The 44,854-nt window shown below is 72.9% G+C and carries 38 protein-coding genes and 1 tRNA gene; 30 read left to right on the plus strand and 9 right to left on the minus strand.

All coding sequences use genetic code 11. The features are described 5' to 3' along the window. Positions 1–241 precede the first annotated feature (241 nt). From GGD88_RS14510 to GGD88_RS14525, 4 genes are all read left to right on the plus strand, one after another. Positions 242–1,120, plus strand: a complete 879-nt coding sequence (locus GGD88_RS14510; protein WP_184436693.1) for an HTD2 family dehydratase — start codon at positions 242–244, stop codon at positions 1,118–1,120. A 61-nt stretch (positions 1,121–1,181) separates the two neighbouring features. Continuing rightward, positions 1,182–2,405, plus strand: a complete 1,224-nt coding sequence (locus GGD88_RS14515) for a CoA transferase (RefSeq protein WP_184436695.1) — start codon at positions 1,182–1,184, stop codon at positions 2,403–2,405. Between the two features lie 292 nt (positions 2,406–2,697). Further along, positions 2,698–4,011 carry a sulfite oxidase gene (locus tag GGD88_RS14520; RefSeq protein ID WP_184436697.1) on the plus strand — a complete coding sequence of 438 codons (1,314 nt, stop codon included), beginning with the start codon at positions 2,698–2,700 and terminating at the stop codon, positions 4,009–4,011. Between the two features lie 4 nt (positions 4,012–4,015). Beyond that, the gene (locus GGD88_RS14525; protein WP_184436699.1) at positions 4,016–4,480 is read left to right on the plus strand and encodes a hypothetical protein; all 465 of its coding nucleotides are present in this window, start codon (positions 4,016–4,018) and stop codon (positions 4,478–4,480) included. Between the two features lie 602 nt (positions 4,481–5,082). Here GGD88_RS14525 and GGD88_RS14530 read toward each other — a convergent pair. From GGD88_RS14530 to GGD88_RS14540, 3 genes are all read right to left on the minus strand, one after another. Continuing rightward, entirely contained in the window at positions 5,083–9,996 is a 4,914-nt protein-coding gene (locus tag GGD88_RS14530; protein ID WP_184436701.1) for an NAD-glutamate dehydrogenase, read from the minus strand. 181 nt (positions 9,997–10,177) lie between these two features. Next, positions 10,178–12,475, minus strand: a complete 2,298-nt coding sequence (locus tag GGD88_RS14535; protein ID WP_184436702.1) for a caspase family protein — start codon at positions 12,473–12,475, stop codon at positions 10,178–10,180. 7 nt (positions 12,476–12,482) lie between these two features. Continuing rightward, the gene (locus GGD88_RS14540; protein ID WP_184436704.1) at positions 12,483–13,259 is read right to left on the minus strand and encodes a hypothetical protein; all 777 of its coding nucleotides are present in this window, start codon (positions 13,257–13,259) and stop codon (positions 12,483–12,485) included. A 376-nt stretch (positions 13,260–13,635) separates the two neighbouring features. On the opposite strand from GGD88_RS14540, the gene GGD88_RS14545 reads away from it, so the two are divergent. From GGD88_RS14545 to GGD88_RS14615, 15 genes are all read left to right on the plus strand, one after another. Next, positions 13,636–13,908, plus strand: coding sequence for a PAAR domain-containing protein (locus GGD88_RS14545; RefSeq protein WP_343056381.1), 273 nt, complete (start codon positions 13,636–13,638; stop codon positions 13,906–13,908). 243 nt (positions 13,909–14,151) lie between these two features. Next, positions 14,152–15,000, plus strand: a complete 849-nt coding sequence (locus GGD88_RS14550) for a PP2C family protein-serine/threonine phosphatase (protein WP_184436706.1) — start codon at positions 14,152–14,154, stop codon at positions 14,998–15,000. Continuing rightward, the gene (locus GGD88_RS14555; protein WP_184436708.1) at positions 14,993–17,281 is read left to right on the plus strand and encodes a serine/threonine-protein kinase; all 2,289 of its coding nucleotides are present in this window, start codon (positions 14,993–14,995) and stop codon (positions 17,279–17,281) included. The genes GGD88_RS14550 and GGD88_RS14555 overlap by 8 nt, the downstream gene beginning before the upstream one ends. Positions 17,282–17,560: 279 nt before the next feature. Beyond that, positions 17,561–18,724 (plus strand): type VI secretion system protein TssA, encoded by a 1,164-nt coding sequence (gene tssA / locus GGD88_RS14560; RefSeq protein ID WP_184436717.1) that lies wholly within the window; start codon positions 17,561–17,563, stop codon positions 18,722–18,724. Positions 18,725–18,986: 262 nt separating this feature from the next. Continuing rightward, positions 18,987–19,526, plus strand: coding sequence for a type VI secretion system contractile sheath small subunit (gene tssB / locus GGD88_RS14565; RefSeq protein WP_184436722.1), 540 nt, complete (start codon positions 18,987–18,989; stop codon positions 19,524–19,526). Further along, the gene (gene tssC, locus GGD88_RS14570; RefSeq protein WP_184436723.1) at positions 19,523–21,022 is read left to right on the plus strand and encodes a type VI secretion system contractile sheath large subunit; all 1,500 of its coding nucleotides are present in this window, start codon (positions 19,523–19,525) and stop codon (positions 21,020–21,022) included. Before tssB ends, tssC (GGD88_RS14570) begins: the two co-directional genes overlap by 4 nt. Positions 21,023–21,044: 22 nt before the next feature. Then, complete coding sequence (gene tssC, locus GGD88_RS14575; RefSeq protein WP_184436729.1) at positions 21,045–22,697, plus strand: type VI secretion system contractile sheath large subunit; 1,653 nt, start codon at positions 21,045–21,047, stop codon at positions 22,695–22,697. 52 nt (positions 22,698–22,749) lie between these two features. Beyond that, positions 22,750–23,598: a type VI secretion system accessory protein TagJ gene (locus GGD88_RS14580; RefSeq protein WP_184436730.1), complete on the plus strand. Its 849-nt coding sequence runs from the start codon at positions 22,750–22,752 to the stop codon at positions 23,596–23,598. A gap of 4 nt (positions 23,599–23,602) precedes the next feature. After that, the gene (gene tssE / locus GGD88_RS14585) at positions 23,603–24,112 is read left to right on the plus strand and encodes a type VI secretion system baseplate subunit TssE (protein ID WP_184436731.1); all 510 of its coding nucleotides are present in this window, start codon (positions 23,603–23,605) and stop codon (positions 24,110–24,112) included. Continuing rightward, the gene (gene tssF, locus GGD88_RS14590; protein WP_184436737.1) at positions 24,105–25,931 is read left to right on the plus strand and encodes a type VI secretion system baseplate subunit TssF; all 1,827 of its coding nucleotides are present in this window, start codon (positions 24,105–24,107) and stop codon (positions 25,929–25,931) included. The genes tssE and tssF overlap by 8 nt, the downstream gene beginning before the upstream one ends. Further along, positions 25,928–27,025, plus strand: a complete 1,098-nt coding sequence (tssG, locus tag GGD88_RS14595; RefSeq protein WP_184436739.1) for a type VI secretion system baseplate subunit TssG — start codon at positions 25,928–25,930, stop codon at positions 27,023–27,025. The genes tssF and tssG overlap by 4 nt, the downstream gene beginning before the upstream one ends. Positions 27,026–27,890: 865 nt before the next feature. Then, positions 27,891–28,910 (plus strand): bifunctional Delta(1)-pyrroline-2-carboxylate/Delta(1)-piperideine-2-carboxylate reductase, encoded by a 1,020-nt coding sequence (gene lhpI / locus GGD88_RS14600; RefSeq protein ID WP_184436741.1) that lies wholly within the window; start codon positions 27,891–27,893, stop codon positions 28,908–28,910. Next, complete coding sequence (locus GGD88_RS14605; RefSeq protein WP_184436742.1) at positions 28,907–29,893, plus strand: sodium-dependent bicarbonate transport family permease; 987 nt, start codon at positions 28,907–28,909, stop codon at positions 29,891–29,893. Before lhpI ends, GGD88_RS14605 begins: the two co-directional genes overlap by 4 nt. 12 nt (positions 29,894–29,905) lie before the next feature. Continuing rightward, positions 29,906–30,214, plus strand: a complete 309-nt coding sequence (locus GGD88_RS14610) for a DUF190 domain-containing protein (protein WP_184436743.1) — start codon at positions 29,906–29,908, stop codon at positions 30,212–30,214. A 102-nt stretch (positions 30,215–30,316) separates the two neighbouring features. Then, positions 30,317–30,565 (plus strand): hypothetical protein, encoded by a 249-nt coding sequence (locus GGD88_RS14615; RefSeq protein WP_184436744.1) that lies wholly within the window; start codon positions 30,317–30,319, stop codon positions 30,563–30,565. A 521-nt stretch (positions 30,566–31,086) separates the two neighbouring features. Here the strand turns inward: GGD88_RS14615 and GGD88_RS14620 are convergent. The 3 genes from GGD88_RS14620 to GGD88_RS14630 form a co-directional block, all read right to left on the minus strand. Then, positions 31,087–31,617: an REP-associated tyrosine transposase gene (locus GGD88_RS14620; protein ID WP_184436745.1), complete on the minus strand. Its 531-nt coding sequence runs from the start codon at positions 31,615–31,617 to the stop codon at positions 31,087–31,089. Positions 31,618–32,086: 469 nt separating this feature from the next. Further along, entirely contained in the window at positions 32,087–32,560 is a 474-nt protein-coding gene (locus tag GGD88_RS14625; RefSeq protein WP_184436746.1) for a NifB/NifX family molybdenum-iron cluster-binding protein, read from the minus strand. Between the two features lie 142 nt (positions 32,561–32,702). Beyond that, complete coding sequence (locus GGD88_RS14630; RefSeq protein ID WP_343056382.1) at positions 32,703–33,197, minus strand: TspO/MBR family protein; 495 nt, start codon at positions 33,195–33,197, stop codon at positions 32,703–32,705. A 254-nt stretch (positions 33,198–33,451) separates the two neighbouring features. On the opposite strand from GGD88_RS14630, the gene GGD88_RS14635 reads away from it, so the two are divergent. The 5 genes from GGD88_RS14635 (at position 33,452) to GGD88_RS14655 (ending at position 37,678) form a co-directional block, all read left to right on the plus strand. Further along, positions 33,452–34,102 carry an SCP2 sterol-binding domain-containing protein gene (locus tag GGD88_RS14635; RefSeq protein WP_184436749.1) on the plus strand — a complete coding sequence of 217 codons (651 nt, stop codon included), beginning with the start codon at positions 33,452–33,454 and terminating at the stop codon, positions 34,100–34,102. Between the two features lie 72 nt (positions 34,103–34,174). After that, complete coding sequence (gene ubiU / locus GGD88_RS14640; RefSeq protein ID WP_246423791.1) at positions 34,175–35,155, plus strand: ubiquinone anaerobic biosynthesis protein UbiU; 981 nt, start codon at positions 34,175–34,177, stop codon at positions 35,153–35,155. 119 nt (positions 35,156–35,274) lie between these two features. Continuing rightward, positions 35,275–36,207, plus strand: coding sequence for a ubiquinone anaerobic biosynthesis protein UbiV (gene ubiV, locus GGD88_RS14645; RefSeq protein WP_184436751.1), 933 nt, complete (start codon positions 35,275–35,277; stop codon positions 36,205–36,207). Positions 36,208–36,561: 354 nt separating this feature from the next. Continuing rightward, on the plus strand, positions 36,562–37,317 hold the full coding sequence (locus GGD88_RS14650; RefSeq protein ID WP_184436753.1) for a hypothetical protein: 756 nt from the start codon (positions 36,562–36,564) through the stop codon (positions 37,315–37,317). After that, positions 37,310–37,678, plus strand: coding sequence for a hypothetical protein (locus tag GGD88_RS14655; protein WP_184436755.1), 369 nt, complete (start codon positions 37,310–37,312; stop codon positions 37,676–37,678). The genes GGD88_RS14650 and GGD88_RS14655 overlap by 8 nt, the downstream gene beginning before the upstream one ends. Before the next feature lie 9 nt (positions 37,679–37,687). On the opposite strand, the gene GGD88_RS14660 is transcribed toward GGD88_RS14655, so the two are convergent. Next, positions 37,688–38,188, minus strand: coding sequence for a DUF427 domain-containing protein (locus GGD88_RS14660; RefSeq protein ID WP_184436757.1), 501 nt, complete (start codon positions 38,186–38,188; stop codon positions 37,688–37,690). 107 nt (positions 38,189–38,295) lie between these two features. Further along, positions 38,296–39,288, minus strand: a complete 993-nt coding sequence (locus tag GGD88_RS14665; RefSeq protein ID WP_184436759.1) for a glycosyltransferase family 2 protein — start codon at positions 39,286–39,288, stop codon at positions 38,296–38,298. Between the two features lie 381 nt (positions 39,289–39,669). Here GGD88_RS14665 and GGD88_RS14670 point away from each other — a divergent pair, with 381 nt between their 5' ends. From GGD88_RS14670 to GGD88_RS14690, 5 genes are all read left to right on the plus strand, one after another. Continuing rightward, the gene (locus GGD88_RS14670) at positions 39,670–40,008 is read left to right on the plus strand and encodes a hypothetical protein (protein ID WP_184436761.1); all 339 of its coding nucleotides are present in this window, start codon (positions 39,670–39,672) and stop codon (positions 40,006–40,008) included. 317 nt (positions 40,009–40,325) lie between these two features. Then, positions 40,326–41,096 carry an AzlC family ABC transporter permease gene (locus GGD88_RS14675; RefSeq protein ID WP_184436763.1) on the plus strand — a complete coding sequence of 257 codons (771 nt, stop codon included), beginning with the start codon at positions 40,326–40,328 and terminating at the stop codon, positions 41,094–41,096. Further along, positions 41,093–41,443, plus strand: a complete 351-nt coding sequence (locus tag GGD88_RS14680; protein WP_184436765.1) for an AzlD domain-containing protein — start codon at positions 41,093–41,095, stop codon at positions 41,441–41,443. Before GGD88_RS14675 ends, GGD88_RS14680 begins: the two co-directional genes overlap by 4 nt. 119 nt (positions 41,444–41,562) lie before the next feature. Continuing rightward, entirely contained in the window at positions 41,563–42,351 is a 789-nt protein-coding gene (locus GGD88_RS14685; protein ID WP_343056383.1) for an alpha/beta fold hydrolase, read from the plus strand. 90 nt (positions 42,352–42,441) lie between these two features. Beyond that, a tRNA-Arg gene (locus tag GGD88_RS14690) sits at positions 42,442–42,518 on the plus strand. Positions 42,519–42,656: 138 nt separating this feature from the next. On the opposite strand, the gene GGD88_RS14695 is transcribed toward GGD88_RS14690, so the two are convergent. Continuing rightward, positions 42,657–43,580: a 23S rRNA (adenine(2030)-N(6))-methyltransferase RlmJ gene (locus tag GGD88_RS14695; RefSeq protein WP_343056384.1), complete on the minus strand. Its 924-nt coding sequence runs from the start codon at positions 43,578–43,580 to the stop codon at positions 42,657–42,659. A 346-nt stretch (positions 43,581–43,926) separates the two neighbouring features. Here GGD88_RS14695 and lexA point away from each other — a divergent pair, with 346 nt between their 5' ends. Then, entirely contained in the window at positions 43,927–44,670 is a 744-nt protein-coding gene (lexA, locus tag GGD88_RS14700; RefSeq protein WP_184436769.1) for a transcriptional repressor LexA, read from the plus strand. Positions 44,671–44,854 lie beyond the last annotated feature (184 nt).

The raw sequence follows: 44,854 nt of genomic DNA on the forward strand, positions 1-44,854 counted from the left end.
GGTTATAAACCGAATTCGCACCGGGCTGGGGGCATGCCCCCAGCCCGGTGCAAGCGCGGCTCACCCAGTCTCACATCTGCCTGGACCTACACAGCGGTGCGTCCGATCCCGACGCGTCCCGACGCGGCCTGTGCCCCGTTGCCCCGCCTGCGGGCCGCCCCTACTCTCTGACGGCATCGGCGCACCCGCCGCCGCCGCACCCGCCCCCGTTGGACGCCCCCTCAGCCGAAAGGGACCCCGTATGAGCGCCACCCCGCCGCCCGGCTCGCCCGACACCGAGGCCCCGCGCGCCGCCATCGGCCGCACCCAGACCACCACCGACCAGGTCACGGCGGTGCCCGTCAAGCTGCTCCAGGCCACGCTCAACGACGCCGCGGTCACCCCGGCCGCGGGCGATCCGCTGCCGCCGCTGTGGCACTGGCTCTACTTCCTGCCCGATGCGACCATGTCCAACGTCGGCCCCGACGGCCACCCCAAGCGCGGCGGCTTCCTGCCGGCGATCGCGCTGGAGCGGCGCATGTGGGCCGGCGGCCGCCTGACCTTCCACGACGACCCGCCGCGCCTCGGCGACACCATCACCAGGGACTCCGAGATCCTCGACGTGCAGGAGAAGTCCGGCAAGGCCGGCGACATGGTGTTCGTGACGGTACGCCACCTCATCTCCACGCCGCGCGGCCTGGCGGTCGAGGAGGAGCAGGACATCGTCTACATCGCCATGCCCACGGCGTTCCGGCCGCCGCCCCCGGTCGAGGCCCCGGCCGACCCGGCGTGGCGCGACCCGATGACGGTCGACCCGGTGCTGCTGTTCCGGTATTCGGCGCTGACCTTCAACGGCCACCGCATCCACTACGACCGCCCCTACGCCATGGACGTGGAGAAGTACCCCGGCCTGGTGGTCCACGGCCCGTTGCAGGCCATGGCGCTGATGGAGGCGGCGCGCCGCCACATGCCTTCGGGCAGGCCGGCGTCCTACTCCTTCAGGGGAGTGCGCCCGCTGTTCGATTTCGATACCGTCGCTATCCACGCCTACGCGCGCGCGGACGGCGGGCACGACGTGATGACCGTCAACGGAGACGGTCACGTCTGCATGAAGGCGACCGTGCGCTGGGCCGACAGTTAGGCGGGTGACGGGCGGCGCGCGGGGCCGCACCCGCGCACATCAGGACAGATGAGGATACGACGTGGCGAAGCTCCTGCAAGGGTTGAGGGTGGTCGAGGGGACCTCCTTCGTGGCCGCCCCGCTGGCCGGCATGACGCTGGCCCAGATGGGGGCCGAGGTGATCCGGTTCGACCGCCTCCAGGGCGGCCTGGACCATTACCGCTGGCCGGTGACGAAGGACAACCGGTCCCTGTTCTGGGCCGGGCTCAACAAGGGCAAGCGGTCCATCGCCGTGGACATGACCACCCCCGAGGGGCGCGAGATCGTCACCAACCTGATCTGCGCCCCCGGTCCGGAGGCCGGCATCTTCCTGACCAACCTGCGCGTGCGTGGCTGGATGGACTACGACGCCCTCAAGAAGCAGCGCGAGGACCTCATCATGGTGTCCATCCTGGGGGCGCGCGGCGGCGCCCCGCAGGTGGACTACACCGTCAACCCGGCGGTCGGCTTCCCGCACGCCACCGGCCCGGAGGGGTCGACCGATCCGATCGCCCACGTGCTGCCGGCCTGGGACTGCATCACCGGCCAGAAGGCGGCGCTGGGGATCCTGGCCGCCGAGCGCCACCGCCGCCTGACCGGCGAGGGCCAGCTCGTCGAACTGGCGCTGAAGGACGTGGCCCTGGCGATGCTCGGCAACCTGGGCATCATCGGCGAAGTGATGGTCAACGGCGTCGACCGGCCCAAGTACGGCAACGCGCTCTACGGCGCCTACGGCCAGGACTTCCTCACCGCCGACGGCAAGCGGATCATGCTGGTGGCGCTGACCGACCGGCAGTGGCGCGGCCTGGGCAAGGTCACCGGTCTGGCGGACGAGTTCAAGGCGCTGGGCGAGCGCCTGGGCGCCGACCTCAACAAGGAGGGCGAACGCTTCGTCCACCGCCACGAGATCACCGCCATCCTCAAACCCTGGTTCGCCGCGCGCCGGATCGAGGACTTCGCGTCCCTGTTCAACGAGAACAGCGTCACCTGGTCGGAGTTCCGCAGCTTCCAGCAGGCGATCGAGACCGATCCGGACTTCAGCACCGACCATCCCATGTTCGAGATGCTGGAGCAGCCGGGCATCGGCGAATACCTGGTGCCGGGCAGCCCGTTCGAGTTCAGCGCGGCGGAGCGCGAGGCGCCCGTGCGGGCGGCAACCCTGGGCGAGCACACCGAGGAGATCCTCTCCGGGATCCTGGGACTGGACGGCCATCAGATCTCCAAGCTGTACGACGACAAGATCGTCGGCGGTCCGCGCCCGGGCTAAGCGCCGCACCCGGCCGACACCGCCTGTCGTATGCACCCGGACGCCCCCGGTGACTCCGGGTGTATGCGACGGGCGCCGCGCCGCCCCCGCCCGGATACTGCCTGAGAAGTTGCGGGTATCGGGTTGAACCCTCATTCTTTGCCGTTGACCGGCGCGCGAGTCGGCGGCTACCGTTTCCTTCCCGGAATCACGAACAAAAACGGTCCGGCTGAGCCCAAGACCCCGGGCCTGTCGCTTTTTTGTTGCGCTGCCAAAACAACGTCGCCAAGACGAAAGCCAGGGAGGACCCGCCATGACCCGCCTGCCCCAGGAGCGCGGCCTGCACGAACTGTACGCCGCCGACCCCGAACGCGCCGACGCCCTGGTGTTCGGCCGCCGCACCTACGCCGACCGCCGCGGCTTCCTGCGCGGCGCCGGCCTAGCGACCATGAGCGCCGTGCTGGGCTATACGATCCCGTTCCACCGCGGCATGCCGGGCGGCCTGATCCCGGCCGCGCTGGCGCAGGAAACGGGGGAGTTCACCATCGAGGGCAAGGACGGCCTGCGGGTGCTCAACGACCGGCCGCTCAACGCCGAAACCCCGGCCCACCTGCTCGACGACGACATCACGCCCACCGCCCGCCACTTCATCCGCAACAACGGCCTGCCGCCCGACAGCGTCGACCCCGAGGGCTGGACGGTGACCATCGACGGCTTCGTGGACACCCCGCTGGAGCTGTCGCTGGACGACCTGCGCAGCCGCTTCGAGGTGGTGGAGTATGCGCTCCAGCTCGAATGCGGCGGCAACGGCCGGGCCGCCTTCAATCCCGGCGCCAGCGGCAACCAGTGGACCACCGGGGCGGTCGGCAATGCGCGGTGGACCGGGGTGCGCCTGGCCGACGTGCTGGGCGCCGCCGGGGTGCAGCCGCAGGCGATCTACACCGCCCACTACGGCGCCGATTCCCACCTGTCCGGCGACCCGGACAAGCGGCCCATCTCGCGCGGCATGCCGCTGTGGAAGGCGATGAACCCCTACACCCTGATCGCCTTCGAGCAGAACGGCGCCCCCCTGCACCCGATGAACGGCGCGCCGGTGCGCATCCTGGCGCCGGGCTGGCCGGGCTCGGTGTCGCAGAAGTGGCTCACCCGCATCGAGCTGCGCGACCAGGTGCACGACGGCACCAAGATGGGCGCGCCCAGCTACCGGGTGCCGCGCTACCCGGTGGCGCCGGGCGAGGAGGTGCCGGGCGCGGACTTCCGCATCATCGAGTCCATGCCGGTCAAGTCGCTCATCACCGCACCGGCCAGCGGCACCACGCTGCCGACCGACCACCGCACGCTGGAGGTGCGCGGCCACGCCTGGGCCGGCGACGAGCACGTCACCGCCATGCACGTGACCACGGACTTCGGCCAGACCTGGCGCGAGGCCGCCCTGGAACCGCCGCCGAACCCCTATGCCTGGCAGCGCTGGCGCGCCCAGATCGAGTTCCCGACCCGGGGCTACTACGAGATCTGGGCCCGCGCCATCGACAGCAAGGGCCGCATGCAGCCCTTCACGGTCGGCTGGAACCCCAAGGGCTACCTCAACAACGCCATGCACCGCATCGCCGTGCGGGTCGAGGTCTAGCCGCATGCGTCTGAGGGGTGCGGCCGGCCTGGCCGCCTGGGGCGTCGTCGCGGCCACCCTCGCCGCGACGGGCGCCGCGACGCTCGCCCCCGCCGCCGCGCAGGACTCCACCGCCCATGGGGGCGCCGATGGGGGCGCCGATGGGGGCGCTTATGGGGGCCTGCCAGAGGGCGAGGGCCGAGTCCTGGTCTACAACATGTGCAACGCCTGCCATTCGCTCGACATGGTGACCCAGCAGCACATGACGCGGACGCGCTGGGACCGCACGCTGGAGTGGATGCAGGTCGAGCAGGGCATGCCGGACCTGACGCCGGAGGACGAGACCATCGTGCTCGACTACCTGAGCGAACACTTCGGCCCCGGCAAGGCGGTCGAGGGCGTGCCCGGCGGCGGCGGGTTCGGCGGCTTCGGTGGGTTCGGCGGCACCCGCCCGTTCAGCCCGCAGGCGCCGCCGGCCCCGGGCGGCTGACGCCCGAGCACCCGCGCGCGCAGGCGGTCCCACGCCGGAGCGTGGGACCGGGCCAGCGAAAGGGTCTCTCGCGCCCACGCTCCCGCGTGGGCGCCGGACGGGCACCTGCGGTCCCACGCGGGAGCGTGGGACCGAGATAGAAACGGAGTCTCACGCCCCCGCTCCCGCGTGGGCGCCGGACTGGCACCTGCGGTCCCTCACCGGAGCGTGGGGCCGGGTCAGCGAAAGGGTCTGGCGCCCCCGCTCCCGCGCGGGCGCGGGGCAGGCACCTGCGGTCCCACGCGGGAGCGTGGGACCGAGATAGAAACGGAGTCTCGCGCCCACGCTCCCGCGTGGGCGCCGGACGGGCACCTGCGGTCCCACGCGGGAGCGTGGGACCGAGATAGAAACGGAGTCTCGCGCCCACGCTCCCGCGGGGGTGCCGGACGGGTAGCTGCGGTCCCACGCCGGAGCGTGGGACCGAGATAGAAACGGAGTCTCACGCCCCCGCTCCCGCGGGGGCGCGGGGCAGGTACCTGCGGTCCCACGCCGGAGCGTGGGACCGAGAAAGGCCAGGCAAGGCTCTCTCGCGCCCCCGCTCCCGCGGGGGCGCGGAAGCATGTCTACACCCCCGCCATGGCGCGGAACTGGCGGCTGGCGACGGTGAGCATGGCGAGGTCGACGCCGCCCGATGTGCCGCGCAGCTCGCCCAGAAGTTGCGAGGCCCGCTCGACCGTCACCGGGTTGGTCTCGATCCAGGCCGCGATGGCGGCGTCCGGGTCGTCCAGGGCCGCGCCGTGCTCGATCACCCGGTGGGTGATCTGGCGCTGGTGGCTGTAGAACTCCTCGGCCAGCGCCGACACCGCCAGCTTGGTCCAGTGCCCGCCGTCCACGTGCTGCTCGGCCATGCGGCGCAGCCAGCCGATCCCCAGCCGGGTGCCGACCGCGAAATACAGCCGCGCCACCCACTCCATCGGCAGGTCGTGCGCGGCGGTCACCCGCACGATGTCGCCGGCCGCCGCCATCACCATCAGGCAGGCCACCCCGCAGGCCAGCGGCTCCGGCACCCCGGCCTCCATCCACGCCGCCATGTGCTCACGCGCACCGGCCAGGGTCTCCTCGGTGGCCAGGTCGTCCAGGTTGGCGGACAGCAGTTGCACCGCCGGCGCCAGCTCGGTGACGGTGGCCGAGACGTCCAGCGGCCAGGTGCCGTGGCGCAGCATCCACTGGGTCTGGCGCCCCACCAGCCGGTTGACATGGTGGAACAGCTCCAGTTGCACGTCGGCCGCGACGTCGCCGTCCAGGGCCTCGATGTCCGACCACAACGCCCGCAGGCCGTAGACCTCGCGCACCGCCACGTAGGCCCGGGCGATGTCGGCCGGGCGCATGCCGGTCTTCTCCATCATCTCGGTGATGAAGGCCGCGCCGACACGGTTGATCATCGAGTTGGCGACATAGGTGGCGATGATCTCCCGGCGCAGCCGGTGGCGCCCGATCTGGTCGCGGAACCGGGTCTGCACCGCGGTCGGGAAGTACTGCGCCATGGACTCGGTCAGCATCGGGTCCTCGGGCAGGTCCGAGTCCATGACCTCGTCGAAGATCCACAGCTTGCCGTAGGGGATCAGCACCGCCAGTTCGGGCCGGGTCAGGCCGCGCCCGGCGGCCAGGCGCTCGGCGATCTCCTCGTCGTCGGGCAGCGATTCCACCGCACGGTCGAGCCGACCGAGCCGCTCCAGGGTGCGCATCAGCCGGTGCTGAAGGTCCAGCAGCCCGGCCGAATCCCGGGCCATCAGGGAAATCGCCTGGGTCTGGAGGTAGTTGTCCCGCAGCACCAGCGCCGCCACGTCGTCGGTCATCTCGCGCAGCAGTTGGTTGCGCTGCTTCTCGGTCAGGTCGCCGGCCTCGACGATGCCGTCGAGCAGGATCTTGATGTTCACCTCGTGGTCGGAGCAGTCGACGCCGGCCGAATTGTCGATGGCGTCGGTGTTGAGGCGCCCGCCGTGCCGGGCGAACTCGATGCGGCCGACCTGGGTCACCCCCAGGTTGGCGCCCTCGCCCACCACCTTGACCCGCAGGTCGTCGGCGTCGACGCGGATGGCGTCGTTGGCGCGGTCGCCCACCTGGGCGTGGGTCTCGTGGCTGGCCTTCACGTAGGTGCCGATGCCGCCGAACCACAGCAGGTCGGCCTCGGCACGCAGCAGGGCGCGGATCAGTTCGGTCGGCGTCACCACCGACTGGCGCAGGCCGAGACGGTCCATGATCTGGGGGGTGAGGGTCACCTCCTTGGCGCGGCGGTCGTACACCTGCCCGCCCTCGGACAGCACCGCCGGGTCGTAGTCTGCCCAGGACGAGCGCGGCAGGTCGAACAGCCGCCGGCGCTCGGCCCAGGACGCGGCCGCATCCGGGTCCGGATCGACGACGATGTGCAGGTGGTTGAAGGCCCCGATCAGGCGGATGTGGCGCGACAGCAGCATGCCGTTGCCGAACACGTCGCCGGACATGTCGCCGACGCCGATCACCGAGACGTCCTGGCGCTGGACGTCGTGGCCCATCTCACGGAAGTGGCGTTTGACCGCCTCCCAGGCGCCGCGCGCGGTGATGCCCATGGCCTTGTGGTCGTAGCCGTTCGAGCCGCCGGAGGCGAAGGCGTCGCGCAGCCAGAAGCCGTACTCCCGGGCGATCGCATTGGCGATGTCGGAGAAGCTGGCCGTGCCCTTGTCGGCCGCCACCACCAGATAGGGGTCGTCGCCGTCGCGCCGGCGCACCCGGGGCGGGGGCACCACCGCGTCGCCTTCCAGGTTGTCGGTCAGGTCGAGCAGGCCGCGCATGAAGGTCTGATAGCAGGCGATGCCCTCGGCCTGGAGCGCTTCGCGCCCGGCTTCGACCGGCGGCGGGCGCTTGACCACGAAGCCGCCCTTGGATCCCACCGGCACGATCACCGCGTTCTTGACCATCTGCGCCTTCATCAGGCCCAGCACCTCGGTGCGGAAATCCTCGCGCCGGTCCGACCAGCGGATGCCGCCGCGCGCCACCTTGCCGCCGCGCAGGTGCACGGCCTCGACGCGCGGGCTGTAGACGAACACCTCGACCCAGGGCCGCGGCAGCGGCAGGTCGGCGATGGCGCGACTGTCGAGCTTCAGCGCCAGGTAGGGCTTGGGCTGACCGTCCGCGCCGGCCTGGAAGTGGTTGGTGCGCAGCGTCGCCTTGATGAGGTTGCGGTAGCGGCGCAGGATGCGGTCCTCGTCGGGGTTGGTGACGTGGTCGAGCCCGGCCAGGATCACCGCCTCGGGGTCGGCGGGCGCCTCCGCCCCGTCCGGGTCGGGCGCGGCGCCCCCCTCGACCCGGTCCGGGTCGAAGCGGGCTTCGAACAGCGCCACCAGCGCCGCCGTGATGCGCGGATGCGCCGCCAGGGCCTGCTCGATGTAGCTCTGACTGAAGGTGTAGCCGGTCTGGCGCAGGTAGCGGGCGTAGGCGCGCAGAACCACCACCTGGCGCCAGGTCAGGCCGGCCTCGATGACCAGACGGTTGAAGCCGTCGTTCTCCAACTCGCCGGTCCAGACCCGGCTGAAGGCGTCCTGGAACGGGCCGCGCACCCGGTCGATGTCGACGATGGCGCCGGAGGCGGCGGTCATCACGAAGTCGTGGATCCAGACCGTGGCGGCGCGCGCGCCGCCGTCGCCGGCGGGGCCGGACAGCCGCGGGTGAAGCTCGAACGGCACTTCGCCGATGACCCGGAAGCCCATGTTCTCCAGCACCGGCAGCATGTCGGACAGCGGCACGGCGCCGTCGGGCTGGTAGATCTTGAAGCGGACCTCCGATTCCGACACCTCCAGCGGGCGGTACAGGTTGAGCGTGAAGGCACCGGCGGCCAGCGCGTCCTCGATGCGGGCGATGTCGGCCACCGCCGCCTGGGCGGCCGAACGTTCGCGGTAGCTGGCGGGGAACGCCCCGCCGTAGCGGCGGAACAGCCGCAGGCCCTGTTCCTCGCCCTTGGCGGCGAACAGCACGTCGGCGAGATGGTCGGCCCAGGTGCGGGCGGCGTCGGCGATGCGGCGTTCGATGTCGTCGCCGTCGTGCGCCGGCATGTCGCCGGGCGTGGTGCGGATGATGAAGTGCAGCCGGGCCAGCCGGCTGTCGTCCACCTGGGTGGTGTAGGTCTCCATGCGGCCCTGCAACTCGGCCTCCAGGATGCGCTGGACGGCAAGGCGCAGGGCGGTGTCGTAGCGGTCGCGCGGGATGAACACCAGGCAGGAGACGAAGCGCTGAAACTCGTCCTGGCGCAGGAACAGGGCGGTGCGCTGGCGCTCCTGCAAGTCGAGGATGCCGAGCGCGGTTTCCAGGAGGCGGTCCTCGCCGGTCTGGATCACCTCGTCGCGCGGCAGCGTCTCCATGATGTGCAGCAGGCGTTTGCCGTCGTGGCCGCGCGGGTCGAAGCCGCTGCGCTGCATCACGTGCGCCACCTTGCGCCGCAACACCGGCATGGTGGCGGCGCTGTTGGTGTAGACGTCGGCGGTGAACAGCCCCACCAGCAGGGTCAGGCCGACCAGCCGGCCCGCCGCATCGAAGCGCTTGACGCCGATGGCGTCCATCGGCACGGCGCGGTGCACGCGGGCGCGCATGGCGGTCTTGGTCAGCAGCAGCGGCGACGGCCCGCGCACGTAGCCCTGGACGTCGTCCGGCAGCGTCTCCAGGTCCCGCAACTGGCCGAACACCCGCAGGCCGGGATCGCGCAGGATGCCGAGGCCGGGCTCGGGCTCGGCGCGCAGGCCGTCGTCGGTCTCGGCGAAGCTGTAGTCGCGGCTGCCCAGGAACGTGAAGTGGTTTTCGCACAGCCATTCCAGGAAACGGGCCATCTCGGCCACGGTCTCCGGGTCGGCGCCGGGCGCGCCGCCCTCCTCGCGCAGGCCCTCGGCGGCGGCGCAGGCCAGCTCGCTCATCGCCGGCCAGTCGTCCACGGCCGCCCGCACCTCGCCCAGCACCGTGCGCACCGCCCGCTCGATGGTGTGCAGGACCGCGGCATCGGTCTGCTCGGCGATCTCCACGTGCATCAGGGACTCCCGCACGGCCCCATTGAGCGCGGGTTCGGATGCGGGTTCGGTCCCGTCGTGGCACAGTTCGAGCAGCGTCCCCTGGTCATCGCGGCGCACCCGCACCACCGGATGGATGACCAGGTGCACCAGCATGTCGAGGCTGTTGAGCGCGGCGGTCACCGAATCCACCAGGAACGACATGTCGTCTGTGACGACCTCAAGAACCGTGTGCTCGCTCTGGTAGCCGTGCTGCTCGTAGACCGGATTGTAGACCCGCACCCGGGCCTCGCCGGGCTTGCGGTGGCGCAGGAAGCCCCAGGCCGACAGGGCGGCGCCGTACAGGGTCTCGTCGTCGTGGGGGGCCATGTCGGCGGGCGGGACATGGGCGTAGTAGGCGTCGACGAAGCGGCTGGCCGGTCCGGCGTCGGCCGGGTCCAGGCGTTCGGCGACCAGCGCGCGCACGCGGTCGAGTTGTTCCGCTTTGCGGGCGGCCTGTTTCTTGGGCATCGGGCGTCCTCCCCGCACTGTCCGACACGGCCCCTTCGGGTGCCGCGACCGCGCGCCGGGCGGAGCCCTTGGCGCGGGCCGGCGCAGTATCGCACGCCCGCGCTCGGGTTTCGAGGGCTGTGCGGATGCCGGGGTCGGCGCTGGCGTGGGGGTGGGGGTGGGGGTGGGGCGGACGCGCCCCTCAGTTGCGGCGCACGAACAGGAAGTCGCCACCCTCGTGGCCGGCCATGCGGATGTCGGCGTATTCCGGCGTCTGGGTGCTGTTGAGGATCACCGGCCGCCGGATCTGGGCGAACAGGTTGGTGCCGTCGAGAACGCCGGTGTTGGCGCGCAGACTGTCGATGAAGGCCGACGCGAACGGCGAGTGCCCGTTGCCCGAGTTGTCCGCCACCGGCTCCAGCCCGCCGGAGGACAGGGCCAGGCGGGCGCGCTTGCCCGCCATGCGCTTCAGGTACGCCGGGGTCGGACCCTCCGGCACCGTCAGGCCGCGTGTGAGCGTGCCCGCAAAGCAACTATCGGCGACCACCAGGACATGCTTGGCCTCCAGCGCCCGCGCCGCGTCGCGGATGGTGGCGTTGGAGACCCAGTTGGAGCGCCGGTCGAGGTGGGCGTTGACCGGCATCCAATAGCCCTGGTCCGCGCTCTCGTCGAGCCAGCCGTGCCCGGCGTAGTAGATCAGCAGGTTGTCGTTCGGCCCGAGAATGTCCCGGTAGGCGTCGAGCGCCTCGATGATCTCGACCCGTCCGACGTCGAGCAACAGGCGCACCTCGAAACCATAGAGGTCGCGCAGCACGGCGGCGACGGCCTCGGCGTCCCGGTTCGCCGTCTCCAGGTCCGGCAGCTCCCGGTAGTTCTGGATGCCGATCACCAGGGCATGATAGGCGCCGAAGTCGACGTCCGAGAACGCCGCCAGCGGGTCGGGCGTCAGCGCCGCGGTCCCCGCCCCGCCGCGGACTCCGCCGCCGCTCTCCGGCGGCCTGATCGCCGGCGGACCGGTGACGCCGCCGAAGGTGCGATTGAGCAGCGCGGTGCGGCGGGCGTTGAACTCCGCCTCGGTGACCAGGCCCTGTTCGCGCAAGGTCTGCAACGCGGCCAATTGAGAGACGATGGAGGCGGTCTCGGCCGCGGCCGCGGCGCGGTCGCCACCGGCGCCCGGCGCGGGGTCGCCCACCGCCGGCGGGGTCTGGGCGCGCGCCGGTCGTGACAGGTCGTCAGCGGGCGGGCCGGCGGGCGGCACCGCCGCGATCTGCACCCCGCCGGCGGACGCGGCGGGCGCGGCGTCGCGGGACGGATCCCCGGACGTCGGCCGGCCGGTGCCCACGCCGCCCAGGACGATGAGCGGTTGCGGCGGCGTCGCGGCGGCGGCGTCGTCGGCGGCGGCCTCGTCGGGGGCGGCCTCGTCGGAGGCGGCCTCGTCGGGGGCGGCGGCGTCGGCGGCGGCCGTCTCCGAAGCCGGGGCCGGCTCCGGCGCGGGGTCAGGAGCCGCCACGGTCGGCGCCGGGTCCGAGGACGGGTCCGAGGCCGGAGCTGGATCCGGCACGGGGTCAGGGGCCGCGTCCGCGACCTCTGCCACCTGGGACGCCCGCTGAGGAGTTCCCTGGGGAGTCCCCTGAGGAGTCCCCTGGGCCGCCAGGTCGGCGGTTCCGGGCGCCGCCTCTGGAGTCACGGCCGGAGTCACGGCCTCCGGGCGCGCCGGCGGTTCGGCCGCCGCGACGAGGGCGGCCGGGTCCGGTTTGGGTCCCAGGGTGGGGTGGCCCGGGCCGGCCGGCGGCGGCAGCGCCGCCACCTGGGCGGCCGGCGCCGTGGACGGCTGCGGGGCGGCCGGCGCCGTGGACGGCTGCGGGGCCGCCGGCGCCGCGGATGGCTGCGGGGCCGACGGCGCCGTCGTCTGGGGCGGTGTTCGCGGCATCGCCGGGGCCGCCGAGGCGGTGGCCGCCGGGCGCGACGCCGCGCCGCCGCCCAGCCGGTTGCGGGCCGCGATCAACTCGGCATCGCCGGGGGCCAGCCGCAGGGCCTCGTTGCAGGCCCTCAGCGCGGCACTGCCGCTCAGGGTGGTGCACTTGATGCGGGCCAGACGAAGCTGGACGGCGGAGGCATTGTTCGCCCGGGCCGCCGCCTGCTGCTCCTGGAACCGCTGCTCCTCCAGGTAGCTGCGCGCCAGCCGCAGGGCATGGGCCAGGCCGGACCCGCCGGCGCCCGCCGCCCGGGCCTGCTCCAGCACGGACACGGCCCGCGCGGCATTGCCGGCGCGGCGCAGCGCCTCGGACAGGGCCACCGCGACGGCGGCATCGCCCCGGTCGGCGGTCCAGGCCCGCTCGCAGATCCCCGCCGCGCTCGACGGCGGCGTGCCCAGGCACTGCTGGGCCAGCGACTGGGCCGCGACCGGGGCCACCGGCCCAAGCAGGACCAGCACGAAGGCGAGGGCGAAGGCGAGGGCCGGACCAAGGGCCGACGCCCGCGCCGCGTTGCGATGGGGCATGATGCGCCTAGTAGCCACCACCTCCGTCCCTGCCCTCGAAGGAGGACGACGGTCCCGTACCGCCGCCCGGATCACGCCAGGCCCAGCCCCCGGACGGCAACTGGATCAGGTTGAACAGCCAGCGCCGCTCGACCGTGGTATAAGGGGGGCTTTCCTGTGCCAGGGTCTGCTGCATGCTCTCGCGCATCTGGCGCAGGCCGGCCTCCTCGGCCGAGTACTGGCCGTCGTTGTTCTCGTCGGCGCCGTCCTGCACGGCCTCTGCCAGGCGCGCCAGTTCCTGACTCAGCGCCCGCGCCTCGTCGGTCGAGCGCGCCGCGAGAACCGCATCGGACAGCCCGATCATGATCTCGATGTCGCCGAGCACCCCCTCGCCCTTGGCCGCGAACTCGGGGGCGTAGGCCCGCACGTTGGCGGTGGCGTCGCCCGATTCGGCGGCGTAGCGGACGTGGCTGATGGCGCCCTCGACCGCGCGGCGCAGGCCGTAGCCGGCGCCCGGCCCGCCGCCCGGCTCCAGGGTCGGATCGAGGGCATGGCGCATGTCGCGGGTGTTCTGCTTGATCCCCGACAGGGTCCCGGCCGCCGCCGCGGCGCGCGCTTCCTGGCGCACGACGGTCGCCTCGCGCTCGGCGGTCTCCAGCAGGCCGGCGCGGCCGGGCGTGTCGGTCCACGCCGTCATGGTGTGCCCGATATGGGTGTGGGCGATGGTGGGGCGCTGCACGGTGACGCAGCCCGCCACCAGGGCGGCCGCCGACACCGCCGCGAGTCCGACGTAAAGCCTGTGCATTCCACTCGTCCTCCCTGGACACCGGCGGCCTGCGATCCACCGCCTCGGCCCGTCGCCACTCCCACGCGACCGCCAGCCGGCGCGGTGCCGGCAGACGGCGCGGCACCGGCGGGACGCACCCTTGGACGCGGTGCCCGTCACCGCGCCGAGGTCGAGTATCGCAAGACTGGGGAGCAGCGGCAATACGGGATTGGAATAATTCCAGCTCGACCAGACGTCACCCCGCCGAGGCCGGATGCCCGGCAAGACAAACCAAAATGGCTATAGATCGTTTCCTGTTAGGATCGGTTGGCGATCAGGCGGCCCTGGCCGCTTGACAGGACCCGCGGGGTGGCGTGCGATGAGCCCTCCACACAGGCGGCACGGAGGTGGCCTGGTGTTTCCCGCGGCCCGGATGACCGACCCGCACGTCTGCCCGCTGCACGGGGGCGGACCCATCGTCATGCCCTGCATGCCGACGGTGCTGATCGGCGGGCTGCCGGCGGCGCGCATCACCGACGTCGCCTTCTGTGGCCCGATCCCGGATCCGATCGTGCGCGGCTCCGCGACCGTTCTGACGGGCAACCTGATGCAGGCGCGCATGCTCGATTCGCATTCTCACGGCGGGTTCATCGCCATGGGATGCCCGACCGTCCTGGTCGGGGGATGAGGGCGTCATGAGAGGGGCCGTGAGCGGGGCCGAGAGCGGGGCATAGGATGGCCCGGGCCGGGGCAGGCAGGGGTCGCGCCGCGACCGCGTTCCCGGGCCCGGCGGGGTATGGTAGCGTCGTTCGGGCGACGCAAGCACTGGTCCCGGCCGCCGACGGCGGCCGACGGCTACCGACGGCCGGCGGCGGGCACGACCCGGCGGCACGACTCGCGGGCGGGACGACATGGCCATGGGCGGCACACCATGAGCACCACGGGCTTGAACACCAGCACCCCGCCCTTCTCGTTCGCCAGCGCCTCGCACGTGGGCCGCGTGCGGTCGGTGAACGAGGACTGTTACATCGAACGCCCGGACATCGGCCTGTGGGCCGTCGCCGACGGCATGGGCGGCCACAGCCGCGGCGACGTGGCCAGCCGGCTGGTGTGCGAGGCGCTGTCGCGGCTGTCCTGGGCAGGATCGGCGCTAGACCTGCTGAACGGCGTGCGCGGCACCCTGTACGACGCCGACCGCGAGTTGCGGCGCCAGGCCGAGACCCTGGGCGACGGCCAGACCGTCGGCACCACGGTGGTGGTGCTGCTCATCCATCAGGATCATTACGCCTGCGTCTGGGCCGGCGACTCGCGCTGCTACCTGCTGCGCGAGGGCCAGCTCACGCGCATCACCCATGACCACAGCGTGGTGCAGAGCATGATCGACCAGGGCGTCCTGGAGGAAAGCGGGGCCGAGCAGCACCCCCTGGCCAACGTCGTGACCCAGGCCCTGGGCGCCCCCGGCGAGCTGGAGCTGGCCACCGTGCACGGGCCGCTCGCCCCCGGCGACGTGCTGCTGCTGTGCACCGACGGGCTGACCCGGATGGTGGCGGAGGACGACATCGCGGCGGTGATGAACCGCGACGGCCCGGCCGGCGTGCGCGCCCTGATCGACGCGGCGCTGGCCGCGGGCGGGCGCGACAACGTCACCGCCGTGGTGGTGGCACCGGACGGCGGCAGCCACGGCGCCGGCGCCCGGCCGCCCCCCGACGACCCGCTCGACGGGCTCGACGTCGACGGCGACGACACCGCGTTGCACCGCAGGGGGTCGGGGCATGCCTAACGGGGCGGATCAGGGCGGCGCCCAGGCCGAAACCCTGGGGCATCTGGGCAAGTACACGCTGCGGCGCGTCCTCGGCAAGGGCGCCATGGGCATCGTCTACGAGGGCTATGACGACATCCTCGACCGCACCGTGGCGATCAAGACCATCCGCTCCGAGCTGTGGGATTCGGACGACGCCGCCGAGATGCGCGAACGCTTCATCCGCGAGGCGCGCGCGGTGGCGCGCATGTCGCACCCCAACATCGTCACCCTGTACGAGTTCGACGAGAAGGACGGCACCGGCTTCATCGCGCTGGAGTACGTCGCCGGCCAGACCCTGAAGGCGCATGCCGCGGCGGCGCCCGAGCGGCGGCTACCGCCCGAGGAGGCGGCAGAGATCGCCGGCCGCATCCTGGACGGGCTGGCCTACTCGCACACCCGCGAGGTCACCCACCGCGACATCAAGCCCGGCAACATCATGCTGACCCCCGACGGGCAGGTGAAGATCCTCGACTTCGGAGTGGCGCGCCTGGCCACGGCGGGGATCACGGTGGCCGGCTCGATGCTGGGCACACCGGCCTACATGGCGCCCGAACAGCTCATGGGCAAGCAGGTGGACCACCGCGCCGACCTCTACAGCGTGGGCGTGGTGCTGTACGAAATGCTCACCGGGCGCAAGCCGCATGAGGGCGACTTCAACCAGATCCACATGCAGGTGCTGCACGCCGAACCGGACCCGCCGTCGGCGCTGGTGCCGGGCCTGCCGCCGGCGCTGGACACCGTGGTGATGACCGCCCTGGCCAAGACCCCGGACGCCCGCTACCCGGACGCCGCCAGCTTCGCCGCCGCGCTGCGCGACGCGGTCGGAACGGCGACCGCCGGGCCGATGCCGTGGACCGGCATGGACCCGGACGCCACCGTCGTGGCGCCGTCGGGCGCCGGCACCTGGCCCGGCACCGCCGGCGGACGGGTGACGGCCACGGGAACCGGAACGGGGACGGGTCGCGGCGCGGGCACCGGGTGGAGCACCCGCACCGGCGCGGGACCCGGACCGGGGATGGGGATGGGGACGGCGACCGGCACCGGACGGCCGGGACCCGGCGGCGTCGGCCCGGCGGCCGGCCCCGAACCGGCCCCGGTCAAGCGCACGGGCGGCCTCGCGGTCTGGCTGCTCCTGTTGCTGCTGATCGCGGCCGCCGGCGGCGCCGGCTGGTGGTGGCTCCAGCAGCAGCCGGCACCGCCGGCCCGGCAGGCGTCGACGCCGGACGCGCCCGCCGACTCCACGGCCCCCTCCACGCCCCCCTCCACGGCCTCGCCGGGCACGGCGACCGAGACGACGGCGGGGACGTCCCCCGACACGGCGCCCCGGGCTGCCTCCGCGCCCGCCGACCCCGCGGCCCCGGCGATCGCCAGCGCGACGCCCGATCCCGAGACGTCCGACAGCGCGGCGGCCGCCAAGCCGGCGCCCCGGCCGACGCCGGGCGACACCACCGCCCCCGCCGGCGCAGAGGCCGACGGGCGTCCGGCCGGCCAGCCCGCCGCCGACCGCGGAGACACGACCTGGGCCGGCACGACCTGGGACGACATCCTGGCCGACCCCGGCCTCCGGGAGGTGCTCGACGACACCTCACCGGAGACGCTGCTGGGCGACGCCTCCCTGGAGGACATCCTGGGCGACAAATCCATCGAGGAGGCCCTGACCGACGGCTCGCTGGATCACCTGCTGCGCGAGCAGGGGCTGGACCCGGCGCTGATCGCGGGTGTGGGCGCGGACGGGGGCGCGGGCGCGGCATCGGACCCCGGACCGGCGCCCGCGCCGGCGTCGGACCAGGTGGCCGCCCGGCCCGAGACCCCGGCCGCCCCGGCCGCCCCGGCCACGCCCCGGCTGGAGGTGAGCACGCCGCGCGGCGCGCAACCGGTCTATGCGGCCGGCGAGGCCCTCGACCTGACGCTGCGCACCGAGGCACCGCTCTACACCTATTGCTTCTACGAGATGGGCCACGGTGACATCGTGCGGCTGTTCCCGAACCAGTTCGCCAGCGATGCCCTGATCCGCCCGGACCAGGCCCTGCGGCTGCCGGGGGACCAGCCGTTCCTGATCCGCCTGGATACCCCGGGCGAGGTGGAGCGGGTCGCCTGCATCGGCGCCGAACGCGACCTGACACCGCACCTGGCGGGGCTGCTCGGCGGTGCCGGATTCGAGGTGCTGGCGATCGAGTCGCTCGACGAGATCCTGGACGCCATCGCGGCTGCGGCCCCCGGGCCCACCGCCCGCAGCACGGTGACCGTCCGCGTGCAGTGAGGACGCGGGCCGCGCGCCGGTCTCGGGACGCAATCGCCGGGGCACGATCATCACGCTCAGGCAGGAAAACTCGCGTCGGGCGCGAAACGGGCGAGCGTTCGGATCGCCGAGCGCGGATGTCGGGCGGCCCGTGTCTGCCGCCCGCCTTGTCGGAGACCAGTCGCGGGGCCGCACACACCTTCGCGGACCGCTCGGCGACTTGGCACCCCCCGTCATAAAGGCTATGCTGCCGCTCAAGTTTTCACCGACGACGACCACAAACAACGAACGAGCGGTGAGATGGTGGACAGGGTTCTCGACATCGACACCATGCTGGCGCCGATCGACGGCGAGGGTCCGACCGGCGTCAACCTGCGCGAGGTGTCGTCGGGAACCTCGGCCCTGTATGCGCTGGGCGACCTGCGGCGCAGCGCCTCGACGGCCGAGCGCAACATGGTGCTGGACGATGACGGCGGCGGCGCCAGCATCCCGGAGGCATGGGGCGACATCCTGGAGCGGGCGCCCAAGGTCATCGCCACCGAATCGAAAGACCTGCGCATCGTCTGCTTCCTGATCGAGGCGGCGGTGCGCATCCACGGCTTCGCCGGCCTGCGCGACGGCTTCGACCTGGTCACCGGCCTGGTGGAGCAGTACTGGGACGACCTCTATCCGCCCGTCGAAGACTCGATCGAGGACAAGATCAACGACCTGATCGGCCTCAACGGCGCCGGCGGCGACGGCGTGCTGATCGCGCCGCTGCGCCGCATCCCGCTGACCGACGGCATGACCGGCGCCTTCGGCCACTGGCAGTACGAACAGGCCAGCGACCTGCGCAAGCTGGGCGACGAGGACAAGGTGCGCGCCCGCATCGAGGCCGGGGCGCTGCCCTACGAGACCTTCGAGCAGGCGGTGATGGAGACGCCGGCGGCGTTCTACACCGACCTGGCCGCCACGGTGCAGGAGGCGCGCGACAGCCTGAAGCGCATGGACGCCGCCCTGACCGAACGCTGCGGCGTCGAGGCGCCGCCCACCAGCAATCTGAGCGGCACGCTGGAACAGATCGCCGACACCGTCGCCTTCATCATGCGCACCTGGAACAAGGGCATGACCGACGGCGGCGCGGGCGCGGCCGAGGGCGACGCCACCGCGACGGCCGAGGCGGCCGCCCCGGGCGAGGCCGGCGCCAGCGCCGGTGCCGCGGCCGGCGGGGTCTCGGTGGCCGCGGCCGGGACCATCCAGACGCGCGAGCAGGCGTTCTCCCAGCTCCTCAAGATCGCGGACTTCTTCCGCCGGACCGAGCCCCACTCGGTGATTCCGCACACGCTGGAGGAACTGGTGCGGCGCGGCCGTCTGCCGCTCAACCTGCTGCTGGCCGAGCTGATCCCGGACGAGGACGCACGCCAGACCTTTTACATCCGGGCCGGCGTCCATCCGCCGGCGGAGGAGAGCAGCGACTCCTACTGAGGGCGGCGCGGAACGGCGGTCGCATGAGGGCCGCACGGGGAGCACACAGGGGGCGGCACGGCCGGCCCCCAAGGCCCCCACGGACGATGCGGCGGGAGGCGGACCACACGCAGGACCCACAGACGGACCCACAGACCGACCCGGAGACGGGACCAGGGCGGGGACCGGGGACCGGGAGCGGACATGCACGACCACGGCCCCGCCGACGGCGCCGCGCCCCTGAACCGGCGGCGCCGGACCGGCCAGCAGATGGGAGGCGAAGATGGCGGAGAGTGTGCATAGCAAGCTGGCGCGGGTTCGCAAACCCCGTGTCCACATCAAGTACGACGTGGAAACCGAAGGCGCGGTCGTCGAACGGGAACTGCCGTTCGTGGTCGGCGTGCTGGGGTCGTTCTCGGGCGATCCCACCAGCCCGCTGCCGCCGCTGCGCGACCGCAAGTTCGTGACCATCGACCGCGACAATTTCGACCAGGTCATGCAGCGCATGACCCCGGGCCTGAACCTGCGAGTCGAGAACACCCTGAAGGGTGACGGCAGCGAAATGCCGGTCAGCCTGTCATTCAGCTCCATGGAGGACTTCGAGCCCGGCCGCGTCGCCGAACAGGTGCCCGCGCTGAAGTCGCTGATGGAGACCCGCAACAAGCTGCGCGACCTGATGTCCAAGGCCGACCGCTCGGAGGAGCTGGAGGCGCTGCTGGAGAAGGTGCTCCAGAACAAGGACGACCTGGCCGCGCTCCAGGACGCCCTGGGGGTCAACCCCGAGGGCGAGCCGGCGCCCGCTGACGGAGGGGACAAGGCATGAGCGAGGTTCAGAACGCCCAGCAGGGCCAGCCGGCCCCCGAAACGACCGTGACCGAGGCCGAAAGCCTGCTCGACCAGGCCATCGCCGCCACCAAGCAGACCGAGCCCGACCGCGCGCAGGAGCTGATCCGCACCCTGACGGAACAGGCGATGAAGGGCACGATCACCTTCTCGCGCAACCTGACGCAGACGTTCAACCAGGCCATCGCGCTGATCGACCGCCAGCTATCCGAACAGCTCGCGGCCATCATGCACCACGACAAGTTCCGCCAGCTCGAGGGCACCTGGCGGGGCATGCACTACCTGATCATGAACACGGAGACGTCGACCAACCTCAAGATCCGGGTGCTGAACGCCACCAAGCGCGAGCTGCACAAGGACCTGACCCGGGCGGTCGAGTTCGACCAGAGCACCCTGTTCAAGAAGATCTACGAGAACGAGTTCGGCACGCCCGGCGGCGAACCGTACGGCGCCCTGATCGGCGACATCGAGTTCACCAACCACCCCGAGGACATGGAACTGCTCTCGGGGCTGTCGAACGTGGCGGCGGCGGCCTTCGCGCCGCTGATCTCGGCGGCCTCGCCCAGCCTGTTCGGGCTCAACGACTTCACCGAGCTGTCCAAGCCGCGCGATCTCGCGAAGATTTTCGACTCCATCGAGTACGACAAGTGGCGCGGCTTCCGCGACAGCGAGGACAGCCGCTTCGTCACCCTGACCATGCCGCGGGTGCTGGCGCGCCTGCCCTACGGCGAGGCCACCCGGACCATCGAGGAGTTCGCCTACGAGGAGGCGCCGTTCAACGCCGATGGCACCCCCAAGCAGATGGACCACGAGCACTACTGCTGGATGAACGCATCCTATGCCATGGGCACGCGCCTGACCGACGCCTTCGCCAAGTACGGCTGGTGTACCGCCATCCGCGGCGCCGAGGGCGGCGGCAAGGTGGAGGGGCTGCCGACCCACAAGTTCGTCAGCGACGATGGCGACACCGACACCCAGTGCCCGACCGAGATCGGCATCACCGACCGGCGCGAGGCGGAACTGTCCAAGCTGGGATTCCTGCCGGTGTGCCACTACAAGAACACCGACTACGCCGTCTTCTTCGGCGCCCAGACGACCCAGAAGCCGAAGAAGTACGACCGGCCGGAGGCCACCGCCAACGCCGCCATCTCGGCGCGCCTGCCCTACATCATGGCGACCTCGCGGTTCGCTCACTACCTCAAGGTGATGGCGCGCGACAAGATCGGCTCCTTCATGGAGGCGCCCGATGTCGAGGCGTGGCTGAACCGCTGGATCACCAACTACGTCAACGCCAAGGAGGGCGCGGACCAGGAGCTGCGGGCCATGTACCCCTTGCGCGAGGCCGAGGTGCACGTGCGCGAGATCCCGGGCCAGCCGGGCTCGTACAACGCCGTCGCCTACCTGCGGCCGTGGCTGCAACTGGAGGAACTGACCACCTCCATGCGGCTGGTGGCCCGCATTCCGAAGCAGGCCTAGGGCGAGTCGCGGGGGTCCCGGCGTGGTGGCATCCGCTCCCGGCGACAACGCGACCCTCGCCCCGCCGCCGGCGGCCGCGCCCGGTCACGGGGACGCGTCCGCCGGGGCGGCCCGCCTGCGCGCGGGGCTGGCCGGCGCCCTGCGCAGGCCCCAGGTCGGGGCCGGCGCCGGGGCTGGGGCTGGGGCTGGGGCTGGGGCCGAGCCCGCAACGTCCGAAGCCCCCAAGCCCGAAAGCCCGGCGCTGGAGGTTCTCGCCCGTCTGCTGGCGGCGGACCGCTGGGACCTCGCGCTGATCGCCTGGGTCGGGACCGAGCGCGCCGGCACGTCCGACCGCGACCGCCTGCTCGCCGGCCTCGACCGGGACATCGCGGTGCTGGACCGCCTGCTGTCCGCGCAGGTGGACGCGATCCTGCATCATCCGGCCTTCCAGCGCCTCGAATCCTCCTGGCGCGGCCTGCGCTATCTGGTCGAGTCCACGCAGGGCGACGAGCTGATCCGCATCCGCGTTCTCAACGTGAGCTGGGGCGAGCTGTGCCGCGACCTGGAACGGGCGCTGGAGTTCGACCAGAGCCAGATGTTCCAGAAGATCTACGAGGACGAGTTCGGCACCCCCGGCGGCGAGCCCTACAGCCTGCTGCTCGGCGACTACGCGGTGCAGCACCGCATGGACCGCCACCACCCCACCGACGACGTGGCCGCGCTCCAGGCCATGGGCGGGGTGTGCGCGGCGGCCTTCGCCCCGCTGGTGGTGGGGGCGACCCCCGCGCTGCTCGGGCTCGACCACTTCGGCGAACTGAGCGCGCCGATCCGCCTCTCCGGCCTGTTCGACGGCCCCGAGTACGACCGCTGGCGCAGCCTGCGCAAGGCCGAGGACAGCCGCTTCCTGGGCGTGATGCTGCCGGACGTGCTGATGCGCGACGCCCACCGCGACGACGGCCGCGGCACCCAGCCGTTCCGCTACGCCGAGGACGTCTCGGCGCCCGACGCCTCGTCGTGGCTGTGGGCGGCGCCGGTGTTCGCCTTCGGTCGGGTGGCGGTGCGCGCCTTCCTGGAGAGCCGCTGGTTCGCCAACATCCGCGGCGCGCGGCGCGACGAACTGGGCGGCGGCCTGGTCGAGGACCTGCCCGCCCCCGACTTCGGCACCGACCGGCCCGGACTCGCCCCGCGCATCCCGGTTTCCGTCGCCATGCCCGAGGTGCGCGAGAGCGAGCTGGCCGAGATCGGCCTGATCCCGCTGGCCGCGCACCAGCATACGCCGTTCGCGGTCATGCGCGCCGTGGGCTCGCTTCAGGAGCCGCAGCATTACGACCGGGCGCCGGCGACGGTGAACGCCCGCCTGTCCGCGATGCTGCACTACATGCTCTGCATCTCGCGCTTCGCCCACCTGCTGAAGGTGATGGTGCGCGACAAGGTGGGCTCGTTCGCCAGCCCGGCGGAGTGCGAGTTGTACCTGCACGAGAGAATCGTTCAGTACGTGCAAAGCCGTGCCACCGCATCGTTCGAGGAGAAGGCGCGCCGGCCGCTGCGCGAGGCCTCGGTGTCGGTGCGGGAGATCCCCGGCCGGCCCGGAACCTATTCCTGCGTCTGCCACGTCGTGCCGCACTTCCAGATCGACCAGGTCTCCAGCAGCTTCCGGCTGGAGCTGGACACCACGCCGTTGCGCGCCCGGGCCTGAGGGGTCCGGGCGCGGCCCGTCATCGCCGCCTGCCGACCGGGGGATCACCACCATGACCGCCAGCACCGCCACCGCGCTGTTCCAGTCCGGCGACCTGGACGGCGCCGTCGCCGCCCTGACCGCCGCCGTCAAGGGGAGCCCCACCGACGTCCAGGCGCGCGCCCGTCTGGCGGAGATGCTGTGCTTCCAGAACGAGCTGGAGCGCGCCGACAAGATGATGGAGGTGGTCGGCCGCCAGGACACCGAGCACACCGTGGGCATCGCCCTGTTCCGGCGCGTGCTGCGCGGCGCCATCGTGCGCGAGCAGGTGTTCCGCGAGGGCCGCGCGCCCGAGTTCGTCGGCCAGCCGAGCGCCTGCCTGCAAGCCCACCTGCGCGCCCTGGCCGCCCTGCGCGCCGGCGACACCGCCGGGGTGCGCGACATGCTGGCCGCGGCCGAGGCGGCGCGCCCGGTGGTCGCCGGCACCCGGGACGGAGCGCCGTTCGACGACCTGCGCGACCTGGACGACCTGACCGCCGGGGTGCTGGAGGTGATCGCCTCGAGCGGCAGTTACTACTGGATCGGGTTCGACAGCGTCATCAGCCTGGAGTTCCACACGCCGGAGCGGCCCCGCGACCTGATCTGGCGACGGGCCTCGCTGACCGTGGCCGAGGGTCCCGAGGGCGAGGTGTTCATCCCCGCCCTGTACGTGCCCCCGCCGGGCGCCGCGCCGCGCGCCGACCACCTGCTGGGGCGGGTCACGGAATGGCTGGGGGACGACGACGGGCCGGTGTTCGGTCTCGGCCAGCGCTGTTGGCTGGTGGGCGAGCAGGACCACCCGATCATGGACCTGGGGGCGCTGGAGCTGCCGGCCAACGCCCCGGCCGCGACCGAGGACCCCGCCGGCGAGCCGGGGGCCTGAGGCGATGGCCCCCGCCTCGTCCTATGGCGCGCTCAAGCAACCGCCGCTGCCGTCGCTGCTCGACCGCCTCCAGGACGACGGTGAGGCCGGCGCCACCGGCCAGGCGCTGCCCATCGCGCGCCAGGTGGAAGCGCTGCGCCGGGCGGTGCGGCGCGACCTGGAAATGCTGCTGAACACCCGTCAGCGCTGTATCTCGCCGCCGCCGGACCTCGACGAGGTGCGCCTGTCGGTGATGGACTACGGCATTCCCGACTTCACCGGCGAGGACATGGCGGCGCCGGAACACCGCGAGCTGTTGCGCGCGGCGGTCGAGGACACCATCCGCCGGTTCGAGCCGCGATTCCTTCAGGTGTCGGTGTCGATGGCCGGCGAGAGCGAGCCCATGGACCGCCGCCTGTGCTTCCGCATCGAGGCCTTGATGCGGGCCTATCCGTCGCCGGAGCCGGTGGTGTTCGACAGTTTTCTGGATCCGGTGACCCGCGACATGGAGGTGCGGAGCGCCGATCATGGTTGATGACCTGCTGCCGCACTATCAGGCCGAACTGACCGCCATCCGCCGCCTGGCCGGGGCCTTTGCCGCCGCCAACCCGAAGGTCGCCGGCCGCCTGCGGCTGTCCGAGACGGTGGCCGAAGACCCGCACGTCGCCCGGCTGATCGAGAGCGTCGCCTTCCTCACCGGGCGCATCCGGCTCAAGCTGGACGATACGTTCCCGGAGCTGACGGACGCGCTGCTGGGGGTGCTGTACCCGCACTACCTGGCGCCGATCCCGTCCATGGCGGTGGTCGGGATGACCTGCCAGCCCGACCTGTCGGGGGCCTACCGGGTGCCGCGCGGCACCGAGATCGACACCAGTTCGGCGCACGGCGAGCCGTGCCGCTTCCGCACCGGCTTCGACACCACCCTGTGGCCGGTGGAGGTCGCCCAGGCGTCGCTGGCGGCGCGGCCCTTCCAGGCCCCCAACAACCCGCGCGCCGCCAACGCCGTCGCCTGCCTGCGGCTGACCGTGCGCTGCGTGCAGCCGGAGCAGACGGTCTCCAAGCTGGGCGTCGACCGCCTGCGGCTGTTCCTGCGCGGCGCCGCGCACGAGGCCTATCCGCTCTACGAACTGCTGCTCAACAACGCGGTCTCGGTGGCCCTGGCCGATACGCCCGAGGACCGCAGCCCGGTGATCCTGGGACCCGAGGTGCTGAAGCCGGTGGGGTTCGAGGAGGACGAGGGACTGCTGCCGTGGTCGGCGCGCTCGGCCCCCGGCTACCGGCTGCTGAGCGAGTTCTTCGCCTTTCCCGAGAAGTTCCTGTTCGTCGACCTGACCGGGCTGGACGCCAAGGTGATGCTGGACGCCGGCAACACCCTGGAGGTCTTCGTCTACCTCGACCGGACCTTCGGCGACCTGGAGCGCACCGTGTCCGCCGGCAGCTTCGCGCTCGGCTGCACCCCCGTGGTCAACCTGCTGCGCCAGCGCGCCGAGCCGATCGAAATCACCCAGACCCAGCCGGACTACCGCGTCATCCCCGACGCCCGCCGGCCCAAGGGCATGGAGGTCTACCGGGTCGAGCGGGTGCTGGCGACCGCGCCCACCGACGAGACGGTGGCGGTGCAGCCGTTCTACGGCATGACCCACGGGGCTGGCGGCGCCGACGACGGCCCGCCCTGGTACTGGATGGCGGACCGCCGCGCCGGGGTCACCGACGACGGCGGCACCGAGGTGTGGCTCGGCCTGGTGGACATGGACTTCGCCCGCGCCAACCGGGACGGCTGGGTGCTGTCGGTCGAGACCCTATGCCTCAACCGCGATCTGCCCAACCAGCTTCCGTTCGGCGGCGGCAATCCGCGCCTCGCGCTGACCGAGGCCACCGCGGCGGTCACCGGGGTGACCGCGCTGACGGCCCCGACCCGGACGTTGCGGCCGGCCGGGGGACCGGGCGGGCGCTGGCGGCTGGTGTCGCATCTGGCGTTGAACCATCTCTCGCTCGCCGGCGGACCCGAGGCGGTGCAGGCCCTGCGCGAGATCCTGACGCTGTACGACGTGCGCGGCGCGCCGGAGACGCAGGCGCTGATCGAGAGCGTCGTCGGCCTGTCGGCGGTGCACGGGGTGGCGCGCACCCACGCCCGCGTCGGCGCCGCCATGGCGCGCGGGCTCGACGTGGCGCTGGACCTGGACGAGCGCGCCACCCCGGGGGTCGGCACCTTCCTGTTCGCCAGCGTGCTGGACCGCTTCCTGGGGCTGTACTGCTCCCTCAATTCGTTCACGCGGCTGTCGGTGTCGGTGCGCGGCCGCCCCGGCGTGCTGCGGCGTTTCGCGCCGCGCTCGGGCACGCGGGTGATGCTGTGAGCGCGCCGCCAGACGACCCGGCGCCGCGACGCGACGGGGTGGCCGCGCGACTGGCGGCCGCGCCGCACCGCTTCGACTTCGTGCAGGCGGTGCGGCTGTGGCAGCGCGAGGGCCGCCGCGCCGGCACCGGCCGCCCGGTGGGCGGCGACGCGCCGCCGGACCAGGAGGCCGTCCGCCTGATCGCCCACCAGTCGCTGGGCTTCCAGCCGGGACAGGTGGCGCCGCCGCGCCGACGCGACGCCGGCGCCGACGGCGTGCCGCGCGTGGCCGCCACCTTCTTCGGCCTGACCGGTCCCAACGGCGCGCTGCCGCAGCACTATACCGAGCTGGTGATGCAGCGGTCGCGGTCGCACGACACGGCATTGCAGGCCTTCTTCGACCTGTTCAACCATCGCCTGTTGTCGCAGTTCTGGCGCGCCACGGCCAAGTACCGGCTCGACCTCTCCTACGAACTGAAGCCCGACGACGGCACCGTCGATGCGGTCACCACGGTGCTGCTGTCGCTGGTCGGCCTCGGGCTGCCCGGCCTGCAAGGCCGCCTGCCGGTGCCGGACGAACGCATCGTCTATTACGGCGGGCACTACGCGCACCGACCGCCGTCGGCGGTGGGTCTGGAGCAGATCCTCAGCGACGCGTTCGGCCGGCCGGTGGCGGTGCAGCAGTTCCAGGGCCGCTGGCTCACCCTGCCGCCGGAGGAACAGACCAGGCTGGGCGATCCGACGGGCTGCCGGCTGGGCATCGACACCGTGGCCGGCAGCCGGGTGTGGGACGTCCAGGGTGGTTTCCGCCTGCGGGTCGGGCCGCTGGACTGGGCCGACTTCCGCCGCTTCCAGCCGGACGGCCCGCACCTGCAGCGGCTCGCCGCGCTGGCCCGGCTGTACGTGGGGCCGGAATTCGCCTTTGACGTGCAGGTGGTGCTGGCGAAGGCGGCGGTGCCCCGGCTGCGGATGCCGGCGGGGCCGGACCCCGGCGGCGACGGTCCGCGCCTGGGCTGGAACACCTGGCTGGTGCACGAAACCCCGCGCCGCGACGCGGAGGACGCGGTGTTCCGCATCCGGGACATGGAGCCCGGCACGGACACGGCACCGGCATGACGAGGGAGCGGGGGACCGAGAAAGGAGAGGCTCTTGCGCCCCGCTCCCGCGGGGGCGCCCGGGCTGCGCGTGGTCCCCCGCCGGAGCGGGGGACCGAGAAAGGATGGGCTCTCGCGCCCCCGCTCCCGCGGGGGCGCCCGGGCTGCGCGTGGTCCCCCGCCGGAGCGGGGGACCGAGAATGGAAGGGCTCTCGCGCCCCCGCTCCCGCGGGGGCGCAGGGGGCACGCGTGGTCCCCCGCCGGAGCGGGGGACCGAGAAAGGAGAGGCTCTCGCGCCCCCGCTCCCGCGGGGGCGCAGGGGGCACGCGTGGTCCCCCGCCGGAGCGGGGGACCGAGAAAGGATGGGCTCTCGCGCCCCGCTCCCGCGCGGGCGCAGGGGGTGCGCCGGGTCCCACGCTGGAGCGGGGGACCGAGAAAGGATGGGCTCTCGCGCCCCCGCTCCCGCGGGGACGCCCGGGCTGCGCGCGGTCCCCCGCCGGAGCGGGGGACCGAGAAAGGAGAGGCTCTCGCGCCCCCGCTCCCGCGGGGGCGCCCGGGCTGCGCGTGGTCCCCCGCCGGAGCGGGGGACCGAGAAAGGATGGGCTCTCTCGCCCCCGCTCCCGCGGGGGCGCAGGGGGCACGCGTGGTCCCCCGCCGGAGCGGGGGACCGAGAAAGGAAGGGCTCTCGCGCCCCCGCTCCCGCGGGGGCGCCCGGGCTGCGCGCGGTCCCCCGCCGGAGCGGGGGACCGAGAAAGGAGAGGCTCTCGCGCCCCCGCTCCCGCGGGGGCGCGGCCGCACCGCTCCCTTTCCATTGCTTTCGCGCTGCGGTATGACACCCGGGCACGCTGCCCCCGTCCCCATTCCCCGCACACAGCGAGCCGCGCCCCATGCTGCACCTGGACGCCGACGCCCTCGCCCGCGCCGTCACGCCCCGCGCCCTGGTCGAGGCCCTGCGCGCCATGTTCGCCACCGGTGCCGAGGCGCCGTTGCGCCATCATCACACGCTGCCGGCGCACACAGGGGAACGCCCCGGCACCCTGCTGCTGATGCCGGCCTGGCAGATCCCGGGGCAGACCCCGGGGCAGATCCCGGGGCAGAACGCCGAGACGGGCTACATCGGGGTCAAGATCGCCACCGTGTTTCCGGACAACCCGGCCCGCCGTGACCTGTCGGCCGTGACCGCGCTCTACTACCTGGCCGAGGCCGGCAGCGGCCGGCCGCTGGCGCTGATCGACGGCACCCTGCTGACGCGGTTGCGCACCGCCGCCGCCTCCGCCCTGGCCGCGGACACCCTGGCCCGACCCGACGCCGAAACCCTGCTGATGGTCGGCACCGGCGCGCTGGCGCCGCACTTTATCCGCCACCACGCCGCGGTGCGACCGTACCGGCGCGTGCTGGTGTGGGGCCGCGACGCCGCCAAGGCCGCCGCCGTCGCCGAGGCCGTCGCCCCGGACCTGCCCGAGGCGACCGTGCAGGCCGTCGACTCGCTGGACGCCGGGCTGGCGGCCGCCGACGTGATCTCCTGCGCCACCTCCGCGACCCACGGGGTGGTGCCGGGCGCCCGCCTGCGGGCCGGTCAGCACCTGGACCTGGCCGGCAGCTTCACCCCGCACATGCGCGAGACCGACGACGACGCGATCCGCCGGTCCCGCGTGTTCGTCGACACCGACGGCGCCCTGGTCGAGAGCGGCGACCTGGTGGACCCTTTGCGCGACGGCGCGTTGACCCGCGACGCCATCCAGGGCGACCTGTTCCAGCTCTGCCGGGGCGACCGGCCGGGCCGCGGCGGAGACGACGAGATCACCCTGTTCAAGTCCACCGGGACCGCCCTGGAGGACCTGGCCGGCGCCGCGCTGGCCTACGAGAGTCACTCGAAGCGCCACACCAAGGGGATGGCCGACACATGATGGATCTGCTGTCGCTGGCCGCCGGCAACCTGCTGTCCGCGCCGGTGCTGTTCTTCGCCCTGGGCCTGCTGGCCGGGTTCGCCCGCTCGGACCTGACCATCCCGGAGGCCATCGCCAAGGGCCTGTCGCTCTATCTGATGCTGGCGATCGGCTTCAAGGGCGGGGCCATCATGGCGAGCCACGGCCTGAGCGGGGTGCTGGTCGCCACCCTGGCCGCCGGCATGGTGCTCAGTGCGCTGATGCCGCTGATCGCCTTCGCCGCGCTGAAGGCGACCACCCGCCTGCGGGTGCCCGACGCGGCCGCGGTGGCGGCGCACTACGGCTCCATCAGTCTGGTGACCTTCGTGACCGCCACCCTGATGCTGACCCGTCTGGGCACCGACTTCGAGGGTTTCATGGTCGCCACCGCGGCGGTCATGGAGACCCCGGCCATCCTGGTCGGCCTGTGGCTGGCGCGCCGCGCCGGAACCGCCACCCAGGAGGACGCCGGCAACGGCGGCGGCGAACTGTGGCGCGAGATCTTCCTCAATGGCAGCGTGGTGGTGCTGGTCGGCGCCTTCGTGATCGGCTGGATCACCGGGGCCGAGGGCAAGGCGGCGCTGGAGCCGTTCATCGTCGGCCCGTTCACCGGGGTGCTGTGCTTCTTCCTGCTGGACATGGGGCTGGTGACCGCGCGCCGCTTCCGCGACGCCAAGGGGCTGTCGCCGGCGGTGGTGGCGTTCGGGCTGTACATGCCGCTGATCGGGGCCGTCCTGGGCCTGGTCTCGGGCGTTCTGGTCGGGCTGTCGGCGGGCGGAGTGGCGCTACTGATGGTGCTGGCGGCCAGCGCCTCCTACATCGCCGTGCCGGCGGCCATGCGGCTGGCCTTGCCGCAGGCCAATCCGGCGCTGTACCTGACCCTGTCGCTGGGGGTGACCTTCCCGTTCAACCTGGTGGTAGGCATCCCGCTGTATCACTTCGTCGCCACCACGGTGGCAAGCTAGGGGGGCGCGGCCATGGAGACGTTCGGACGCAAGAAGATCGAGCTGTTCATAGAGCGCCCCCTGCTGCCGCGCGTGCTGCGGCTCATCAAGAGCACAGGGGCGACCGGCTATACCGTGCTGCCGACCCTCCAGGGCGGCGGCCAGGACGGAGTGTGGGACGAGGGCCTGCCCATCGACGCCCAGCACATGGTGCAGGTGGTGGTCATCACCAACGCCGAGCGCGCCGACGCCATCCTGGAGGGCATCAAGCCGATGCTGGGCACCTGGCAGGGCGTGGTCTGCGTCTCGGACGTTCAGGTGCTGCGCCGCGAGCGGTTCTAGGGCAGAACCCTGCACGCAGCGGGCTGGACGGTGACGGCGCGGCCGCGACCGTGCTAAGCACCGCGCGATCCCGCCGCGCGCCCCGTTTCGGAGACCCCGCCCATGCCGCGCTCCCGCCTCGCCGCCGTGCTGCTGGCCCTGGCCCCCCTTGCCGCCTGCGGCAGCGGCGGGCCGGGCGCGGAGATGGACGACGCCACCCACCTGACGCTGTACTGCCAGACTCATCGCTGTGTCTGCGTGGAGGACGGGTTCCTGCCGTTCGGCGCCGCCGACAAGCGCGAGCCGGAGTGGAGCCTGACCGGCGAGCCGTCGTGCCTGGACGGCTATACCCTGGATACCGTCACGGACTGACGCGCCCGCAGGTCCCACGCGGGAGCGTGGGACCGAGAAAGGACCGGGTCTCGCGCCCCCGCTCCCGCGGGGGCGCAGCGGGCACGCGTGGTCCCACGCGGGAGCGGGGGACCCAGAAAGGACTTGGTCTCGCGCCCCCGCTCCCACGGGGGCGCAAAGGGCACGTGCGGTCCCACGCGGGAGCGTGGGACCCAGAAAGGACCGGGTCTCGCGCCCCCGCTCCCGCGGAGGCGCAAAGGGCACGCGCGGTCCCACGCGGGAGCGGGGGACCCAGAAAGGACCGGGTCTCGCGCCCCCGCTCCCGCGGAGGCGCAAAGGGCACGTACGGTCCCACGCGGGAGCGTGGGACCCAGAAAGGACCGGGTCTCGCGCCCCCGCTCCCGCGGGGGCGCAAGAGGCACGCGTGGTCCCACGCGGGAGCGGGGGACCCAGAAAGGACCGGGTCTCGCGCCCCCGCTCCCGCGGGGGCGCCCGGTGTGCAGATGCGCCCTTCAACACGCAGGCTCCCGCACAGCCGCCGCTCACCACGTCGTCGTCACCGGGATGAGACCCTCCTCCCCCGCATACGTCCGGGCACTCGAATAGCGCCAGTGCACAGGGTCATCAACATAACCACGCCGGACCGGGTTGGCATGCAGGTAGTCCAGCTTCTGATGCATCATGGCCTCGCCCTCGATCATCTTCGGGTGGGCGCCGTGCTGCCAGACCTGGTGCTCCCGGTCGATCCGGTGACGGTCCTTCTCGGCCCGGAGACCCTGGAGGACGGCCGGACGGTCTACAGCCAGACGCTTGACGATGCTGGTCGCCGTGAACGACTTGAACGCCGAGACCGAACGGGCGAGGTCCTCCGCCTGGGCCACAAAATGGCAGTGGTTCTCCAGGATCACGTAGCCGAAGAGGGTCAGCCGGCCCTGTCGTTGCATGTGCGCGAGGCAGTCCAGAACAAGACGCGCGTTGGCGGGATCCGAGAACAGAGGCAGCCATCCCACCACCGTGCAGGTCAGGAAGTGGGGCGCGGCGGGGTCGAGGATCCGATAGCGCGACCGGGGCATGCCCGAGCATACCCGCAATGATACCCTTACGCCATGATCCACGATCAATCGCATGGAATGGCGCGTGGTCCCACGCGGGAGCGCGGGACCAAGACAGGCTAAGAGTCTCGCGCCCCGGCTCTCGCGGGGGCGCAGGGGGTGCGCCGGGTCCCACGCGGGAGCGTGGGACCGAGAAAGGACTGGGTCTCGCGCCCCCGCTCCCGCGGGGGCGCAAGGGGCGCGCCGGGTCCCACGCAGGAGCGTGGGACCGAGAAAGGACTGGGTCTCGCGCCCCCGCTCCCGCGGGGGCGCATGGGGCGCGCCGGGTCCCACGCAGGAGCGTGGGACCGAGAAAGACCCGGACTCTCGCGCCCCCGCTCCCGCGGGGGCGCAGGGGGTGCGCCGGGTCCCACGCGGGAGCGTGGGACCGAGAAAGACCGAGAATGGACTGGGTCTCGCGCCCCCGCTCCCGCGGGGGCGCATGTCGGCCTCACACCGCCCGGGCGCGCCCCCGACCCCGGCCAGCCCCATGACCATGTCCGTGGCCATGGCCATCGCTACAGCAGTGCCCATGGTCGTGCCCATGGTCGAGGTCGTAGTCATGATCGTGGGTATGGGGCGCCACCACGGCCGGCGCACGCACGTCCACCCGGCCCTCGGCGATGCCGCGCAGCACGCTGGCCGGATCGGTATCCTCGGCGCTGACCACCACGGTGACGCCGCGCCGGGCCATGCGGGTGACGAAGTCCGGGCCGCACTCCTTGGTGACCAGCACGTCCAGGGTGTCGAGCGGATGCGGACCCTGCCCGTGGAAGGCATGCATGCACATCTCCATGGGCAGGTCCAGGCGCTCGACCTCGGTCGCGCTGCCGTCCGCGGCCAGGTCGTAGACCAGGAACCGCCGGGTGCGTCCAGCGTGGCCGGTGATGGTGCGGAAGTTCTGGCTGGTGAACCCGATTCGCATGCTGGGATCCCTCGCGACGGCGGTGAAACAGGGGGCGGGGCGCCGAACACCCCTGCTCCCCTATACCGCCGCCGCGCCGCCGGCGACATAACGATTCTCAATCGCAGGCCGCACGCGGTTTGCGCGGGATCAGGCGCCCCACTCAGGCGCCAGCCGTGGCGCCCGCGCCGCGCCGGTTCAGGCGCCACATGGTAAGATTGAGGAAACTCGCGAAGGTGACCCATAGCAGGTAGGGCAGGAACATCAGCCCGGCCCAGTAGTTCACCTGGAAGAACAGCAGCGTGGTCGCCAGCACCGCGAGCCACAGCGCCATCACCGCGACGAACGCCCATCCCATGCGGCGCAGCCCGAAAAAGATCGGCGACCACAGCGCGTTGAGCACAAGCTGGATGCCGTAGACGGTCAGCGCCGTGGTGCCCTCGCCCGGGGCGGCGAACAGCCACACCAGGAACGCCGCCGCCGACATGAGGGCGTACATGAGCGCCCAGGCCGGCGGAAACAGCCAGTTCGGCGGCACCCAGGAGGGCTTGGCGAGGCTGGCATACCAGGGACCGGGCCGGAACACGGCGGCGGTCGAGGCGGTGAGGAAGCTGGCCGCCAGGATGACGGCGAGGGCGATCAGGGACTCGGTCTCCACGGAACGGCTCCGTTGTCGGAAGGGCGGACTGGGCACCCGCCGGTATAGCGCGACCGGCGGTCCGGCGCGACCCCCGGGCCGCCGGGGCCGCATCGGTCGCCTGTCCGGACCCCGGGCGGGCCACGTCGGGAGGCCTTGTCGGGGGGCCTTGTCGGGGCGATAAGTCCGCATTAATACTACGGGTCTACCGGGCGGCACCAGGTGCGTCCCGCCGTCCGGCCGGTGTCCGGTTGCCTCCCGCAAGGTGGTTTGTCATGTCTCAGCCTGTCCGCACCTTCTCGCCCGGCCTGTTGGTCGGCCTGCTGCTGCGCCCGATCCCGCTGCCGGCCCTGCGCACCGTGGCGCGTCCGGTGCTGGACGGCCTCGCCCGCGACCTGGGGCCACGCCTGGGCGACCGGCTGTCGGGCCTGAGCGGGCGGCTGGCGATCGTGCCGGCGGGCCACCCGGTGGCGGTGGCGCTGGACATCGACGACGGCGCGCTGGCGCTCGACCTGATTCCCTCCGACAACCGCGAGGCCATGGGCGCGGTGGCCGCCGTGCGCGCGCCGCTGGAGACCCTGACCGCGATGCTGGATACCGAGGGCATGGACGGCGACGCCTCGTTCTTCGCCCGCGCCCTGACCATCGAGGGCGACACCAGCCTGGTGATGGCGCTGCGCTACGCCCTGGAGGACACCGGCGCCGGCCTCGACGACGTGGCCCGCGCCGTGCCGTGGCCGGTGGGGCCGGCGCTGCCGCGCCTGCTGCGCGTCGGCCAGCGCGTGCACGCCGCCGCCAGCCGCGATCTGGCCACCGTGCAGGACGCCCTGCTGGCCCCGCTGCGCACCGAACTGGCCCGCCAGGAGGGCCGGCTGTCGCGCATGGAAGCCCAGATGCAGCGCACCCAGCGCCGGCGCGCGAGCTGACCTCCGGCCGAGTCCCCCGCGCCCCGGTCCGGGGGGCGCGCCCCGCGTTCCAGAGCCCGAAGAGGACATGCGATGACAGCCCCCATGGAACTGGTCTGCCCCGCCGGCACCCCGGCCGCCCTGACCGCCGCCATCGACGCCGGCGCCGACGCGGTCTACTTCGGCTTCCGCGACCGCACCAACGCGCGCAACTTCCCCGGCCTGAACTTCTCGGAGAAGGAACTCGGCGACGCCATCCAGACCTGCAAGGCCCGGGGCGCGCGCCCGATGATCGCCATCAACACCTATCCCGACGCCGGCGACGACAGCCTGTGGCGGCGCAACGTCGATATCTGCGCCGAGGCCGGGGCGGGCGCGGTGATCCTCTGCGACATGGGCCTGGCCGGCTACGCCGCCAAGCGCCATCCGGACCTGCGGCTGCATCTGTCGGTGCAGGCCTCGGCCTCCAACGCGCCGGCGGTGCGGTTCTACCGCGACGCCTTCAACATCCGCCGTGTGGTGTTGCCGCGCGTGCTGACGGTGGAGCAGATCGCGGCCCTGATCGCGGCGGTACCGGATGTCGAGACCGAGGTGTTCGTGTTTGGCGGCCTGTGCGTGATGGCCGAGGGGCGCTGTTCGATGTCGTCCTACGCCACCGGCGTGTCGCCCAACAAGGACGGCGCCTGCTCGCCCGCCAGCCATGTGCGTTACGAGGAACAGGGCGAGATCATGATCTCGCGCCTGGGGCACTTCACCGTGAACCGTTTCGGCGCCGGCGAGCAGGCCGGCTACCCCACGCCGTGCAAGGGCCGCTACCAGGTGCAGGGCCGCGAGATGCACCTGTTCGAGGACCCGTGCAGCCTGGACGCCACCCCGCTGCTGCCGGACTTCGCCCGCGCCGGGGTGACCGCGCTGAAGGTGGAAGGCCGCCAGCGCGGCAAGGCCTATGTGGCCCAGGTGGTCAAGACCCTCAAGGCCGCCATCCACGGCCAGGCCACCGACCCGTCGGCCGCCCGGCCCTTCATGGAGGGCGGCGGCGGCACCACCGGGGTCTACGTCGGCACCTGGCACTGAGGCCGATGCGCGCCTGCCCCGACCCCGACATCAACACCGACACCAACACCGCCCCCAACCGCCTTGTTCCGACGCTGCGCGCCGCGCGATGACGGCCGCGCCGGAGTGGAAGAGATGCCATGACCGACCCCGCCGCCCGCCCGACGCCCCGGCTCACCCTGGGGCCGCTGCTGTACCATTGGCCGGCTGCCAAGCGCCGCGCCTTCTACCAGGCCATCGCCGACCACGGCCCCTATCAGGAGGTGGTGCTGGGCGAGACCGTGTGCTCCAAGCGCGAGGCCCCGGTCGCCGAGGCCATGGCCGAGGCGGAGGTGAGGCTCAAGGCGGCCGGGCGGGCCGTGGTCCGCCCCACCATCGGCCTCGCGGTGGCCGAGGAGGAGGTCGCCGCGCTGGAGGCGGTGGCCCGCACCGCCAACGCGGGCGCCCTGATCGAGGCCAACGACGTCGGCGCCCTGGCCCTGCTGTCCGGGCAGCCGCACCACATCGGCCCCATGGTCAATGTCTACAACGAGGGCACCCTGACCGCCCTGGCCGAGCGCGGCGCCACCTGTGTGACCCTGCCGTGGGAGCTGCCGCGCGACAGCGTGCTGGCCCTGGCCCGCCGCGCCCGCGACCTGGGCATCGACTGCGGGGTGACGGTGTTCGGCCGCGCCCCGCTGGCCATCTCGGCGCGCTGCTACCATGCCCGCGCGCACGGCCTGACCAAGGCCACCTGCCGCCTGATCTGCGACCAGGACCCCGAGGGCCTGCCCGTGGACACGCTGGACGGCGACGCCTTCATGGTGGTCAACGGCCTACAGACCCAGGCCGACGCCGTCACCCTGATGGTGCGCGAGATCCCGGAGATGGTCGAGGCCGGGGTCACCGCGCTGCGCGTTTCGCCGCTGGATGTGGACATGGTGGCGGTGGGTCAGGCGTATGCCGACCTGCTGGCCGGGCGCATCGACGACCTGGCGGCCGAGGACCGGCTGCTCGACCTGCTGGAAGACCGCCCGGTCGCCAACGGCTTCTACCACGCCGCCCCGGGCGCGGACTGGGTGGCGGCGGAGTAGGGGCCGCCCGCGCCGGACCCTTGGGCGACCGCCTGCGGGGATGGGGTCTGGTGACGGACAGAGACCCCCCAAACACCCCCGGATCGCGGTCGGAGACGGATCGCGGTTCGGGGCGTTTTCGGTCCGGCGGGGGCGCGGCCGGCCCCCGCTCCGGGTGAAGACGGCGCTGGTCGCGCGGTCCGGCCCCCTCCTCTCTTCCCGTTTTCCGGTTTTACTCAAAGTGAAGCGCCGCAACGCGGGTTGACCGCCGCGGCGAAAGACCCCTATTGTCTTTGTCCGCTCCTGCCCTCGCGTTTTGCGCTCCGGCTGGCGCGCTCGCGACCCACTGACGGCCCCGAGGGAGGCAATGCGGACGTGATCAGGCGGCTGCTTCTGGGGGCGGTGATGGTCGCGGGGCTGGCGGTGCTGACGCTGGTCGGGCTGGCGGTGACGGGGATCTCCCCGGTCAGCGCCACCTGGCGCTACCGCATCACCGTGACGGTGGACACGCCGGAGGGACTCCGCAGCGGATCGGCGGTGCGCGAGTTGTCGAACATGGAACGCCTGTTCTACTGGCCCGAAGGCGGTAACCCGGCCGACATTCGCGGCGAGGCGGTGGTCGTGGACCTGGGCGCGCGCGGCCTGCTGTTCGCGCTGATCTCCGACATTTCGGAGGACGAATTCTACCAGGCCTTCCCGGTCCCCGATGGACACGGGGCAACCACGACCGAGGGCATCCGCTACTACAAGTCGCTCGGAACGGGCCAGCGCGCCGCGCTCGACCCCGACCGCTACCCCGGCTATCCGCGCATGGTCACCTTCGACGACCTGTCGGACCCCATGAGCGTGCGGCTGGTGTACGGGATTCCCCATCACACACGAACCGACCTGGACACCCGGGTCAATGACTTCGAGGACGTCTTTGGCGCGGGTGTGCAGCTGCAAGGCGCCGTCGTGGAGACCACCGACGACCCGGTGACGTGGCGCATGCGCGACATCCTGCCGTGGCTGGACAAATACTATTCCAGGATGTTCGACGGAAACCGCTTTCACAGTTATGTGACTGACACCCCCGTTGCCAGTTCACTGAGTTCCGGCGCTTTCTCAACGAAGGGACCGTCCAATGACTGATCGCTTGATGCATGCTGTGCTTGCCCTGGACGCCTACAACCGGGGCTACGATCCGGGACTCAGAATCGAACCGGGCGCCACCTACGACATTGGAAAGATGTCGATCACAAAGGAGAGTGATACACTTGCGGGAAGCCAGGGCGTGAATATCGGCTTTTACGCCGCGGCCTACCAGGGCAACGGCGAGACCATCATTTCCTTCCGCGGCACGGACGATATCGACGCGGACGATCTTCTGGACTTCGCCTGGCAGGTTCTCACGTCGTCCAGGGACGCCCGGCACGGCTGGCCGCTGGCGCTTGGCAGTACCAACAGTCAGCAAGCCCAGATGGCCGCCCGCTGCTCCCGGCCCGCCGCCTGACGCCGCCCCCTACCACCCCCGGGTGCCGGGCGGGCCCTTGAACGGCCCCACGATGCGCGACGTGATCCAGCCGCCGTAGTAGTCGCCGGCCTGGGCCTGTACCCGCGCGTCGCCAACGAAGCAGGCGTCCATGGCCCCGGCGTAGAACGCCAGGTGGTCGGCGATGGCGCGGTAGGCCGGCGGCGGGTCGGGATAGCTCCAGGCCGCGCCCCGGGCCTGACGGTGGCCCACGGTCACCGTCCAATAGCAGGCCTCGCCCTTGAACTCGCAGAAGGTCCGCCGCCCTTCCGGGATCAGCGCATCCGCGCGCACGTCGGCGGGCGGAATGTAGTACACCGGCGGGTGGCTGGTCTCCAGCAGGCGGTGACCGCGCGTGGTCTCGGCGATGGTCTCGCCGCCGAACACGACGCTCAGGCGCTCGGTCACCGGCTCCAGACGCGGCGGGCGCGGGTAGTCCCAGACGGACTCCTGACCCGGGCCGGGCGCCCTGCGGTGGGGTCGGTCGAACACGGCAGGTCTCCCCAGAAGCCGACGTCCCGACGGGGCCGCACCCGGATCCGGGGGACGCGGGGTCCGGATCGGGGCGGAGGGGGATACGCCGCGTCGGTCGCGCCGGATCAATCCGGACGCGACGGCGGCGGGGCGCGCCGCCGGGCGGGGGCGCGCAGGGCGCCGGCCAGGGCGCCCACGGTGGCCCGCGGCTCGCGCCACAGCATCCCGGGCCAGGCCCGCACCGCGCCGGCCAACAGGCGCAGGGCCACGCCCGCGGGCGCCCCGGCCCCCCGCGCGGCCACCGCCAGGGCCCGGCGATGCCGCGCCCGCGCCGGCCGCCGGGCGGGGGCCAGGGCCGGGTCCAGCGCCACGGCGCGCGCCCACAGGCGCTCCCAGGCCCGCACCGACGGAAGCCCCGGCGGCGCCGCCCCCAACCCCGACCGGCTGGCGCGCGGCCGATCCATGGTCAGGACCGCCCCGGGATCGAGCGCCATGGCCCGCAACAACCAGTCCTCCACCGCCGCCTCGGCCAGGCTGTCGTCGAACCCGCCGATGGCGGTCCAGGCGGCACGGCTGACCACGAGCAGGGGCCGTCCGCCAGGATCCAGGTCGGCCACCACAGCCGTCGGGGTCAGCGGCCGCGTCACCGCGTCGGGATCGGGCAGGCGGTCGGACCGGTCGTCCAGGGGCGCCACCTCGTCGCCGGCCACCACCAGGGCGGCGTCGGGTCCGCGCTCGACCGCCGTCAGCCGGGCCGCCAGCCCCTCGGGCCGCAGCCGCGCGCCGGGGGCGACGAACACCAACGCCCGGCCGCGCGCCAGCGCCGCCCCGGCGTTGCGCGCCGCCGCCGCGTTGAGGCCGCGCGCCCGCAGCGGGCGCAGGAACGGGTCCAGGCGGATGAAGTCGCGCAGCACCTCGGTGGTGGCCGGGTCGGTGCCGGTGTCGATGACGATCACTTCGTGGGCCGGCGCCGCGATCGCCAGGGTCGAGGCCAGGGTCTCGCGCAGGGCGTCGGGGGCGGCCGGCCCGGCGACGATGATCGACACCGCCGGCACGGTCCAGTCGGGGGCACCGGCGCCGGCGCGCAGCGGGCCGGGGTCGGGGGCGGTCATGTCCATGGCGGGGCTCGCAGGCTGGGCGCCGGCCGACCGCGACGGTCGGGTCGGGCGGCGCGACGACGGGAAAAACCGAGAGATGCGCTCGGAGGGGCAAGGGCCGTGCCAGCGCCCCGCCGCCGGTGCACCGCTCCGACGCGGCCGCGGCACCGCCGGAACCGGCCGGGCGGGGGCGCATTGTCCCAGGACGGCAGTCAGTTTGCGACGACGCTTCGCGGCGTTCGCGTCAATTTGCAAGGCAGGCCGCGTCGGGCGCGGCGCCCGGTCCCATTGCCCCCGGCTCTGGTTTAGGGTGCGGCGCAGCGGTCCGCCCGGTTGGTCCGCCCGGTTGGTCCGCCCGACCGCCGCCCCCCACCCTCACCCCCGAACCCGAGGAGCCGTGCCATGTCCGCCCGCCCGCTTCCCGCCCTGCTCGCCACGCTGCTCGCCGGCGGCCTGCTCGCCGCCTGCGCCGCCGACGACGGCGCCGGCTGGACCAAGCCCGGCGTCACCCCCGACCAGCGCGCCCGCGACAGCCGCGCCTGCAAACAGACGGCGGACGACTACGCCCTGCGCCGCGTGCACCAGCCCGACCGCGCCGTGCCCGGCCGCGCCACGGGTCCGGGCGGGAACGTGGGCCTCGACCCCCTGGCCCAGGTGGACCAGACCGAGGCCCGCGCGGCGCACCGGCGGTTTTACACCGACTGCATGCAGGCCAAGGGCTACCTCCGCGGCGGCTCCTAGAGCAGATCGCGCCAAAATGGACTCGCGCCGCGGTCCCATTTCGGCGCGTAACTCTGTTCTAAAATCAATCATGTAGAGCCGATTCACGTTCGAAATCGGACCGCATCTGCGGTTCCGATTTCGAACCATCGGCTCTGACCGGCGTCCGCCCCCCCTTGGACGGGGCGGTCCGACCGCGTGCCCAAGTCCCGCTCATGCGTCGCATGAGGAAATCGCCGGGTTGCGGCGGCCGGCGGCGCTGCCGTATGTCAGCGGCGGGTCGCGCGGACCGGCGTCGGCCCGGCAAGCCGGCCCCGTCCGCCGGCCCGGAGTGATCCATGACCGCCTCGCCCCCCGCCGACTCCCGACCGTCGTCCGCGCCCGGACGCCTGGCCCAGATGGTGGCCGGCACGCGCGCGGTGTCGCCGCTGATCCCCGGCATCCTGCCCTTCGCCCTGGTCTCGGCCTATGCCGCCAAGGAGGCCGGCCTGTCGCTGGCGCAGGCCATGGGGCTGGCCACCGTGGTGTTCGCCGGCGCCTCGCAGATGGCCTTCGTCTCGCTGCTGGCCAGCGGGGCGGTGGCGCCGGTGATCCTGGCCACCGTCCTGGTCATCAACCTGCGCATGGTGATGTACAGCGCCGCGCTGGCCCCGCACCTGCGCGCGGCGCCGGCCTGGCAGCGCGGCCTGATGGCCTACATGCTGACCGATCAGGCGTTCGCGGTCTCCGTCACCCGCTTCACCGACGCCCCCGACACCCCGCACAAGGCGTGGCTCTACCTTGGGGCGGCGCTGCCGCTGTGGCTGCTGTGGCAGGTGTTCACCCTGGCCGGCCTGCTGCTGGGGGCACGGGTACCGCCGGAATGGGGCCTCGACTTCACCGTACCGCTGGTGTTCCTGGTGCTGCTGGTGCCGGCCATCCGCGACCGGCCGAGCGCCGAGGCCGCCATCGTGGGCGGCGGGGTCGCGGTGCTGCTGGCCGGGCTGCCCTACAACCTGGGCCTGATGCTGGGCGCGCTGGCCGGCATCGCCTGGGGCGTGTGGGCCGAGGACCGCCGCGACCGGCGCCGGGCGCGCCGGGACCGCAGCGAGCGGGAGGTCCGGCCATGACCCCCGCCGACTGGCTCGACGCCCCGGTGACCGCCGCCCATGTCTGGGCGCTGATCGTCCTGTGCGGGCTCGGCACCTGGCTGTTGCGGTCGTCGTTCATCGTTGTCGCCGGCGGTCGCGAACTGCCGCGCTGGATGACGCGGGCGCTGCGCTACGTGCCGCCGGCGGTGCTGGCGGCGCTCGTCGTCCCGGCGCTGCTGCAGGCCGACGTCCTGTTCTCCCCGGCCTGGGACTGGACCCGCACCGCGGCCGGCCTGGTGGCGGCGGCGGTGGCGCTGACCCGGCGCATCGTGCTGACCCTGGTGGTGGGCATGGCGGCGTTGTGGACCTTCATGGCGCTGGGGTGATACAGAGCGGGGGTCGGTTCCATACGCCGCCGTAGGGTTCGAGCATGGATATCCCCCCCTCTCCCGTCCCCCCGCCTCCCGTCCCAGCGCCTGCCGTCCCGGTCCACACCGCGGATCTGGTGCTGCGCGTCGACGGCGTGCGCCTGCCGGCGCGCCGCTTGCGCCCCGAGGGCGCCGCCGCCGGTGCGCCGGTGCTGGTGTTCCTGCACGAGGGCCTGGGCAGCATCGGGCTGTGGAAGGACTATCCCGAGGCGCTGTGCCGAGCCACCGGCCTGCCCGGCTTGGTCTACGAGCGGCGCGGCCACGGCAGCGCCGATGCGCTGGCCGGCTGGCCGCGCCCGGTCGGGTACCTGGAGCACGAGGCCGAGCACGTGCTGCCCCGGGTCCTGGACGCCGCCGGGATCGGGGCGTGTGTGCTGGTGGGGCACTCGGACGGCGGGTCGATCGCACTGCTGTACGCCGCGCTGCGTCCGGCCGGGCTGCGCGGCGCGATCACCGAGGCCGCGCACGTCTTCGTCGAGGACGTGACCCTCGCCGGCATCCTGGCGGCGCGCACGGCGTTCGTCCACGGGGACCTGCGGCCGAAGCTGGCCCGCTGGCACGGCCGCAACACCGACGGCGTGTTCTGGGGCTGGAACGCGACCTGGACCGAACCGGCCTTCACCCGCTGGGACATGACCGACCGCCTGGGGGCCATCCGCTGCCCGCTGCTGGTGATGCAGGGCGCCGGCGACGAGTACGGCACCCCGCGCCAGGTGGACGCCATCTGCGCCGGATCGGGCGGGCCGGCCACGCCGCGTCTGGTGCCGGACTGCGGCCACGTGCCGCACCACCAGGCCCGGCCGGCCGTGCTGACGGCCATGACGGCGGCGGTGGCGGACTGGACCGGCGGAACCGGCCGGAGGTAGGCGCCCCCCGAAATTGGGACTCCCCGGGCGCCGCCCGGTCGGGCTATCATCGGTCCGCGCCGGCCGCGGCCGCACGCGCTTGGGTCCCGGGTGCCCGTAGCTCAATTGGATAGAGCATCCGCCTTCTAAGCGGACGGTTGCAGGTTCGAGTCCTGCCGGGCGCGCCATTCCCTCAGGAATGGCGGCCCTCTTCCTTGAAAAGAAGTTCGAACAAAGTTCGACTGGGCGCGCCATTTCCCCTGACACCGAAACGGCTTGCCCTCGTTCCAAGGCGAGCGGGGGTTGGTCTACGGGGCGCGCCGGCGCTACGCTTCGCCCCGCAACCAGTCCAGGCGCCAGCCGCCGACCCCCGGTGTTTCGGCCAGGGTGTCCGCCAGCCACGGCAGCAGGGCGCGCAGGGTCTCGTCCAGCCGGTAGGGCGGGTTGACCAGAATCAGGCCGCTGCCGGCCAGGCCCCGGATGGTGGTCGTGGGGCGCACCGTCAGCTCCGCCGCCAGCACCCGGCGGACGCCGCTGTCCGCGATCTGCTGGCGGAACGCCTCCACGGCCCCCGGGTCCTTGACCGGATACCACAGCATGTAGACCCCGGTGGCGAACCGCCGGTGCGCCCGCCCCAGGGCGGCCGCCAGCGCGGCGTATTCGCCCCGGTCCTCGAACGGCGGATCCATCAGCACCAGCCCGCGCCGCTCCGGCGGCGGCAACAGGGCGGCGAGGGCGGCGTAGCCGTCGCCGTCGCGCACCGTAACCCCCGGCCGCCGCCCCAGCAGGGCGGCCAGCGCGGCGTGTGTCTCAGGGTGGCGCTCGACCGCCACCAGCCGGTCGCCCGGGCGCAGCCGCGCCGCCGCCAGCAGCGGCGAGCCGGGGTAGATCGTCGGCCCGTGCGCGGCCGCAATGTCGGCGACGGCGGTCAGGTAGCCCCTCAGGGCGGCCGGCACGGCTGCACCCGCGCCGCGCAGCCGCCCGATCCCACCGCGCCATTCACCGGTCCGCGCCGCGGCGCCGCCGTCCAGGTCATAGGCGCCGGCCCCGGCGTGGGTGTCGAGCACCAGCACGGGCTTGGGTTTGGCCATCAGGTGGGTCAGGATCAGGCTCAGGACGGCGTGCTTGAGCACGTCGCCGACGTTGCCGGCGTGGAAGGCGTGGCGATAGTTCATGGTCTCGCGGCGGCGGGGCAGGATCGCCCCGGGGGGTAGCGCCGGCCGCCGGGCGGTGTCAACGCGCGGCCGCACGCGGGGGTCCCGGGGGGCGCCGGATTCGGGCGCGCGGCCCCTTGACCCGACCACGGAACCAAAGTAGAACACTCTTGAGTGTACCGTGTTTGTTCGACCTTGACGACGATCACGGTGTCGGCGGCACTGTAGCGCCAACACTGTATCGCCAGCACCCAGCACTGTGTCGCCGGTCGGGTCGTGTGGCACGCTTCCGGGGGCGGTCATTGCCAGACCCGGTCGTTGCCAGACCCGGTCATCGCCTCATCGCCGACCGCCGTCCCGGCGCGGCCCCAAACCGCCCGCTCGCCCCGCCCGCCTGCCCAAGCCGCCCCAAGCCGCCCCAATCCGCACGAGAGTTCCCGCCATGTTGACGCGCAAACAGCACGAGCTTCTGGTATTCCTCGACCAGCGTCTGCGCGAGACCGGGGTGGCGCCCAGCTTCGACGAGATGAAGGACGCCCTCGGCCTGCGCTCCAAGTCGGGCATCCACCGCCTGATCTCGGCGCTGGAGGAGCGCGGCTTCATCCGCCGTCTGCCGCACCGGGCGCGGGCGCTGGAGATCCTGCGCCGGCCGGGCGACCCGGCCCCGCCCGAGCCCGTCGGACCGGCGCCGGCCGCGCCGGAGCGCGCCGGCGGCCATTTCGACCCCAAGGTCATCCGCGGCGACTTCGGGGGCGGCGCGGCGGGCCACGCCCTGCCCGGCATTGCGGTGCCGGAGGCGGTGGCGTCGGTGCAACTCCCCCTGCTCGGCAAGATCGCCGCCGGCACCCCCATCGCCGCTCTGTCGGACCGCTCCACCCTGGTCGACGTGCCGGCCGGCCTGCTCGGCGGCGGCGAGCATTACGCCCTGACCATCGAGGGCGACTCGATGATCGACGCCGGCATTCTGGACGGCGACACGGTGCTGATCCGGGCCTGCGACAGCGCCGAGTCCGGCACCATCGTGGTGGCCCTGGTCGACCAGGAAGAGGCGACCCTCAAGCGCCTGCGCCGCAAGGGCCACTCCATCGCCCTGGAGCCGGCCAACCCGGCCTACCGCACCCAGGTGCTGCCCGCCGACCGGGTGCGGGTCCAGGGTCGGCTGGTGGGCCTGCTGCGGCGCTACTGATCGCCGCGCGGCGCCCACGAGCGCCCACGAGCGCCCACGAGCGCCCGATGCCGACCCCATGATCGGCCGCGGGCCGGGCGCGAGCCGCGGCTGTGTAGGTCCAGGCAGATGTGAGACTGGGTGAGCCGCGCTTGCACCGGGCTGGGGGCATGCCCCCAGCCCGGTGCGAATTCGGTTTATAACC

This window comes from Roseospira goensis (genome assembly GCF_014197795.1).
Taxonomy (GTDB): domain Bacteria; phylum Pseudomonadota; class Alphaproteobacteria; order Rhodospirillales; family Rhodospirillaceae; genus Rhodospira; species Rhodospira goensis.

What these genes read in the sequence shown, in the direction of transcription:
- GGD88_RS14620 (WP_184436745.1), bottom strand. Translation starts at nt 31,617, where the DNA reads ATGCCCCGGTCGCGCTATCGGATCCTCGACCCCGCCGCGCCCCACTTC.
- GGD88_RS14665 (WP_184436759.1), bottom strand. Translation starts at nt 39,288, where the DNA reads ATGGACATGACCGCCCCCGACCCCGGCCCGCTGCGCGCCGGCGCCGGT.
- tssA (WP_184436717.1), top strand. Translation starts at nt 17,561, where the DNA reads ATGGTGGACAGGGTTCTCGACATCGACACCATGCTGGCGCCGATCGAC.
- tssF (WP_184436737.1), top strand. Translation starts at nt 24,105, where the DNA reads ATGGTTGATGACCTGCTGCCGCACTATCAGGCCGAACTGACCGCCATC.
- GGD88_RS14635 (WP_184436749.1), top strand. Translation starts at nt 33,452, where the DNA reads ATGTCTCAGCCTGTCCGCACCTTCTCGCCCGGCCTGTTGGTCGGCCTG.
- GGD88_RS14510 (WP_184436693.1), top strand. Translation starts at nt 242, where the DNA reads ATGAGCGCCACCCCGCCGCCCGGCTCGCCCGACACCGAGGCCCCGCGC.
- GGD88_RS14535 (WP_184436702.1), bottom strand. Translation starts at nt 12,475, where the DNA reads ATGCCCCATCGCAACGCGGCGCGGGCGTCGGCCCTTGGTCCGGCCCTC.
- GGD88_RS14525 (WP_184436699.1), top strand. Translation starts at nt 4,016, where the DNA reads ATGCGTCTGAGGGGTGCGGCCGGCCTGGCCGCCTGGGGCGTCGTCGCG.
- tssC (WP_184436723.1), top strand. Translation starts at nt 19,523, where the DNA reads ATGAGCGAGGTTCAGAACGCCCAGCAGGGCCAGCCGGCCCCCGAAACG.
- GGD88_RS14555 (WP_184436708.1), top strand. Translation starts at nt 14,993, where the DNA reads ATGCCTAACGGGGCGGATCAGGGCGGCGCCCAGGCCGAAACCCTGGGG.
- tssE (WP_184436731.1), top strand. Translation starts at nt 23,603, where the DNA reads ATGGCCCCCGCCTCGTCCTATGGCGCGCTCAAGCAACCGCCGCTGCCG.
- tssB (WP_184436722.1), top strand. Translation starts at nt 18,987, where the DNA reads ATGGCGGAGAGTGTGCATAGCAAGCTGGCGCGGGTTCGCAAACCCCGT.
- ubiV (WP_184436751.1), top strand. Translation starts at nt 35,275, where the DNA reads ATGACCGACCCCGCCGCCCGCCCGACGCCCCGGCTCACCCTGGGGCCG.
- GGD88_RS14540 (WP_184436704.1), bottom strand. Translation starts at nt 13,259, where the DNA reads ATGCACAGGCTTTACGTCGGACTCGCGGCGGTGTCGGCGGCCGCCCTG.
- GGD88_RS14655 (WP_184436755.1), top strand. Translation starts at nt 37,310, where the DNA reads ATGACTGATCGCTTGATGCATGCTGTGCTTGCCCTGGACGCCTACAAC.
- GGD88_RS14520 (WP_184436697.1), top strand. Translation starts at nt 2,698, where the DNA reads ATGACCCGCCTGCCCCAGGAGCGCGGCCTGCACGAACTGTACGCCGCC.
- lhpI (WP_184436741.1), top strand. Translation starts at nt 27,891, where the DNA reads ATGCTGCACCTGGACGCCGACGCCCTCGCCCGCGCCGTCACGCCCCGC.
- GGD88_RS14580 (WP_184436730.1), top strand. Translation starts at nt 22,750, where the DNA reads ATGACCGCCAGCACCGCCACCGCGCTGTTCCAGTCCGGCGACCTGGAC.
- GGD88_RS14615 (WP_184436744.1), top strand. Translation starts at nt 30,317, where the DNA reads ATGCCGCGCTCCCGCCTCGCCGCCGTGCTGCTGGCCCTGGCCCCCCTT.
- GGD88_RS14610 (WP_184436743.1), top strand. Translation starts at nt 29,906, where the DNA reads ATGGAGACGTTCGGACGCAAGAAGATCGAGCTGTTCATAGAGCGCCCC.
- lexA (WP_184436769.1), top strand. Translation starts at nt 43,927, where the DNA reads ATGTTGACGCGCAAACAGCACGAGCTTCTGGTATTCCTCGACCAGCGT.
- GGD88_RS14675 (WP_184436763.1), top strand. Translation starts at nt 40,326, where the DNA reads ATGACCGCCTCGCCCCCCGCCGACTCCCGACCGTCGTCCGCGCCCGGA.
- GGD88_RS14550 (WP_184436706.1), top strand. Translation starts at nt 14,152, where the DNA reads ATGAGCACCACGGGCTTGAACACCAGCACCCCGCCCTTCTCGTTCGCC.
- GGD88_RS14530 (WP_184436701.1), bottom strand. Translation starts at nt 9,996, where the DNA reads ATGCCCAAGAAACAGGCCGCCCGCAAAGCGGAACAACTCGACCGCGTG.
- ubiU (WP_246423791.1), top strand. Translation starts at nt 34,175, where the DNA reads ATGACAGCCCCCATGGAACTGGTCTGCCCCGCCGGCACCCCGGCCGCC.
- GGD88_RS14670 (WP_184436761.1), top strand. Translation starts at nt 39,670, where the DNA reads ATGTCCGCCCGCCCGCTTCCCGCCCTGCTCGCCACGCTGCTCGCCGGC.
- GGD88_RS14605 (WP_184436742.1), top strand. Translation starts at nt 28,907, where the DNA reads ATGATGGATCTGCTGTCGCTGGCCGCCGGCAACCTGCTGTCCGCGCCG.
- GGD88_RS14680 (WP_184436765.1), top strand. Translation starts at nt 41,093, where the DNA reads ATGACCCCCGCCGACTGGCTCGACGCCCCGGTGACCGCCGCCCATGTC.
- GGD88_RS14625 (WP_184436746.1), bottom strand. Translation starts at nt 32,560, where the DNA reads ATGCGAATCGGGTTCACCAGCCAGAACTTCCGCACCATCACCGGCCAC.